Origin of the sequence: Clostridium cylindrosporum DSM 605 (assembly GCF_001047375.1) — a bacterium.
Classification (GTDB): Bacteria; Bacillota; Clostridia; order Clostridiales; family Caloramatoraceae; genus Clostridium_AB; species Clostridium_AB cylindrosporum.
Genome location: NZ_LFVU01000005.1, coordinates 1 through 57,671, shown reverse-complemented (window position 1 = coordinate 57,671; position 57,671 = coordinate 1). Strand labels below are relative to the sequence as shown.

Sequence of the window (57,671 nt, the reverse complement as noted above, 5' to 3'; positions counted from 1 at the left end):
ATCCCCAGAAGAACATGATAGAATAATAGCTTATACAAGTCATCTTCCACATATTCTTGCTGTAGCATTAGTAAATAGTGATATACTAAATAAAGACACTTCTTTATTTGTAGCTGGAAGTTTTAGAGATGCTACAAGAGTTGCGGATATTAATGCAGGGCTTTGGACAGAGCTTATTATGCAAAATAAAGAATATGTAATAGAACAGCTTAGTATATTTGAAAGTAACATAGCTGAACTAAAGAACTTTATTGCATCAGGAGATAATAGTTCTGTATACTCAAAGCTTGAGGAAGCTAGAGATAAAAAAAGGGGGATTAAGATTTATGTATAAGTTAGGTGTTAGGCTATTTGACCATAGCTATCCTATTTATATAGAAAAGGGGCTATTTGATGAAATTGGAAGCTATATTAAAGATGTAGCTAAAACTAAAAAGATATCAATAGTAACTGATTCTAACGTAGATAGACTTTATGGAGAAAAGTTAGTTGATATTCTTCAAAAAGAAGGCTTTAATATTAAGAAAATAGTTGTTGAGCCAGGTGAGAAAAGTAAATCATTTGCTACATTTGAGAGAGTTCTAAACGAAATGCTTGATTTTTCAATGACTAGAAGTGATCTTATTATAGCTTTTGGTGGTGGGGTTGTAGGTGATTTAACAGGATTTGTTGCATCATCACTACTTCGTGGAGTTGACTTCGTACAGATTCCAACTACACTTTTGTCACAGGTTGATAGTTCTGTAGGTGGAAAGGTTGCTATAAATACTAATTATGGTAAGAATCTAGTTGGGGCTTTTTATCAACCAGTTGGAGTATATATAGACCCAAATCTTTTAAAGACATTAGACCAAAGATATCTTGCTGATGGTATGGCAGAGGTTATTAAATATGGATGTATTAAGGATAAGAATTTATTCTATGACCTTTTAAGCTATAGTGAAAAAGAATTTGATAAAAATATTGAAAAGATTATATATACTTGCTGCAATATTAAAAGAATCGTTGTTGAAAAGGATGAAAAGGATACAGGAGATAGAATGCTTCTAAACTTTGGTCATACAATAGGTCACGCTATAGAAAAATACTTTAATTATGAGTCATTTACCCATGGAGAAGCAGTCGCACTTGGAATGTATATGATAACAAAAACTGCAGAAACATTAGGTGATACATCAATGGGTACATCTGAGGTAATTAAGGAGATACTTAGAAAGTACTCGCTTCCAGTTTTAATTGATTTAAAGGATAGGGATAAGGTACTTAATGCAATAGGTCTAGATAAGAAAAACATAGGAAAGTCTTTGAATATAATACTTTTAAAGGAAGTCGGACAATCATATATTAAGAAGATTCAACTAGAAGAAATCGAAAAGTATATAGAATTTAACTAGATATTAGGAGGGATTTGATTGAGTAGAGTAAAAATAACCCCTAAAAGTTTAACAGGGACAGTTACTATTCCTCCATCTAAGAGTCTTTCACATAGAGCAATAATATGTGCAGCTCTTGCAAATGGAGAAAGTTCTGTTGATAACATAATATTTTCAGATGATATAATAGCAACTTCTAAGGCTATGGAAAGTCTAGGAGTAAAGATGAACATGAAGGATAGTAGTATAGAAATACAAGGAAATGATAGTCTAAAGCTTGTTAATCCAGAAATAGACTGTATAGAATCTGGTTCAACACTTAGATTTATTATACCGATAGCTCTTTTAACTTCAGAAGAAGTAACTTTTAAGGGGAGGGGTAGACTTACTACTAGACCACTAACTACCTATTATAATATCTTTGATAAAGAAGGTATAACATACGATACCCGAAGTGGCCTTCCTTTAAAGGTTAAGGGAAGTCTTAAGCCATCTGTATATGAGGTAGAGGGAAATATTAGCTCTCAATTTATTACAGGGCTTATGTTTACACTTCCTCTTCTTAATGGTGATTCCTCCATTAAGATTATAGGGGAGCTTGAATCAAAGGGATATGTAGATCTTACAATTGATGTTTTAAAGCAATATGGAGTAGAGATACAAAATAATAATTATGAAGAATTTATTATTAAAGGGAACCAAAAGTATAAAGCTCAAAACTATAGAGTTGAGGGAGATTACTCACAGGTGGCATTCTTCATAGTTGCAGGACTTCTTGGAGGAGAGATTACTTGTCTAGACATGAGAGCCGATTCTCTTCAAGGAGATAGAGAGATTATAGATATTGTTCGTACTATGGGAGGACGTGTAGATGTACTTGAAGATAAGATAATTGTTTATCCAAGTAAAACTCATGGAGCAACTATTGATGCATCACAATGTCCAGACCTTGTTCCTATAATTGCAACACTTGCGGCATTAAGTGAAGGAGAAACTAGAATCATAAATGCAGCAAGAGTTAGAATTAAGGAGTCAGATAGATTAGAAGCTATGAGAAGTGAACTTAACAAAATAGGAGCAGATGTTAAGGAAACTCCAGATGGACTTGTTATTAAGGGTAAGTTTTTACTTGATGGTGGAGTAGTTGATGGATGGAATGACCATAGAATAGTAATGGCTATGGCTATGGCATCTATTAGATGTACATCAGATTTAATTATAGAGGGTAGTGAAGCAATTAAAAAATCATACCCAACATTCTTTGAAGACTTTAGAAAACTTGGAGGAAAAGTTGATGAGCTCGATGCTAGGTAGAAAAATTAAAATATCTGTTTTTGGTGAATCTCATGGAGCAGCTATAGGTGTTGTAATTGATTCACTTCCAGCAGGCTTTGAAATAGATCTTGATAAAGTGAACTTTGAAATGAGTAGACGTGCTCCAGGAAAAAGTAAGTTAACTACTGGAAGACAAGAAAAGGATCAATATGAAATAGTAAGTGGATTCTTTGAGGGGAAAACAACAGGAACACCACTTTGTTCAATGATAAGAAATTCAGATACAAGATCAGGTGATTATAGTTTACTTAAAGATATAGTAAGACCAGGACATGCAGACCTTACAGGTAAAATGAGATATCTTGGGGCAAATGACTATAGAGGAGGAGGTCACTTTTCAGGTAGACTTACTGCACCTATAGTATTTGCTGGGGCAGTAGCAAAACAAATCCTAGAAAAAAGAGGAATACATATAGGAAGTCATATCTTATCTCTAGCTGGAGTTAAGGATAAGGAATTTGATCCTATAAATGTAAATATAGATGATATTAAGAATCTAAAGAATATGACTCTTCCTCTACTTGACCCTACAGTTGAAGAAAAGATGAAGGATGAAGTTCTTAAGGCTAGGGAAAACCTAGATTCAGTTGGCGGTATAATTGAAACAGTTGTTTTAAATATGCCAGGTGGAATCGGAAGCCCTATATTCGACTCTGTTGAAAGTGTAATAGCTAGTGGAATGTTTTCAGTACCAGCTGTTAAGGGAGTTGAGTTTGGACGTGGATTCGATATAGCCAGTATGAAGGGTTCAGAAGCAAATGATGAGTATTATTTAGATAATGGAGAAATAAAGACTTATTCTAATAATAATGGTGGAATACTTGGAGGAATCACTAGTGGGGCACCTATATTATTTAAGGTTGCAATTAAGCCAACACCTTCAATTTCAAGACCTCAAAGAAGTGTTAACGTTAGCACAATGGAGGACACTAATCTTGAGATTGTAGGTAGACATGATCCTTGTATTCTACCAAGAGCTGCAGTTGTTGTTGAAGCTGTAACAGCATTATGCATACTAGACTTACTAGCTGTGGAAGAAGTTTAGGAGGGATAATATGTCAGATTTAAAAGAAATCAGAGATGAGATAGACAGAATAGATAATGAGATTATAAAGCTTTTTCAAGACAGAATGGACACCGTTATAAAGGTAGCAGAGTACAAGAAGAAAAATAACTTAGAGGTTTTAAATAGAAAAAGAGAAGAACAAGTCATAGAGAATCATCTAAGTAAAATTGAAAAAGTAGAATATAAAAAAGAAGTTGAAAAATTCCTAAATTCAGTGATGGAAATAAGTAGACAAGCTCAAAGAAAGTTTCTTATAGGAGATATCGATAATACAAGTAGTTTTATATTAGAAGATAAATCAATAGAAATTACAAAGGATACAGTTGTAGGTTTTCAAGGTGTTAAGGGTTCTTACAGTGAAGAAGCTTTATATGTTTACTTTGGAAATAAAGTTAAGACAAAGGCTGTAGCTGAATTCGAAGATCTTTTTAAAGAATTAAATGATAACAAGATTGATTATGGAGTTATTCCAATAGAAAACTCTTCAACAGGTGGAGTCCTTGAGGTATATGACCTTTTAAGTAAGTATGACTTTAGCATGGTTGGAGAAATGTGCATTAAAATAAACCATAGCCTAATAGCTACAAGTGATGCAACATTTGATACTATAACTGAAGTTTATTCACATCCACAGGGACTTAGTCAATGTAGTGAATTTTTAAATGGGTTTAGATGGAGAAGAGTTCCATATACAAATACAGCAAAAAGTGTAGAGTTAGTTAAAGATAGTGCATCAACTTCAATTGCTGCAATAGGAAGTAAAAGAGCTGCAGATATATATGGACTAAAGGTGTTAAAGGAAAATATTAATACTAACAAAACAAATACAACAAGATTCCTAATAGTATCAAGAAAGCCTTATATAGATGAAGCTTGTAATAAAATAAGTATAGTATTTTCAATAGATCATAGAGTTGGATCTTTATACAATGTGCTTAAGTACTTCGCAGAAAATGAAGTAAATATGCTTAAAATAGAGTCAAGGCCTATAAAGGAAAGACCTTGGGAATATGTTTTCTATATAGACTTTGAAGGAAATATTACAAACCCTAAGGTGAAAATTGCACTTGAAAGTATAAAGGATAATACAAATTACTTTAGATTACTTGGTAACTATAAAAAGTGTGAAGGTTATTGTAATTTATAAGTTTTAGAAATAAAGTACAAAAGGCTATTAGAATATAAATAGGTAAATCCTTATATTTTAATAGCCTTTTACTTAGTTTATTAATATCTAATAAATAAGTCTTATTAATTTAAATTAATATAATTTAGAACACGGTCCATATTAATCTCCGTAATTTTCGATTAATTTCTTTACAACCTTTGTAATAACATTTGCTTGTGCAGTAAGAGACATAACAATTAAAAATACTAGGATTCTTTCCTCATCTTTGCCCTTGATATTGTATTCATCAATAAGATTATTAAGAAGTTTTTCATTTAATACTTCATTCTTAGAGAAATCTTTAATAACCTCTGACTGGAAGGATGAAAATGCCTTATATGCATTTTCCCATGAGATAATATCATCTTCAGAGGTGTTTATTTGGTTAAAGGCAAGTTTAAAAACTTTTTTGATTTCTTCCTGTGTAAATAAAGGTCTCATATAACTTATAAGAATAAGTTGAACTAGATGACTTGAGGAGTATCCCCTTTTCTTTCCATCACTAGGTTTTGAGATAACCTCACTTTTAACATAGTTTTGGATTATATTAGTTGTGTACTTTTCGTCTTCAAATTTATCATTTAGATATGATGTAACCTGAGATAAAAAAAGATCATAGCTAGGTATTTCATCATATGAAATAATACTAGACTCTGAAACCTCATTTATAATCTTACTAAGGGAATCTATTGAAAAGTTTTTATCCATGTTATAACCTCCTTTAAAAAATCGATATATTAATTAAGATGTTCTATTAACCAAAAAGTAATGTTTCTATATATATATTATATAGTATGTAAAACCGGTATACAAGTTATTGAAAACCATATAGATATTTTGAAATCTAAAGAAATAATAAGAAAATAAAAGAAAACAAGAGATACCTAAATTCAAACTAGCTATGTGGTATTAAATAACTCATTAAGCGTTATTGGGTAACTTGTTAAGAGTTAATTTATACATTATAATAAATTCATAGAAACGAATCGGAGGTGGCAATTATTAAAAAGCAAGGCTTTATTTTAAAAGTAGCACTTATATTTATATTTACATTTGTTAGCTTAGCAGGATATAGCTTAGACTTAAAAAATTCTACAGTGTATAGTGATGCAAGTGCTAAATCTAGATCATCCTCAGGTGGTTTCAAAAGTTCAAGTTTTAAAAGCTCAAGTAGCTCAAGTAGTTCATGGTTTAGTAGTAAACCTAAAAGTAGTAGCAATTCATCGGGATTCAAATCCGGTGGATTTAAAAGCTCAGGTGGAAGTTCAAGTAAGGGATACAATTCAGGTAGCTTTAAAAGCACAAAGGATGGATCAAGTAGTGGCTATGGCTCAGGAAGTTTTAAAGAGTCAAAAACTCCTAAAGTAGATAGTACACCAAAAACAGATACATCAAAAAATTATAAAAAGGGTAGCTCAAGTGCATATCCAGTACCTATACCAATAGGAGGATATTCACCATTTGGATTTAGGACTATTGGATCATACTATATGATGAAGTATATTGTATCTGCAATAGTAATAACAATTATAGTTATAGCGCTTTATTTAATCTATAGAAAAATGAGAAACAGAAGACATTAAAAATTAATATATAAAAAATAAAAATTTATAGGGTTTAAGGAGGAAAAAATAATGAGTATTTTTAAGAGAGTGTCAAATATTTTTAGATCAAAGGTGAATACTGCACTAGATAGTGTTGAAAACCCAGTTGAACTTCTAGATCAAAAGGTAAGAGATATGGAGGAAAGCCTTAATAAGGCGAAAATATCATCAGCACAAATTCTTGGAAATGTACACGAAACTAAGAAGAAGATGGAAGCAGCTGAGGCTGAGGTTAAGGATTATGATGAAAAAGTAAAGCTTGCATTAAGTAAGGGAAATGAAGAGCTTGCAAAGAAAGCACTTGAAAGAAAGTTAGATGCAGAAAAGAGATTTAATTCACTTAAAGCTACCTATGCTGATGCACAAAAGAAGGCAGATGCTATTAAGGATAAGTTAAGAGATTTAGACACTGAAATAGAAAAAACAAGAAAGTATAGAGATGAAGCAGCTGCAAGATATACAAATGCAGAGGCAAATGAAAAGGTAAATGAAATACTTGCAAATGTTTCAACAAGCTCAAATAAGATAAATCTTGATGATATAGAAAGAAAGATTCAAAAGAAGGAAAGTTATGCAGAAGGTTTAGCAGATCTTAAAACACCTTCTCTTGATGATGAATTTGAAAAGCTAAATGAAATTAATCTTGATGAAGAACTTAAAAAATACAAAGAAAATAATTAGTTAAAGGTGATTTTATGGGAAGAGCTAAGGATTTCATAGAAAAAGAAAAAGATCAGTTAGGTTCTCTTCTTTATAATATAAATGGAGCAATTGCAGAAATTGCTCCTTTTATAGAAGAAGAAACTTTAAGAAATAGAAAGTATTTTTCAAGGGTAGATGCTGCAAATGAACTTCTTAAATATTTAGAGGACAAGTATTATGAAGAAAATAAGGATGGAATACTTGGCTTTTTAAATGATGGAAAGAGGATAGCTGAAGTAGAAAATAAAAAAAATAAATACTCTCTACCTATAAGTCAGCTTGAAAATTGTAGCAAGTGTAAGTGCTTAAGTTGTACTAAAACATGTAGTTTCGATAGTTGTAGTGGATGTAGGGAAGATGCTTTTGTTAAAGAATGTAACAAAGAAAGTTTTAATACAGTATTCTACAATGACTTTATATTAAACCTTACAAGGGATGGAGAAGGTAGTTCTAGATATAATGTCCTTGCAACACTTCAGGATTTAAATAGGGATCAAAAATATATCATTATACAAGAAATAGCAACAGGTGAAAAGTTTATTCTTCATTATTATCCTGGTATATCAGAAAGTGACTATGGTGAGATTACAGACAAGGAAGAGTTTGATTTTATAGTAAATGAATTTGAAAAGATTAGATAGAATTTAAAGGGCTTTGCTATTTTTATTTAATAATTATTTAAGGAGTGTTAAATTATGTTACTAACAACAAGTGGAACAATCGATGGAAAAAGAATAGTAGAATATAAGGGGATTGTATTTGGTGAAGTTGTAACAGGTGTTAATTTCATTAAGGATATAGCTGCAAGTCTTAGAGATATATTTGGTGGAAGAAGTGGAACATACGAAAATGAACTTGTAGGAGCAAGGGAAGATGCCTTAAGAGAATTAGAACAAAGAGCATTAAATATGGGAGCAAATGCTGTTATTGGCGTAAAGGTAGACTATGAAACACTTGGACAACAATCAGGAATGCTAATGGTAACTTGTACAGGAACAGCTGTATATTACGAATAAGAGATTAAGGTATAGGACTTCCTATATTAGGGAATTATACCTTATAAATTATAAAATATGGGGGTAAGAGGTATGGATTTAGGACTAATAGGTATGATAATACTTGGTGTCGTTATTTTTATTGTAGTTGTTACTATTCTTTCCTTAGTTCCACTAGGACTATGGATATCTGCAATAGCTGCAAATGTAAAGGTTGGTTTACTTGATCTTATTGGAATGAAATTAAGACGTGTTCCACCAGCTAAGATAGTTAATCCTTTAATTAAAGCTGTTAAAGGTGGAATAGATACTACTACAGATGCACTAGAAGCTCATTACCTAGCAGGTGGTAATGTAGATAGACTAGTAGATGCATTAATTGCATCACAAAGAGCAGGTATATCACTTAATTTTCAAAGGGCAGCTGCAATAGATCTTGCAGGTCGTGATGTTCTTCAAGCTGTTCAAATGAGTGTTAATCCTAAGGTAATTGAAACTCCAAATGTTTCAGCTGTTGCAAATGACGGTATTGAACTTATAGTAAAGGCGAGAGTTACAGTAAGAGCTAATATAGATAGACTTGTTGGTGGTGCTGGAGAGCAAACCATTATAGCAAGAGTTGGAGAAGGTATTGTTACTACTGTTGGTAGTTCAAAGAGCCATAAGGAAGTTCTTGAGAACCCTGATAAAGTATCAGAAACAGTTCTTAATAAGTCGCTAGATGCAGGAACAGCATTTGAAATTCTTTCAATTGATGTTGCAGATGTTGATATCGGACGTAACATTGGTGCTCAGCTTCAAACGGATCAAGCAGAGGCTGATAAGAGAATAGCACAGGCAAGAGCAGAGGAAAGAAGAGTTATGGGTGTTGCAAGAGAGCAAGAAATGAAGGCTAAGGTTCAAGAAATGAGAGCTAAGGTTGTTGAGTCAGAGGCTGAAGTTCCACTAGCCCTTGCTGAAGCGCTAAGAACAGGTAAAATGGCAGCAATGGACTATTTTAACCTTAAAAATCTAATGGCAGATACTACTATGAGAGAGTCTATAGCTAAGGAAACAAGTACAGAAAATGTTAAAAATGATGATGTAAATAAACAAACTCCTAAAAACTAGGAGGTGATACTATGAGTATTGCATCACTTCTGATAATAATCGGAATAATAGGAAGTATAGTTGAAGCATTTAAAAAAGAAAGTGCAAAAAATAATCAAAATATAAAAAGAAGACCTAAAGTAAATCCTGTTAATAATAAAAGGGATAATACTCCTTTAAATGATTTTGATAATGATTTAATGCACCAAAATGTATATACAGAGGAGACTAAAAATCTAAAGGTTAATAAAAATAAGAGGAAAAAGCCTAAAATAGAGGAAGTCTATGCAGAAGTAAATGACTTAGACAGTAAAAAGTCCTATGAAAACAAAGAGAGTTTTCCTAATGAGAAGAAAAATCCATTTGCATTAACGGATAATCCAGTAACTAATGCAATTATTGCATCAGAGATACTCGGAAAGCCTATGTGTAAAAGATAAAAATAATATATTTATAAGCTGCTGATAAACTGAATTTATCAGCAGTTTTTTATTTAGGTTTCTCAGTATAATAAAAGTTTAATATGTTAATTATTGTTTGAATTTTATTCAATGATAGGATATATTTTGAGTATAAGAAATAATTAACTTAAAAACTAAGTTTTAAAGCTAAATAATAAAATAAATAAACGATTTATAATGTAAATTTGATGAAGGAGAGTTATATGATTAATTTACCAAACTCCCTAAAGGTTGAAAGTTACTTATTAGAGAGAACACTTGATTTTAAGAATTTCTCTACAAGCTATAAGTTATTCTGGTTTAATGGAATTTATAAAGAAATTATATTTGGTAATAAAACAATGTCGTTTAAGAAAATAATAGCAAGAATGGTTGCTACAGCATGGTATCCTGTCATTTATTATAAATTAAACCTAGGATTTCAAGATAAATTAAATCAAATAATTTTATATGTTCATGAAACACTAAAAGTTGGAAGAGAAGAAAATGAGGAATATATTGCTGAATATATCTATAATAGTACTGATAGACAATTGAATAAAATGATAAATACTATAAGTTTGTATGTTCCGTATAGGCTTATACGTCCTTTTTATGAAGAACAAATAAAGTTTAAAGAGAAAATTACTAATAAAAAGATTTCTAACTTAGAAATAAACAATTTAATACAAAAATTAAGTGAAGAAGACTTTACATCGTTATATAGAATAGATAAAAAGAAAAAAGAAATAACAATAAATGATAGTTGGGTTAACTATATAACCTCAAATCAAGCAATAATAAATGGATGGATAAATTTTAAGTTAGTATATTATTTGCAGTTAAGGAATCCAAATGTTCCAGCTATACCTTTTAAGATTTATCCTCCTATTAAGAGGGATCTATCTAAAGCAAAAAACTTTTGGAAATTAGTTATATCACAAAGAAATATTCTAGATTTATATACTAATAAGAGTTTTAATGCTGACAATTTAGAGAAGTATGGAAGTATTAGTGTAGACCACTTTATACCTTGGAGTTTTGTTCTTCATGATGAATTATGGAATCTTGTACCTACTTTTAATAAAATTAATAGTTGTAAAAACAATAAGCTTCCTAAATTAGATTTGTATATTGATAGGTTTTGTGACCTTCAATTTGATGCTTTTAATATAATAAGAAAAGATAAAAAAAACATTAGATATCTAGAAGACTATCTGACAATAAATAAGAAAGTAGATATAAACTTATTGTTACAGGGCAATGTTAATAAAGAAGAATTTACATATTCAATAAAGTCTACTATTATCCCATTGTATCAGATTGCTTATAACCAAGGATATGACATATGGCATAATAATGTATTATAGTTCATCTATACTTAAGGGGGAATATATGGGAAGGGAAGTAGTTCAAGAATTAATAGAAAAACGGGGAAGTCATATAAGCAAGATAAATACAATTCTTAACTTCACAAGGATAAGACGGGTGCCATATATTGGTTATAACAGCTATTTGTAATTATTTTGAAGTTACGGGTAGTAGTTGGAAATTATAAGGGAAGGTATATTAAATGAAACTGGAAAGCATAAAGGGATATAATCCATTATGGGTCGGGATTGGGATATTCTTAATCTGTAATCTATTTAAAGACTTTGAGTACCTTGTTATTAAAACAAATGAAACATTTTTAGATGATAATACATTAAATAAGGTATTTGGAATCCTAGTTATATTTATTGTACTTAAGATTTTTAATTATACTTGGCGAGATATAGGGTTTAAGAAAGAAAAGATTTGGAGTGGTTTTATAGGAGGAACACTTTTAGGAGTTGTTAGTTTTGCTATTACCTATACACTAGAAATTTTATATTTAAGTTCTAATGGAGTAAGTACATCACTTGAATTTTATTCATCTGGTTTTTCGTTAACAGGTAGTATTGTTAGAAACACTGAAATTTCTTTTATAGTACTAACTTTTATAGTTAATTTATTAAATTCATGGATGGAAGAAGGGCTCTTTATAGGGTTATTTGTAAAGCTTTTTAATAAAAGATATAGTATATTTATTGCAACTATTATACAGTCTCTGCTATTTGGATTATGGCATGTAATTCTTCCTATTCAAAGTGTTGTAAATGGAGAGATGACAATTTCTCTTGGAATAATTATGAGTATTGGATATGTATTTATAGCATTTATTATGGGGGCCAAGTGGGGACTTTGTACAATTTATTCAGGTGCTATATGGGTTGCTTTTTTTAACCATATGTTTAATGATTTAATACAAAATCTTATACATGTTGTTACTCCAAATGCTACAGATGAGCTTGAGATAATTAGAATTATTTTTGCTCAGTTTCTATCTTTAGCATTTATTATAATATACGGTGTATATAAAAAGAAAAATAATACTAAAAAATTAGATATTTTAGTAGAAAAGAGAGAAGAGCTATAAAGTTTAATATAAAGGCTTATACTTAAAAGTGATATTCACTATAAAAGTATAAGCCTAATTTATTATTTCAAGTTTTCAGGATTAAGGGCTTCAAGCTCTGGAACTACAAATAGTCCATCACGTCTTACTAGAACATCATCGAAGTAGATATCTCCTCCACCATATTCTGGTCTTTGGATAAATACAAGGTCCCAGTGAATTGATGAATCATTTCCATTACTTGCTTCATCATAGCAACTTCCAGGTGTAAAGTGGATAGAACCTGCTATTTTCTCATCGAATAATGTATCCTTCATAGGTGTTAATATATATGGATTCACTCCAATTGCAAATTCTCCAGCGTATCTTGCACCTTCATCTGTATCAAAGATTTTATTAATTCTTTCTGTATTGTTAGCTGTAGCATTTATTATTTTACCATCTTTAAATTCAAGGCGTATGTTATCAAATGTAAAGCCTTGATATACAGCAGGAGTATTATATGTAATGTATCCATTAACAGAAGTTTTACCAGGTGCTGTAAATACTTCACCATCTGGTATATTCATTTCCCCAGCACACTTTATAGCATTAATATCTTTTATTGAGAAGGTAAGGTCTGTATCCTTTCCTGTTATTCTAACCTTATCTGTTTTATTCATAAGGTTTACTAAATTATCCATTGCCTTAGACATTTTAGAATAATCAAGATTACATACATTAAAGTAAAAGTCCTCAAAACTTTCAGTACTCATGTTAGCAAGCTGTGCCATTGAAGGTGATGGATATCTTAGAACTACCCATTTTGTGTGTGGAACTCTTATTTTTCCATGAACAGGTTCAGAGAAATAAGTTGAGTATAAAGTCATTTTCTCTGATGGCACATCAGAAAGCTCACTTACATTACTTCCTGATCTAATACCTATATAGGCATCCATATCCTTCATTCTAGCTGATTCGTATGAAGCCATCATATCCATTTGTTCCTTAGTTGCACCTATAAGTAGAGCTCTATCGATTGCTTTATCCTTTATAGTTACGAAGGGAATACCACCTGCTTCATATGCTGAGTCTATAAGACATTTTACCAGAGGGTATTCAAGTCCTACAGTTTCTATAAGAATCTTTTCTCCCTTTTGTAATTTGCAAGAGTAGTTAATAAGGTTATCTGCAAGTTTTTTTATACGCATGTCATGCATTTTACCACCTCTTAATAATTAATATCTAAAAATTAGCATAGCATTTAAGTTATTTTTTGTAAACTCATATAGGAGCTTTGAAATCTTACTGAAAATAAAAGTAAAGATTAGTATTCTTTAGACATATAATATTTTGAAGAAGGAATTGGGAGTGAAGGCGTGTGAAAAGAGTTAAAAGTCTAATAGGCATAGGGATTTCTGTACTTATATGTATTTTAACCCTAAATCTTTTGAATATTAGTTTTTATAAGAAGGATAATAATGAGAAGGTAAAAGTGCTTAAGGGTTATAAATCAAGTGTAGCTGTTAAGGGCTTAAAGAATCCATCATCAATTTGCTTTGATGAAAGTGGGAACATGTACATAGGAGAAAATGAAGGAAGTAAAGGGAAAGTTTCTATATATACTACTAAGGGTGAGTATAGGGAAATTATTAAAGGACTTAATTCACCAATAGGATATGTGAAAATGGAAAAGGGAGTTTTATACATATCACATAAGGGAAAGGTATCTAAATATAAAGACGGAAAGTTAACTGATGTTGTGAACAACCTTCCAAGTCATGGAGATTATTCAAACAACGGTGTTTCTATAGGATATGATGAAATGATATATATTGCTCAAGGAAGTGCTACGAACTCAGGTGTTGTAGGACTAGATAATTATGAAAGAGGATGGCTTCGTGATAACCCATATCTTCATGATATTCCATCAACTGAAATGGTTCTTAAGGGAAATAACTTCAAAACGCTTAATCCATTTACAGAGGATAAAAATGATGTAGCATCTACAAATGGTTTTCTTCCTTTTAATACACCGGCTAGGATAAATGACCATGTTAAAGGAAGTGAAATATCTAATGCTTCAATTATAAGGGCGAATAAAGATGGTTCATATGTTGAAATGTTTGCATTTGGAATTCGTAACCCTAAAAATATGATTAATTTATCAGATGGAAGTGTTCTTGTTACTGTTCAAGGTATGGAAAATAGAGGATCAAGACCAATAGCTAATGGAAAAGATTACATATATAAGCTTGGGAAAGGTGAATATGCAGGATGGCCTGATTTTGAAGGTGGAGAGGAAGTTACTAATAGGAAGTTTAGAGTAGAAGGAAAAAATCAACCTCTACCTCTTACATACTATGTAAAAGGAGAGGTTGCAAAGCCACTTATTACATTCGGGGAAAGTGGTAGAATAGGTTATATGGATATATCGAAGGATGAAGATTTCGGGTTTAAAGGACAACTTCTAGTTCCCTTTGCTAAGGGAGGTAAAGAAGCTGCAAAAATTTTAGTAGTTAATCCAAAGGATAAATCTACCCAAGAACTTATAGTAAACGTTAATGGAGGAGAGACACTTAAGAATCCGTCTCAATGTATATTCTCTCCAATTGGTGGACTTTATATACTAGAATCTACAAATGGAACAGTGTTAAAAATTGACAAGGAAAAGGCTGTAAATGAAGGTATATTACCTACAAGTGTACCTATTGAATATGTAATTTTATCAGGAACGATTATACTTTCACTAGTTATACTAATTTTCATAAAAATGGGCAAGAATAATAGTGAGAAAGAAAAACAACAGAAATAACATAATATAATGTTTTTCTTAATTACAACTTAACAATTATAGTTTAAAATAAAGATATAAAAAGAATAAGGAATGATAATTGATGAAAACTATAGAAAAATCATATTCTTTTGTTTTTAAAAACGTACTAAGAGCAGTTAATCCATTAAAGAAAAAGGTAATGACAACTGAATGTGAAGTACACCAGTTTATAAATAATCAAGCACTTCACATCCTTAGGAGCGACGGATTTGAAGAAGAATATGCCTTGTTTTCTAATTATATAGAAGATATTAATAGTGGGGGTATATGGGCTGACCAAGACTTTAAAAGTAGTAACCACTTTTATAATCCTTATAATTGCAAGGGTCTTTATGGAAATAGTAATGCTATGAGAGAGTGTATATTATACTATACTAAAGCTCTTAACTCTTATTTTAAAGGCAATATTAAGAATTCCATGTTTTATCTAGGGGCTGTAAACCATCTTATTCAGGATATGACAGTGCCTCAACACGTTAACCTAAAACTACTCGACAATCATAGAAAGTATGAGCTTTGGGTTATTGAGGAGTATACAAAGCACGATATATTTAAAAGTTATAATGATGGAATATACCTAGATACAATTAAAGAGTTTATAGATTTTAATAGTAAAAGTGCTATTAAAACATACGAAAGGCACGAAAATGAGCCTAATTCTTGTAAAAAGTTTTATAATATTACCTGTGTACAACTTGTAATTGCACAAAAGACAACAGCAGGAATTATGAAAAAGTTTCATAAAGACATTTTAAAAATAAAAAGAGATATAATAAATAGAGATAATATAATAAATAAAATCGGAACTAAATTGTAAATTGTTATATTGTAATAATAAGCATCCTTATTAGTTAAATAATTAAGGATGCTTTTTTTAATTTAGTGTTTTATGTATAATATTATTTAGGAGGGATGAAGAATGACAAAACTAACGTGGAAACCAGGAACAATGCTTTATCCAGTACCAGCTGTTATGATTAGCTGCAAAAATGAAGATGTTGATAATATAATTACTGTTGCATGGGCAGGAACTGTATGTACCAATCCTGCAATGGTATCGATATCAGTAAGACCTAGTAGATATTCTCATGAATTAATAAAGAAGTCAGGAGAATTTATTATTAATCTTCCAGGAGAGAATCTTGCATACCATACAGATTTTTGTGGTGTTAAATCTGGACGAGATATAGATAAATTTAAACACCTAAATCTTACTAAAAAAATGGGTACAAAGGTTAACGTGCCTATGATAGAGGAGTGTCCGGTAAATATAGAATGTAAGGTGAAAGATATTATAAGTCTTGGTTCACATGACATGTTTCTTGCAGAGGTTTTAGCTGTAAATGTTAATGAGAATTTATTAGATGAAAATGACAAATTAAATCTAGATAAAGCAAATCTTATCTGTTATAGTCACGGAGAATACTGTAAGGTGTCTAAACCACTTGGAAAGTTTGGATTTTCAGTAAAAAAACCAGACAAAAAGGGGAAGAAAAAATAGAGGAAGCTTCTCTTAAATGAAGAACCTATACCTTAAGTCTTATTTTGATTTGAGGTGGTATTAATGGCGAGAGTAACTATAAATTTAAGAGATTTTGAACTTAAAGGAAATATTTTAGATATTTCAGCTAAAGGAAGTTTTATAATTCCTGAAATGATTGAAACCTATAGGAAGGACAAAATAGACAAGGAATTTCTAGAATGTGAGGACGAAATTGCCTGCACAGCATCTGTCTATAATAGTGCTGTGGCTATTTTGTCCTTTAATTCTATTATGGGCAAAAAAAGACTAGAGAAAATACTAATAGATATAAAAAAGAGTTTGATAAAAGATGGCAAACTTGTTATATGCGATCTTAACATTGGAGCTTTTTCACTACCTAATGTATATACTATAATGTTAAAGCTACCAGGTGAAAAAATCATGAAAATGAAATATACACTTGGAATTAATCCATTTAGGCTTAAATTTAAGGATATAGTAGAATCCATAGAGAATGTTGGATTTCAAGTAGTGAAAAAAATAGTTGATAAGGGCGTGTATTATATAGAATGCGAGAAGGCACAGGAGGCTGAAAATGAGGGTAACGTTAGCGTCACTTAATTCGAAATATGTACACTCTAATCTTGCTATAAGATATATAAAAGCTTTTTCAACCTCATATAGTATTGATTTATATGAGGCCACTATAAATGAAAATGCAATGGATATAGCACTTAAAATATATGAGGCAAGGCCTGAGGTCATAGGTTTTTCTTGCTATATATGGAATGTTGAAAGTACATTAAAAGTATGTAGTACATTAAAAAGTCTTGATAAGAATATAAAAATTATTCTTGGGGGACCTGAGATTACACATAATCCATATATATATTTAGATAAATATGAATTTATTGACTATGTAATTGCAGGGGAAGGGGAAATATCATTTAACCTGCTTTTAAAGCATATTGATGGAAAAGTTGATATAGGAACAATTGAAGGTGTTTATTATAGAGATAATGGAAATATAAGAGGGAGAGAGCCGGTTATTATAGAGCCTCTTGATGTTCTTGAATTCCCATATAAAGATAAAAAAGATTTACCAAGTAATATTGTTTATTATGAGGCATCTAGAGGATGTCCATTTAGTTGCAAGTACTGTTTATCCTCTGTTATAAGAGGTATTAGATTATTTCCTATAGGAAGAGTTAAGGATGAACTTGAGTTTTTTATAGAAAATAATGTTAAGCTTGTTAAATTCGTAGACAGAACATTTAATGCTAATAAAAAATTCGCTATGGAGATTTGGAAGTTCCTAATAGAGAGAAAGGGAAATACAGTTTTTCATTTCGAAATTGCAGCAGATCTACTAGATGATGAAATGATTGAACTTTTAAATACAGCACCAAAGGGAATGTTTCAATTTGAAATAGGTGTGCAAAGTACAAACGATGAAATTCTTAAAAATATTAATAGAGTAATGGACTTTGACAAGGTTAAGAAGAATGTGGAAAAGGTAATTAAAGGGGACAAGATACATTGTCACTTAGATCTTATTGCAGGACTTCCAGGAGAGGATATAAAATCATTTAAGAATTCATTTAATAATTCTATGGAGATTATGCCACATGTTTTACAATTAGGATTTTTAAAAATTCTAAAGGGGTCACCAATGGAAAGAGAAGCAAAAAAGTATGATATGAAGTGGTGTAGCTATCCTCCATATCAAATACTTTCAACATCAACTATGTCATCAATGGATATTATAGAACTATTAGAGATAGAAAAGGTTTTTGAGAATTTCTATAATAGCCATATATTTAGAAGAACAATGTACTATGCACTTGAGAATATATATGATAAGTTTACTTTCTTTTGGGAGTTTAAAGAATATCTAAAGGAAAAGGGTTTCTTTACTAGAAGTCTAAATTTAAAGGACAAGTTTATGCTAATACATGAGTTTCTATCACAGGAATATGATGAAAGTGTTATAAGGGATTTACTGCTTCTAGATTTTCTACTTAATACTAAAAAATCAAGTCTTCCAGAATTTCTTATTAAAGAAAATGAAAAAGGACTACGTGAAAAATTGCATAACTCAGAAAAGGACCTTGAAAAGGCTTTCGGTAATTTTCAATATAAAAGACTCTTTGCTGCACAATCATCACTTAAGGTATGTAGTAAAGAAGGCTTATATACCTATGAAAATGGGGATTATGTGCTAGTAGTTAACTTTGACAGTGGAGATTATACTTATCTAAAGCAAGATTTAGGCTAAAGTCGAAAATTTAAGAAATATGAATAAAGCCTATTGACAACCTTCTTTTGTAGAATTATAATTTATTTAAAATTCAGTGATAACAAATAAATGGCAAAGACGGAGAAAAAGATATTCAGTATATTAACTACAGAGAGCTAACAATTTGCTGAAAGTTAGTGTTAATAGGAATATGAAATAATCACTCCTGAGCTTCCTGCTGAAATGTATAGTAAGCAAGGACGTATATCAGCGTTATATGATTAGGGTTCAAGGTGTATATATATAGGGGTGTATTCCTTCGACCTGATAAGAGGTAGATTTTGTCTACAACTAAGGTGGTACCGCGAAGATAGTCCTTCGTCCTTATAAATTTAAATTTATGAGGACGAAGGTTTTTTATTATTCAAATCTAGTGTAAAAATAAAAATAAAATGTATGGTGGTTATTATGGAAAAGGTAGTAAATGTTAATTTTAATCAAGGAATGGACAGCATGGTTAGAGTGCTAAATTACCTAAGAAGAAAAGAAATAGATGTAAAGTCCGTGAATATGGAAAAAGTTAATGGAAATGATATAACTGTTAGCATATCATTTCATGAATCAGTATCAGAGGACAAGATATTAAGTCACTTTAGAAAGCTATATGATGTGAAAGATATACAGATGATGTAAATTTATAAATTAATTAATAAGGGGGATAAAAATAATGAGAAGCGAACTAGCGAAAGCAGGAGTAACTAAAGCACCACATAGATCACTATTTAAGGCATCAGGACTAACTGATGAAGAAATACAAAAGCCATTAATAGGTATTGTAAACTCATTTAATGAAATTGTTCCAGGTCATGTAGAACTTAGACAAATAGCTGATTGCGTTAAAAGAGGAGTACTAATGGAAGGTGGAACACCACTTGAGTTCCCAGCGATTGCAGTATGTGATGGTATTGCAATGAACCATGAAGGAATGAAGTACTCACTAGTTAGTAGAGAGTTAATTGCAGACAGTATAGAAGTTGTAACTAAGGCTCACAGCCTAGACGGACTTGTTTTAATTCCAAGTTGTGATAAGGTTGTTCCGGGGATGCTTATGGCAGCTGCTAGACTTGATATACCATGTATCGTAGTAAGTGGAGGACCGATGTTAGCAGGTGATTTCAATGGAGAGGCAGTAGACCTTTCAACTGTTTTTGAAGCTGTTGGTAAGGTGTCAGCAGGAAGCATGACTGAAGCTGAACTTTGTGAACTTGAAAACTGTGCATGTCCTACATGTGGATCTTGTTCAGGTATGTTTACAGCGAATTCAATGGCTTGTATGACAGAAGTTCTTGGAATGGCACTTGATGGAAATGCAACAATTCCAGCTGTATTTGCAGAAAGAAAGAGACTAGCTAAGAAAACAGGAATGCAAATTATGAAGCTTGTTAATGAAAACATAACTGCAAGAGATATTATGACAGAGGATGCATTCCACAATGCATTATCAGTTGATATGGCACTAGGATGTTCTACAAATACAGTACTTCACTTAACAGCTATAGCAAATGAAGCAGGGGTTAATGTTGACCTTGATAGAATAAATGAAATCAGTAATAAAACTCCTAACCTATGTAAGTTAGCACCAGCAGGTCCTTACCATATGGAAGACCTTTATAAAGCTGGAGGAGTACTTGCTGTTGCAAAGGAACTTTCAAAGAAGGGTCTTTTAAAGCTTAACTCTACAACATGCACAGGACAAAGCATGGAAGAAGTACTTGAAGCTAAAAATAGAAAAGGTGATAAGGTTATTGCAGACATTGAAAAGCCATATGGAACAACAGGTGGTATAAAGGTTCTAAGAGGAAATGTAGCAATCGACGGAGCTGTTGTTAAGCAATCAGCTGTTGCACCAGAAATGCTTAAGGTAACAGCAAATGCAAAGGTTTATAATTCAGAAGAAGAATCAGTTGAAGCAATTCTAAATGGTGAAATAGTTGCAGGAGATGTTGTTGTTATAAGATATGAAGGGCCTAAAGGTGGACCTGGTATGAGAGAAATGTTAACTCCAACAGCTGCACTTGCAGGTAGAGGACTTGATAAGGCAGTATCTTTAATTACAGACGGTAGATTCTCAGGTGCTACAAGAGGAGCAGCTATAGGACACGTTTCACCGGAAGCTGCTGAAGGTGGAGTTATAGGTCTTGTTGAAAATGGAGATAAGATTGAAATAGATATACCAAATGGAGTATTAAACCTATTAGTAAGTGATGAAGAACTAGAAAATAGACGTAAGAATCAAGTTATCAAGAAAAAGGAACTTTCAGGGTACCTTAAAAAATATGCAAAGATAGTAAGCTCAGCATCTAAAGGCGCTATTTGCGATTAGGAGTGATGAAGATGAAAGGATCAGAATTACTTCTTAAGTGTTTGAAACATAATGGCGTTGATACTATATTTGGGTATCCAGGAGGTTCTGTAATACCTCTTTATGATGCTCTATATGAAGATAATCATTTTAATCATATTAGAACTGCACATGAGCAGGGAGCAACACATGCAGCTGATGGATATTCAAGAAGCACAGGGAAGGTGGGGGTTTGTATAGTAACCTCCGGCCCTGGAGCAACTAATACTGTTACAGGTATAGCTTCAGCTTATATGGACTCTGTTCCAATGGTAGTAATTACAGGTCAAGTTACTAGAGACCTTCTTGGACGTGATTCTTTTCAAGAGGTAGACATAACAGGAATAACTTTTTCCATTACTAAACATAGCTATATAGTAAGAGATGTTAAGGAACTTCCAGAGATTGTTGATAAGGCTTTTGAAATAGCTACTGAGGGAAGACCAGGACCTGTTCTTATAGATATACCAAAGGATATATTTACATCTATCATAGAGGATGATTTCCAGTATGAAGGTAATCCTTTATGTAAATGTGAAAGTTCTATTGATGAAGAAAAACTAGCTATGGTTATAGAGGCAATTAATAATAGTAAAAAACCTATGATCTACGCAGGTGGAGGAGTTAAAAAATCAGGAGTTAGCGAGATGTTAACTAAATTTGCTGAGAAAATTGACTCACCGGTAGTTAGTACTGTTATGGGACTTGGAGCTATTTCAAGAGAAAATCCACTATCACTTGGAATGGTTGGTATGCATGGTTTTAAAGAGAATAACTTAGCTGTTAGTAATTGTGACCTTTTAATAGGCATAGGAGCTAGATTTAGTGATAGAGTTATTGGAGATCCAAATAACTTTGCAACGAATGCTAAGGTTATTCATCTTGATATAGATTCAAGTGAGATAAGCAAGAACATAGAGTCTTCTATATCTGTTATAGGGGACCTTAGGGAAATGTTATCTAAGGTAATCAAAGGTGTAGATAAGAAGGACTGTTCTACTTGGAGAGAAGAAATAGAGAACAATAAAGATGAAAATAAAGTAGATGAAAATCAGTTCCATCCAACAAATATACTTAAGCTTTTCAATGAAAAGTTTAATAAAGATACATTTGTTGCAACAGATGTTGGACAACATCAAATGTGGACTGCACAGCATTGGAAATTTAATTTTCCAAATAGCTTTATTACAAGTGGTGGACTTGGGACAATGGGATTTGGACTTGGGGCTGCAATAGGTGCTAAGGCTGGAAATCCTGATAAAAAGGTAGTTTTGGTAACAGGAGACGGAAGTTTTAGAATGAACTGTAACGAGATGTTTACACTATCTAGATATAATCTGCCTGTAATAATACTACTTCTTAATAACTGTGCACTTGGAATGGTAAGACAGTGGCAAAGAATGTTCTTTAATGAAAGATTTTCACAAACAGATATGGATAATTGTGTAGACTATGTAAATCTATCTAAATCATTTGGAGTAGATGCATATAGTGCAGAGAGTATAGATGAACTTAAAGAGATACTGTCTAAGGATGAGGTATTTGAAGGACCAGTATTAATAGAATGTAAGATATGTAAGGATGAAAATGTATATCCAATAGTTCCTCCTGGAAAGGCCATAGAAAGCCCTATACTTAGCTGGGAGTAATTTGCAAATTAAAAGGTTTTAGGGGGTTTTTAGAATGAAATGTGAAGTCGTAGGATATGATGATACAGTTGAAGTCAGTTTTGAGGACGTATTAAAAGCGAAGAAAGTTTTAGATGGGGTTATTAATAATACTAAGCTTATTTACAGCATGGATTTTAGTAAGGAATATGGTAATGATATATACATTAAACCTGAAAACCTTCAAATAACAGGGTCATTTAAGATTAGAGGAGCTTATAATAAAGTTAATAGTTTAACTGATGAACAAAAGGATAGAGGACTAATAGCTTCTTCAGCAGGAAATCATGCACAGGGAGTTGCATATGCTGCAAATAAGCTTGGAATAAAGGCAACGATTGTAATGCCTAAAACTACACCTCTTGTAAAAGTTGAAGCTACAAAGAAGTTCGGTGCAAATGTTGTCTTAACTGGTGATTGCTATGACGAAGCATATGCAGAGGCTAAAAGACTAGAATCTGAAGAAGGATATACTTTCTTACATCCTTTTAATGATAGGGAAGTTATGGCAGGTCAAGGAACTGTAGCACTTGAAATACTAGAAGAGCTTAAAGATGTAGATATTATATTAGTTCCAATAGGTGGCGGGGGCCTTATAAGTGGAGTTGCTGTTGCTGCTAAGAGCATTAATAGTAATATTAAGGTTATAGGTGTTGAAGCTATAGGTGCTATGGCTATGAAAGAATCTGTTGATAAGGGTGAACTTATATCACTTTCAAAGGTAGATACAATAGCAGATGGAAGTGCGGTTAAGTGTCCAGGGGATAAAACATTTGAGGTTGTTAAAAAATACGTAGACGAAATAATTACAGTTAATGATTTTGAACTATCAGAAATGGTTTATACCCTTATGGAAAAGCATAAGATGGTTTGTGAGGCTACAGGTGCATTATCACTTGCAGCACTTAAAAAGCTTGATGTAACAGGGAAAAAGGTAGTATCAATTGTAAGTGGTGGAAATATTGATGTAGTAACGATTTCAGAACTACTTAACAGAGGTCTACTTTTCAAGGGAAGAATGTTCTGTTTCTCTGTTAAGCTTCAAGATACCCCAGGTGAGCTTTTAAGAATTGCTCAAATACTAGCAGATTGCAACGCTAATGTTATTAAGCTTGAGCATAACCAATTTAAAGCAATAGATAGATTAAGACAGGTATTACTTGAAATAACTGTTGAAACAAATGGACATGACCACATAAATGAGATTATAGCTTCACTTAATAAGCAAGGTTATAGTATAGATAAAATATATTAATATAAATATTTAAAGGTAGAGATTGACTGATCTCTACCTTTTTTATAAGAAAATAAAAAGAAGTTATCGAAAGAGATAACTTCTATCAGAAATGGAATGTATATGCTAAAGGGGTATTTAGCATAAATAAATAGTTTTATTCGTGGGAAATGTTTAAAACTATACTTTAATCATATCACTAATATATTAAGAAAGTATTTATTATATATTAAAAAAAAGTTGCAAGTGTAAAAGAAAAGTGTACAAAATGAACAAATGGAAAACATTAGCTTATAAGTTGATTGTAATTAGAAATTATTTTGTAGAAAAGTCTAGTTTAAATATATAAATATGTATTATTTTGTATAGGAATATACTATATGTAAACTTGATGATATTGTAATTTTCTATATAACTACGGAATGTGTGGAATTTTTACTTAGATATTGAGAGAATATATATAGAAAGATTTATGTTTGTAATTAACATAATTAAAATGCTACAGGGGGAAGAAATGTATAAAGTAGGAATTGATATAGGGTCTACATCTTGTAAGGTAATAGTTTTGAAGAATGAGGAAATAATTCATAAGATAATAAAGCCAACAGGCTGGAGTAGTGTTGAAACAGCAAACTCTGTTAAAGATGAACTTGAAGAGATGGGAATAAATAAGGATAATGCTTACTTTGTATCAACAGGATATGGAAGAGTAAGTGTTCCATTTGCAGATAAAAAGATAACAGAAATAACTTGTCATGGGGTAGGAGCAGCGCATATGTTTGGTGAAGACGGTGTTGTTCTTGATATAGGTGGACAAGATACTAAGGTTATTACTATAGAAGGTGGAAAGGTTCAAGACTTTCTAATGAATGATAAATGCTCAGCAGGAACAGGTAGATTCTTAGAGGTCATGGCAAATATCCTAGGCCTTGATATTATAGAGCTTTCTAGGCTTTCTATAGAAGGGGAAGGTACATTTATAAGTTCTATGTGTACTGTATTTGCAGAATCAGAGGTTATTAGTTTAATTGGTTCAGGAGCTAGGAAAGAAGATATAGCATTTGCAGTTATAGATTCTATAGCAAGCAAGGTTAAAACTATATGTCATAAACACAATAAGGTTAGTAAATATTTCTTAACAGGTGGACTGTGTGAGAATGTTTATTTTATAAAGCAGCTATCTAAGAAGCTTGATGCAGAGGTTGAAACATCACCTCTTGGTAGATTTGCAGGTGCACTTGGAGCAGCATTACTTGGGAAAGATAAATAATTTAGTTTGGGGGTTTTGATTATGGAAATGCCAAAGGAATTTGAAAGCTTTGCAGAAGCTAGAAAAAATAACTTTTTAAATGTTAAGGCTGCAAAGGATGCAGGGAAAAAAGTAGTAGGGACTTATTGTACTTATACTCCTTGGGAAATAATTGACGCAGCAGGGGCAATGCCTATAAGTGTATGTTCAGTAAGTGATGAAACAGTAGAGGATGCTGAAAAGCATCTGCCAAAGAATCTTTGTCCACTTATTAAGGCATCATATGGCTTTGCTATCACTGATAAGTGTCCTTTCATATATTTTGCTGACATGATTGTTGGGGAAACAACATGTGATGGAAAGAAAAAGATGTACGAGCTTCTAGGAGAAATAAAAAATGTACATGTAATGCAACTTCCACATAGACAAAATGACCCAGTTGCTTTAAGCCTATGGAAAGGTGAAATGATAAAGCTTAAGGAAAAGCTTGAAAAGGATTTTGGGGTAGTTATAACAGAAGAGGCTATAAAGAAATCTATAAAGGTTAAAAATGAACAAAGAAACCTTTTAAAAGAAATTTATAGTCTATCAAAGCTTGATCCGCCTCCAATATCAGGATATGAAATGCATAAGATATTTGATGCTACTAATTTCGTTGTAGATGTAGAGGCTAAAAATAATGAGCTAAGAGAAATGATTTCTGGCCTTCAAGAAGTTGCTGCAACTGGAAATAGTCCTGTATCAAAGGATTCAAAAAGAATACTTATAACAGGTTGCCCATCAGGTGGAGTAGCTGAAAAGGTAGTAAAAACAGTTGAAGAAGTTGGTGGAGTAGTTGTATGCTTTGAAAACTGTAGTGGAATTAAGGAAAAGTGTGTTAATGTAGATGAAACAAAGGATGTATATGATGCACTAGCTGAGAAGTATCTAAGCATTCCATGTTCTGTTATGTCACCTAATACAGGAAGAATGGAGCTTCTAGATGAATTAATTGAAGAATATAAGGTTGATGGAGTTATAGATATAACTCTTCAAGCATGTCATACATACGCTGTAGAAAGCTTTAGCGTAAAGAAAGTATGTAATGAAAATAAAGTTGGATTCATGAACCTTGAAACTAACTACTCATCATCAGATGTTGGACAAGTTAGAACAAGATTAGAAGCATTTATAGAAATGCTATAGTATTTTTAATTATGTAATAGTAAATACCACTTACAAACTAAATTTGTAAGTGGTATTTTAACTTTAAAATTATATATTTAAAAAATTAAATTGAAAACTATATCTTATCATGTGGATGATTTCCACACTCACTATGAAGCCCAAGAAGTATTCCTCTAGCATGATCTAGAACAGGTAACACTATTTCTAAGTGTTCCTTAACTGCTTTTTCACTTCCAGGAAGATTTATTATAATAGAGTTTCCACGTATACCAGCTTTAGCACGAGATAGCATAGCTTTTGGAGTAATCTTTAATGAATGATATCTCATGGCCTCAGGTATTCCAGGTGCTTCTCTTTCAATAACATCCAGTGTTGCCTCTGGTGTTACGTCACGCTTTGAGAATCCTGTTCCACCTGTTGTAAATATAAAATCAAGGTCAAGTGAGCTCATTCTTATAATTTCATTTGCTATTATGTCCCTTTCATCAGGTACAATGGTGTACTCAACAGTTTCACATCCAATAGTTTTTAGCATTTCTTTTATTGCAGGTCCTGAAGTATCCGTACGTAGTCCCTTTGAACCTTTATCACTTACTGTTATAACTCCTGCTTTCATAATTAGTCCTCCTTCTACAATTATGGTTTGTTTATAGGATATTTAGTATAATTAAAGTGTAAAAATGTAAAGAATATAGTTATACTTTAATTATAAAATAAAAAGATTGTCATTTTCTATAGATAAATGTTGTCCATATGCTTTATAAATATATGATTATTTGAGAAATTCATATATACTAATATTATAATTAGTATTTTGACGAAAAAATAATCAAAAATATAAAAGAATTTCGACAATATGATTATACCATAGAGAATATAGTGGAGGAGATTATGTTAAAAGTTATTTCTACCTACGAATTTGAAAAGTTAATTGAAAGTATAAGTGAAGTTGACTCTGAAGAGATAGATATACTAGATTCTCATGGAAGAGTTTTATCTGAAGATATAATATCGAATATCAATATACCAGGTTTTAGAAGATCAGCTGTAGATGGATATGCTGTAAAGTCTAGTAATACCTATATGTGTAGTGAAACTATGCCAGCAATTTTGTCGTTTAAAGAGAATATTGAGATAGGAAAAAAACCTAGTTTAGAATTAGCGGATATGGAGTGTAGTTACGTTCCTACAGGAGGAATGATTCCAGAAGGCGCAGACAGCGTTGTTATGCTTGAAGATGTTGAATTTTTAGGTGACGAAGCCCTTATAAATAAATCAGTATCGACACTTGAGAATGTTGTAGCTGAGGATGAAGACATTAAAAAGGGAAAAGAAGTAATATTAAAGGGCACAACAATAAATTCAACTCACATTGCTATTTTAATATCCCTTGGAATTACTAAGGTAAAGGTTAAAAGGCAAATTAAGGTTGGAATTATATCAACAGGTGATGAGCTTCTTAGTATAGAAGAGAATATAGAAATTCCAAAGATAAAGGATACAAACGGACCATTTCTTACATTTGCATCTAGAGAAGATGGATGTATATCTACACACTATGGAATATTAAAAGATGTTGAAGAGGGTATTTTAAGTGCTGTTAAAAAAGCCTTAAGTGAAAATGATATAGTGTTTTTATCCGGTGGAAGTTCAGCGGGAAATAAGGATTTTAGTGAAAAAACCATGTTAGCCCTTGGAGAGTTAATGTTCCATGGACTTGCAGTAAAGCCAGGAAAACCAACTCTTATGGCTAAATGTGAAGGTAATAAGTATATTGTAGGACTACCAGGACATCCACTTGCTTGCACAATTATTTATAAATTTGTTATTTCAAAATTAATAGATAAAATGTACGGAAGAAGGGCTAATAAAATAGAACAAACTTTAGAATTCGGAGAGAATTACCATAAGGCCCGTGGGCGTGAGGAATATCTTACTGTAACTATTAAAGATGGTATAGCTTATCCTATACATGCTAAATCTTCTGCAATGAGTGTTATGGCTAAATGTGATGGAATAGTTAAAATAGATAGAGATGTTGAAGGATTACAAAAAGGTGACAAAGTAAAGGTTATGAGGTGATAATATGAAGTTATATTTAAATAATACACCCCTAGATGAAGCTATTGAAATAACTAGGGAGGTATGTAGTAAAATTGTTTTAGAAAGTGAGATAGTAGATACTGTTGATGCGCTTTCAAGAATAACTTATAAGGCACATTATGCGAAAATATCCTCACCTCACTTTACAGCAGCAGCAATGGATGGAATAGCTACGCGTTTTGAGTATACATTAAATGCGGATACAAATAATCCAGTTACTTTAAGAGAAGATATGTTTGAGGTTGTTGATACAGGAGACCCGATTAATGAACCATTTGATTGTGTAATAATGAAGGAAGACTTAGTTGAGGATTCTGATGGATATGTTGTTAGGAAGTCCCATGTACCATATCAAAATGTAAGACCTATTGGGGAGGATATTCAATTTGGAGAGATGATAGTACCTAAAAAGAGAAAAATCACTCCACTTGATATATCATCACTACTTGCTTCAAAGATTACAAAAGTTGAGGTATATAAAAACCTTAAAGTTGGGATTATTCCAACAGGTGATGAGATAATAGATTCAAGTAGGGACAATATTCCTTCTAAAGGTGAACTACTAGATTTTAATTCTTGGACGTTTAAAGCGTTAGTTGAATCATATGGGGTTCAGGGAATTCGTTATGACGTTGTAAAGGATAATAAGGATGACCTTAAAGCAGCAGTTATGAAAGCAACTGAGGAATGTGATATGGTTATATTAAATGCAGGATCTTCTAAGGGTAGAGGTGATTATGCTGGAAGTATAATTGAGGATTGTGGAGAGAAGTTCTTCCATGGTATTTCAATTAAACCAGGGAAGCCAGCGAGTCTAGGAATTATTAATGATACACCTATTTTTGGGGTTCCAGGATATCCTGTTTCAGCATTTTTCGTAATAGAAAGCCTTGTAAAAGAAGGTATTAATTCTGCTTTAAATAATATTACAAATATTATAAAGAAAAATCCTAAAATTGATGCATATCTTTCAAGAAAGGTAGTATCTTCACTTAAAAATGATGAGTATATAAGAGTGAAACTTGGTAAGGTTGATGAAAAGGTTATAGCTATACCTGTAGGAAAAGGTGCAGGAACTACAATGTCACTTACCAATGCTGATGGATACTTTATAATTCCAAAGGATGTAGAGGGACTTAAAGCTTCAAGTAAGGTAAATATTAACCTTTTAAGAGAGGACTTTAATCCAGATAATACCCTTGTATCAATTGGGAGTCATGATATTGCTATGGATATTATAGCAGATTACTTTAAAGACTATGGTCTAAACTTTAGTTCAACTCATACAGGAAGTATGGGAGGGATTATGGCATTAAAAAGAGGTGAAACTCACATAGCACCAAGTCATCTACTAGGTGAAAATGGAGTTTATAATATAGAATACTGTGAAAAATATCTTGGAAAATGTGTAATTATAAAATTTTTAAAACGTATTCAAGGATTTATTGTCGAAAAGGGAAATCCTCTAAACATTAGAGATTTCAAGGACTTAGAGAGAGTAAACTTTGTCAACAGACAAAAAGGATCAGGAACTAGAATGCTTCTTGACTACAATATAGAAAAATTCGATGTTAACAAATCACGAATTAAGGGTTATGATAGAGAGGAGATAACCCATCTTTCTGTAGCTGCACAGATTAAAGGTGGTAGTGCAGATTGTGGACTTGGGGTACTCGCTGCAGCAAATATGATGGGATTAGATTTTATTCCCGTTTGTAGTGAAGATTATGATATTATATTAAATAGAGAGATGCTCGAAGATTGTAGAATAAAAACTTTTCTAGAGATAATAACATCAAAGGATTTTAAGGAGAGGTTAAATAAAATTGGTGGTTATGATCTTACAAATGCTGGAGAGGTAGTTGTTTTAGGAGGATAAAATATGCGAGATAACTACAATAGGGATATTGATTATGTTAGAATATCCCTTACGGAAAAATGTAATTTAAAGTGTATTTATTGTATGCCAGAGGGATATGTTCCAAGGGGAGAAGAAGAGATTACAAGAGAAGATGTAAATAAGATATTAGTAACTTTGGCATCAATGGGGATAAAAAAGGTAAGGTTTACAGGTGGAGAACCATTAGTTAGAAATGATATCGTTGATATTATAAAAGATACTAAAAAAATACCTGGAATAAAGGATATAGCAATTACTACTAACGCAGTTTTACTTGATAAAAAAATTTATGACTTAAAGGAAGCAGGACTTACAAGAATAAATATTAGCCTTGATTCACTTAAACCTGAAACTTTTAAGAATATTACAGGTGGAAATGTGGAAGGGATACTTAATGGTATAAAAAAGGCAGTAGAACTAGGAATTTTTGTAAAGCTTAATATGCTTCCTATAAAAGGATATAATGATAATGAGATTGAAGATTTTATAAATTTAACTAAGGATATGCCTATAGATGTAAGGTTTATTGAGCTTATGCCAATGGGTCCTGCAAAGGACTTTAGGGGTATAAAGTCAGATGACATTAAAGATATAATTGTAAAAATGGGTAAGGATTATACTGAAATAGAAAATGAAGGTACTGGACCTGCTATACTTTTTAAATTAGAGGGGCACAAAGGTAGAGTTGGATTTATATCACCTATGTCACATAAATTCTGTCATCTTTGTAACAGAATTAGAATAACAAGTGATAAAAAACTTAAAACTTGTCTTCATAATCTAGGTGAAGTTGATCTTGGACCATTTATAAATGATTCAGATGCTCTTAAAGAAGTACTAAATCAAGGTATACTGAAAAAATATGAAAAACATACACTTGATACAGATAATATAAGTAAAAGTGGAAGAGAAATGGTAAGAATAGGAGGATAACCTATGGAATTTACTCACTTTAATAAAGAGGGTCGAGCTAAAATGGTTGATGTTGGTGAAAAAGATGACACAAGCAGAGTAGCTGTGGCTTCTTGCTACATTGAAATGAAAAAAGAAACATTAAATGCTATAATAGAAGGACAGATAAAAAAGGGAGATGTACTAGCAGTTGCTCAAGTTGGGGGAATAATGGCTAGTAAAAAAACATCAGATCTTATACCAATGTGTCATAATATCTTTCTTACAGGATGTAATATAGAATTTGAAATAGATAAGGATAGCAGTAGAATTCATATTACAGCTGAAGTTAAAACAACAGGAAAAACAGGTGTTGAAATGGAGGCATTAACAGCTGCTTCAACAACTGCATTAACAATATATGATATGTGTAAAGCTATAGATAGAGAAATGATAATAGGTGACATTAAGCTTCTTGAGAAAAAGGGAGGCAAATCAGGACATTTTATTAGGAGGGATTAGCATTGGCTAAAGTAGTTGCAGTTAATATTAGTGAAAGAAAAGGTGTTGTAAAAAAACCAGTAGATCAAATTAAGTTAATAGAGGAACATGGTATCGAATCAGATGCACATGCAGGAAAATGGCATAGACAAGTTAGTTTTCTAGCTGTTGAAAGTATTGATAAAATGAAAAAGCAAGGTATTGACCATCTTGATTATGGTGTATTTGCTGAAAATATAACAACTGAAGGAATAGAACTTTATACACTACCTGTTGGAACAAAGCTTAAGGTAGGGGAAACTTTATTAGAAATAACACAAATAGGAAAAGAATGCCATCATGGTTGTGAAATTAGACAGCTTGTAGGTGATTGTGTAATGCCTAGAGAAGGTATTTTTGGAATAGTTCTAAAAGGTGGAATCGTTAAGGCAGATGACGAAATAACTATAGTGGAATAATTTTTTCATATAATATATTTGAAAGTGTTAAAGAACTTCTATTAAAAATAGAGGTTCTTTAATCATGTAAAGAATTATATGAAATTTTTACTATAAGCCCTTAGAAGTGACAGATTATATATTAAAAGGTGTATAATCCACCTGTTCCAATGAAAAAAGTAGTAAATTTAATATATATTAATTAATTTTTATATATTTGTGATTATATTCAGTTAAGTTGTACTATGTGGTTAATTTGACGAAGTATTTCAGCCACTATATAATATAACCTGTGTAGTATTACATAGTGTTGCAATGTTTAGGGGGCATATTGTTATGAAGGAGTTTAGCTCAAATGATGATAAATACTCATTAAGAGGAAGAGTATATAATAGAGTAAGAGAAAGTATTCTAGATGGAACATATAAGTCAGGAGAAAATCTTATTGAAATGAGACTTGCACAGGAGTTGAATGTTAGCAGAACCCCTGTACGTGAAGCTATTAGGCAGTTAGAACTTGAAGGGCTTGTAGAAAGTATACCTAACAAAGGTGTTATTGTTAAGGGTATAACTCAAAAGGATATGAAGGATATATATAAAATTAGACTTCTTCTAGAAGGACTTGCTGCTAAATGGTCAGTTAATGAAATATCAGATGAAAGTATAAAAGAGCTTCAGGAAACATTTGAATTAATGGAATTTTACACTAACAAAGGCGATATAGAGAATATAGAAAGACTTAATACGAAATTTCACCAAATAATATATGAATCAACAAAAAGTAATGTGTTACTCCACATATTAAAGGATTTTCAAGTGTATGTAAAGCTTGCTAGACATGAGTCACTTGCCATACCAGGAAGAATGAAAGAGTCTTTAAAGGAACATAGTGAAATTTTAGATGCAATTAAGAATAGAGATTATGTACAAGCTGAAAGATATTTAACAAATCACGTTGAAAATTCAAGTAAAAACGTACTGAAATAGAAACAACCATAGGATGACCTATGGTTGTTTTTTTATGCTTTTATATTCATTAACTATTATCTCTAAGAAATCTTTATCATACTTAAGTGGACTTACTGTTTGAAATGATAAATTTTCATATTTTTCTATTGCTTTTGGTATAGAATATTTTTCAACAATTCCATTATTAAAGTCTAAAAGATTTATAATTAATACATTTTTGGCATCTTCCTCAATTGACTCAGTTAAAAGTTTTAGTCCATGTTCTACATTGTCACTAATAAAAACTGAATTTTCATCAACTCCTAAGCTTTGTAATTCGGTTTTTAAATTAAGACCCAGATTATCCTTATCTAATAACAACACTCCATTGAACTTGGACATATCATTTGGTATGTCTCTTAATAAAAATGATGGTTTTAGATTTTTTAGTATAGGAGTTGAAATATTTATATCAATGTTATTTATTTTTAAACTGTCTTTAATTGCAGTAATGTTTCTAGTTGCATAGGGATCCTTTGAAAAATTAAGAATAGTAATATCCTTACATCCATCATTTAAAGAGGAATTAATAGATTCTTTAAGGCTTGGAGTATAGTTTGCATAGGATAAATAAAAATAGTGAGGACCATTTTTAAGAAGTGATTCACTAAAAAGTTTTGATATTTTAATAATGTCCATATTTTTTTTACTTATCTCAATACTTTCATATGATTTTTTTATTTTAAAGCTTTCTATAGGTTTAATTAAATATGGTTTGTTTGATAGAATAGAACCTGAAAAATAGGGCATATACTTCTCCATTTCACCATCTGCATAAAGAATAACCGCTTTTTTATTACTTGAGAGATTATTAATATTTATATCAGAAAGTTCTATTTTTTTAGGCTTAAATACTATAAAGGATACTGTTAAGTAGGCTAAGATTGCTATAAAAGGTAAAGAAATTAATATGTATTTAGATGGTTTTTTTATATATTTTTTTAGAAAAAATACTAGTACTATCCCAATTGTAGGTAGTAATAGTAATATAAAATAATATTCGCTTGGGGCAATTAAAGTAAGTGCAGTAAAGGCACCAAGTAGAATTGATAAAAGTATATAAATCAAATAAAGACCTCCTAAAATTTACTTCTTTATTATATATGATTTTACATATTAAATAATGAAAAATTTATAAAGGTATTTGATTTCTTCTTAATAAATCATAAATAGGGTATAATATAAACAGACTTTTTAAATATTAATTAGGAGTGATATAAATGAAAAAAGATATGATTTTAAGCGTTCTTGAAGCAGAGGGTTTAAGTGAATTTGATGAAATAGAATATAAAAAGGATTTTTTGGTAGTTGATTCTTACTACGTATTTGATAAAGCGGAAATAGAAGCTGCTATAAGCTTTGCAAATGATAATTATAAAGCGGAAAAAGACGATACATGGTATGAAGAATATTATTTTCCATATCTTTATGATATAGCAGGAGATAACATCCAAGAAGTACTTGAAGAACTATCTGAGGATGAAGGAGTAAATGCACAGTTGACTATTTGTGAAATGGATATAAGAAGTAGTGATAGATGTGAATTACTTATAGTTGTATCAAATAATGATTTTGACATGGATAAAGTATTAGAGGATATAGAAAAATAATAAATAAATTTTTACTTTAGGTTTAAGGAGGATAAAATGAAGGCATTAATTTTTACAGGAAATACAAGAAAGCACGGAAAAACAGAAAAGTTATTAAAAAGTTTTGTTGATGGATTAAAGGATTCAGGATGCAGTGTTGAAATTATTGATGCAGTTAAAACAAGAGTAAGCCCATGTACTGGGTGTCTTTCATGTGAGAAAACGGGACAGTGTGTAATTAAGGATGAAATGCAGGAGATATACAATAAAGTAGAAGAAAGTGATATATTAGTTCTTGCATCACCTGTTTATTTTGCATCTGTTACTGCACAGTTAAAGACAATGATAGATAGATTTCAAGCTCTTTTTAGTAGAAGATATATACTAAAAACTAATACTGAAACTAAAAGAAAAGGGTATTTAGTATTTACAGCAGGTCTTACAAATCCAAAGGAAATAGTAGCCATGGAAGTTCTGGCAAAGTTTTTTATGCTTTCATGTAATTCTACATTAGAAGAAATGATATATGCTATGAATACTGACCATGAAGAAATAGCAGAGGAAAAGTTTAAAGAAGCCTATGAGATAGGTAAAAAAGCAGGTACTAAATAAAGTATTATATTTCTACATTAATTTACATATTATTGATTTACAAGGAATAGTTATAAAACTACTTAAAAGTTTCTAGTTTAATAATTTCACTTTTGCATAAAATAAGACTGCACAAACAATAAGGTGAAGTGTTTTTTATGAAGTTAACAAGAGGAATTATGGCTGGAGTTATGTTAGGTGCAGCTGCTGCAGGAATTATGGCTACACCGATGATGAGAACTAGAACAAGAAGAAGAATTGTTAGAACAAGTAGAAGAATGATGAATTCAGCGGGTAGAGCAGTAGGAGATATTGTAGACATTATGAGATAGTCATATTTATTTTGCAATAATGCAGGTTAATATTAACCTGCATTATTTTTATTTCAAAAAAATTACCAGTATTACACTTTAAAGCCTATTTAGACAAAAATAATCAGACGATAAGAAACTAAATGTACAATATATTCGTTAAAATAAAGGAATGAGACAAAGTGGAAATATTATCATTAGGAAGTAAGGTTAAAATTAAGCGGAAAGAAAAAAACATGAAACTAAAAGATTTAGCGGGAGATAGAATTACACCTGGTCAAATAAGTTTAATTGAAACAGGCAAATCTAATCCAAGTGATGATCTTTTAAAGTACTTAGCAGACAAACTAGATACAACGGTTGAATACTTTCTAGAAAGTGAAACAAAGCAAGCAGAAGATGTTTGTAGGTTTTATTCTGATATAGTTGAAAGTTCTCTACAATGTGAAAATTATTTAAGAGCAGAGGAAAACATTGAAAAAGGTTTACACTATGCTATTGAATATAAGGTTGAATCATATCAAGGAATATTTAATTATCAAAAGTCCAACTTAAGCTTACTAAGAGAAGATTATAACAATGCACAAAAGTATGCACTATCAGCACTGGTAATATTCTTGAAAGTTTCCCATGACCCTGATATTATAAAAACCTTTATACTACTTGGAGAATTAGCAATAAAAGTTAAAGAATATAATCTAGCGTATAATTATTATAAGGAAGCAGAAACTAGTTATAATAAATCTGATAGTTCAGATAAACTTCTTAGAATAAAAATTTATTATAAGATAGCAAGATGTTTAAGTAAGTTGTCTGAGCATAGTAAAGCAATAGATTATGCTTTAATGGTTGAAAAGGAAGTTAAAGAACTTGAAGACTACAAAATTTATGCAGATACCTTAATGATTCTTGCAATAGCATTCTGGGAAAGAGGAGAAAAGGAAAAGGCATTAGAGTATGCTGAAAAAGCAAAGTCTATATGCTCTCAAAATAGAGACCTTATATTCATTGCAAATGTTGAGGAAGATGTAGGGGAATTTTTGATTAATTCACTTAATGTAGAGGATGGTCTTGAACACCTTAAAAGGGCATTAGAAATTAAAAATAGTATTAAGGGAGAAAAGACAGAGGAAACAATCATTAAGATGACAAGTGGATTGATAGAGTGCAGAAAGTACACTGAGGCATTAGACTTAATAGATCATCTAGAAGAGAAGTATGATTTAAATTCTCAAACAAAAATTAAAGTATTTGAATATAAATATAGAATATACAAAGAAATAAACGAAACATCTAAAAGTGAAGAGCAAATACTTAATCTAATTAAGTTCCTTGAATTAGTTGATGAAAAGGAGAAGTTAGTTCATTATTATATGTTAATAGCAAGCTTTTACAATGAAATTGAAGAGGATAAGCTAGCACTTAAGTTTTTTCAAAAGGCTTTTGAAGTTAAAAAAAATCAATATAGTATATAATAAAAAAGAGGCCTTAAAGTATACAGGAATAATACCTATGTCTTTTTAGGCCTTAAAAGTTTTACATTTAGTTTTAGGGTTTAGTGTAAATACACCAGAAACTTTAATTGAGAAAAAATTTAAAACACTTTAAACTTTCAATGCTATTATACAATATTCGACAATTTTATACAAGAATTTATTTAGAGTGCTTCCTTTGAACTAATTTCTCAATAAAAGCAACAGCTTCATACATAAGATATGCAAGAATAGAAAGTATTAGTATACTCATCATAACCATATCAAGTTGGGATACTTGTCCTCCAAAGGTTATTAGAAATCCAAGTCCTTCTTTTCCAGCTATAAACTCTCCAACAATAACACCAACCCATGAAAGTCCAACGTTAATTTTAAGTGCAGATATCATGGTAGGAAAACTTGCAGGAAGTATTACGTATTTTAGTGTTTGATATTTTGATGCACCAAATGTTTTAAGAAGAGTAATTTTATCTTTGTCAACTTCTTGAAATCCTGATAAAACAGATATAATTGTTACAACTAAGGAGATTGTAAGAGCAATAATTATTATTGCTGTAGTACCATTGCCTATCCAAAATATAATAATAGGTCCAAGAGCAATCTTTGGAAGAGCATTTAATACAACTAGATATGGGTCTAAAACTTTACAGGTAAAATCAGACCACCAAAGTACAATAGCGACGGCGATACCTACAATGGTACCAAAAACGAATCCCACTATAGTTTCATATAAAGTTATCCATATATGATGAAATAGGGTTCCATCATTGTAAAAGTTAGCCATAGTTTTAATTACCTTAGTAGGTTGACTTACAAGAAATGGGTCAATGATTTTGTAAGTTGCAAGAACTTCCCATAGTACGAAAAATAAAACTAAAATTGTAATCTGGGTAAAAAGTATTAACCTTTTTTTAAATTTAACCTTTCTTACATATTCTATATGCTCATCAGAATATGTTGACATGTTAAGAGCATATTTATTCTTTGAATTATCATACATGAATATCCAGCTCCCTCCATATAGCATTAAAATATTCCTTGAATTCAGGAGCCTCTCTAGAAGAAAGGGGAGTTTTGTTTTCTATAGAAAATTTAATTTCATATATATTCTTTACACTTGCAGGTCTCTTTGAAAGAACGATAACTCTATCAGACATACTTACTGCTTCAGAAATATCATGTGTAACCATAATAGAAGTTTTCTTTTCTTCCTTTATAATTTTATAAATTTCATTGGATACTGAAAGTCTTGTTTGGTAATCAATTGCAGAAAATGGTTCATCAAGTAAAAGAAGCTTAGGATCAAGTGCAAGTGTTCTAATTAACGCAGCCCTTTGTCTCATGCCACCTGAAAGTTGACTAGGATAATAATCTTTAAATCCTGCAAGACCATACTTAAGAAGCATTTGATTTATTTTATCTAGGTTTTCAAAGGTTACTGAATTCTGCACCTCAAGGCCTAGTTTAATGTTTTGATAAATAGTTCTCCATTCAAATAGGTGGTCTTTTTGAAGCATATATCCTATTTTATTATTTGGTGAAGGGATTATACTTTTACCGTCAAGAATTATTTCACCACTAGAAATAGGAACAAGTCCTGCAATTGCAGAAAGAACAGTTGATTTGCCACAGCCAGATGGTCCTACAATACTTATAAATTCACCATCTCTTATATTTAGATTTAGATTTTTTACTGCTTCCGTTTCCCCATCAAGTGTGTGATAAGTTATACAAAGATCTTTAATTTGTAGTTTGTCCATTATATCCCCCCCTGTATCATAAGTTATATTATTTTATAGATTTTACTGTCTTATTAGCAAACTCATTTGTTGATATTTTTTCTATTGGTGGACGCTTTTTAATTAAATCTTTATTATAACCTTCAATAATATTCATAAGATTATTTAATCCATCACTACTCACATTAGGTGTTTTAGAGAATGCATTTATTTCCTTATATCTATCAATAATTTTAGATAGAACTTCTATGTCAGACCCTGGGAAGAAGTCTATTATTGATTTTGCAACATCCTTAGAAGGCGTTTTTTCCACCCAAAGTTGTCCTTTATAAATAGCGTTTGTAAATCCTTGTATTGTATCTTTATTAGACTTTATATATTCATTAGTTGTAAAAAAACTAGTATAGGCAATATCTCCAGCATCTTTACCAATTGAAGCTACTGTAGTGCCTACCTTTTCTTTTTCAAGTAAACTTCCTGTAGGTTCAAAAGCTGCAATATAGTCACCTGTACCTGATTTAAAAGCACCAGCTGTTGCATTAAATGCAAGATTAGTGATTATTTTAACATCCTTAGCTGGATTGATTCCATTTTTCTTAAGAACATGTTCAAGAGCCATTTGAGGAACACCACCAGGTCTTCCACCTATAATTGTTTTACCTTTAACATTATTCCAGTTAAAGTTTTTATCATTTCTTGCAACTAAAAATGAACCATCTTTCTGTGTTAGTTGTGCAAATACAACTCCATGATCCTCTCTTCCTTGATTATAAAGGTATATTATTTGTTCTGGTCCTGAAAATCCTATATCAGCATTTTTAGATAAAACCTGCTGTGCAGTTTTATCTGCTCCCTGAGCTGTTGAGAGTTCAATTTTTATCCCTTCTTCCTTAAAGAAGCCTTGATTAATAGCAGCATACATAGGTGCATAGAATATTGAACGAACAACCTCACTAAGTCTTACTGTCTTTAAATCTGTTTGGGGCTCTTTCTTCTTAGTACATGACACAAGGAAAGAAAATGAAAAAACTATTACTACCATAAAAGAAATAGTTTTAAAAAATCTTTTCATAAATAAACCTCCTAAAAATTAAAAAAGATTAATTTATAATATGAACAAGTTATGTAATCTGTTACAGTAAAGTTTTATATAAACTTTAAGTAACCTAGTGGTAGTTGACAAATTATATCAAAATATTATAATAGATTATGACTATGAAATATTGATTATTATTGAATTTTATATGTATAGCTATGATGAAGAGGAGTAAAAGGTTAACGCTTTAAGAGAGAGGTGTCCCTAGGCTGAGAGATACTTTAAGATAGTTTGCCTTTGAAGGTAGCTTCAGAGCTTTTCGCTTGAATTTTAGTAGAGTGAAACGGTTTTTCCGTTATAAATATTAAAGTGCTAATTAGCAGTTTACTTGCTAATTAGAATTAAGGTGGTAACGCGGCTTTTCGTCCTTATATAGGGTGAAGGGCCTTTTTTATTTTGAAATATTAAACACTTAGGAGGATTAACATGGAAGATAATTTAAAGATAGCTAAAAATTATAATCCAAAGGAATTTGAAGACAGATTATATGAAACTTGGATTAATAAAAAGTATTTTACTCCAGAGGTTGATGAAAGTAAGAAGCCTTATACTATAATGATGCCACCTCCAAATATAACAGGACATCTACACATGGGGCATGCATTAGACAATACTCTTCAAGATATTCTAATTAGATGGAAGAGAATGAGCGGATATGAGGCGCTATGGCTTCCAGGAACAGACCATGCAAGTATAGCAACTGAAGTTAAAGTTGAAAATGAACTTATATCTCAAGGGTATGATAAGAAAGAAATGGGTAGAGAAGCATTCCTTGAAAAGGTTTGGGAATGGTCAGATAAATATAGAGCTAGAATTAAGGGTCAGTTAACGAAGCTTGGAGTATCAGCTGACTGGACTCGTGAAAGCTTTACAATGGATGAAAACCTTAATAAGGCAGTTAGAGAAGTATTCGTAAGACTATATAATAAGGGTCTTATATATCAAGGAAATAGAATAATTAACTGGTGTCCAAAATGTATGACTGCTATTTCAGATGCTGAAATAGAGTATAGTGAAAAAGCAGGACATTTCTGGCATATAAAATATCCTGTAAAGGATAGTAATGAGGAATTCATTATAGCAACTACAAGACCAGAAACAATGCTAGGAGACGTTGCAGTTGCAGTAAATCCAGAAGATGATAGATATAAACACCTTATAGGAAAGACTTTAATTCTTCCACTTGTTAATAAGGAAATTCCAATTATAGCAGATGATTATGTTGATAAGGAATTTGGTACAGGATGTGTTAAAATAACTCCTGCACATGATCCTAATGACTTTGCAGTAGGGGAGAGACATAACCTTCCTAAGATTGTTGTTATGAATGAAGATGGAACTATGAATTCCCTTGCTGGTAAATATGAGGGAATGGATAGATACGATGCAAGACGTGAAATTGTTAAAGACCTTGAGGAAATGGGATTCTTAGTTAAGATAGAAGACCATACTCATAATGTTGGAACACATGATAGATGCTCTACTGTAGTTGAGCCACTTTTATCAAAGCAATGGTTCGTAAAAATGCAGCCATTAGCAGATCCTGCAATTGATGCTGTAAGAAGTGGAAAGGTTAACTTTGTTCCAGATAGATTCTCAAAGATATACTTTAACTGGATGGAAAATATTCAAGACTGGTGTATATCAAGACAGCTTTGGTGGGGACATAGAATTCCAGTTTGGTACTGTAAAGATTGCAATGAGCTAACTGTACAAAATGAAACTCCAGATAAGTGCTCAAAATGTGGAAGCCAAAACATTGAACAGGATAATGACGTTTTAGATACATGGTTCTCATCAGCGCTATGGCCTTTCTCAACGTTAGGTTGGCCAGATAAAACAGAAGACTTAAAATACTTCTATCCAACAAACACACTAGTTACTGGATATGATATCATATTCTTCTGGGTAGCTAGAATGGTATTCTCAGGAATAGAACAACTAGGAGAAATCCCATTTGAACATGTGTTAGTTCATGGACTTGTTCGTGACTCTGAGGGTAGAAAAATGAGTAAGTCTCTAGGTAACGGTATTGACCCACTTGAAATAATAGATGAGTATGGTGCAGATGCCTTAAGATTTACGCTTGCTACAGGTAACTCACCTGGAAATGATATGAGATTCTACATGGAAAGAGTAGAAGCTTCAAGAAATTTTGCAAATAAGATATGGAATGCTTCAAGATTCGTTCTTATGAATATTGATGAATCTATTGTAGAAGAATATAAAGACAATGCAAAGGACTTTAGAAATTCAGCTGATAAGTGGATATTAAGTAAGTTTAATACTGTCGTTCGTGAAGTAGAAGAAAACCTTGAAAAGTTTGAAATAGGAATAGCTGCAGGAAAGGTAAATGACTTTATATGGTCAGAGCTTTGTGACTGGTATATAGAACTTGTTAAGCCAAGACTATATGGAGAAGAAAGAAGCACAAAGGCCGCTGTATATGATACTATAATGCATGTATTAAAGGGTAGCTTAAAGCTTCTACATCCATTTATGCCATTTATAACTGAAGAAATATATACGAACATAACAAATGAAGAAACAATAACAACATCTCAGTGGCCAGTTTACTCAGATGATTTAACATTTACAGATGATGTTAAGGCTATGGAATATGTAATTAGTGCAATTAAGGTACTTAGAAATGTTAGAGCAGAAATGAATGTTCCAAACTCAAGAAAAGCAAGTATAATGGTAATTCCATCAAGTGATGAAGCAAAAAATGCATTTGAAGAAGGAAAAGCTTACTTCGAAAAACTAGCTTCTGCATCAGAGGTTGTATTTATAGCTAAATCAGAAGTTCCAAATGATGCAGTATCAGCTATTATAGAAGGTGGAGAACTTTATATGCCACTTGATGATTTAGTAGATAAGGAAAAAGAAATAGAAAGACTTACTAAGGAAAAAGAAAAACTTGAAAAGGAAGTTGAAAGAGTTAATAAGAAGCTTTCAAATCAAGGTTTCGTAAGTAAGGCACCAGAAGCAGTTATTGCTGAGGAAAAAGATAAACAAAAGAAATATCAAGAAATGCTAGATAAAGTTTTAGAAAGACTTAACAGCTACAGGGGGTAATTAAATGAATTACAACGAAGCACTTAAATATGTTGAAAGCATAGGAAAGTTTGGTATAAACCTTGGAATGAAAAGAATAGAAAGATTTTGTGAGATTCTTGGAAGTCCAGAGAAGAAGCTAAAGGTTATTCATGTAGGTGGAACAAATGGTAAAGGTTCTACAACTACATTTATATCTAAGATTCTTGAAAATGCAGGATATAGAGTTGGTGTATACACATCTCCTTATATTGAAAGATTTACAGAAAGAATTAGAGTTAATAAGGAAGAAATACCAGAGAGCGAAGTTGCAAGGCTTGTAACTGAAATTGTACCTCACGTAGAAACTCTTGTTAAGGAAGGCTTAGACCATCCAACAGAATTCGAAGTTATAACAGCGGTTGCATTTAAATATTTTGAGGAACAAAATGTTGATTTTGTAGTACTTGAAGTAGGCCTTGGTGGAAGATTCGATGCTACAAATGTTGTAGACCCAGTTCTTGAAGTATTAACTACGATAAGTCTTGACCATGTTAATGTACTTGGAGATGATATAGCTAAAATAGCATATGAAAAAGCAGGTATTATTAAAAAGGATAAGCCACTTGTGCTTTATCCACAGGAAGCATCTGCTGAAAAGGTAATTTTAGATATTGCATCAGAAATGAATGCTAAAATCTACAAGGTAGAGGATGTAGCACATGAAATAGTTGCTGAAAATGTTGATGGCACAGAATATAATCTAAGTGGTTCTATTGATTATAAGGGAATAAAAATAGCAATGCTTGGTCATCACCAAGTTATGAACACTAAAACAGCAATTCTAGCTATAGAGGCTCTTCGTGACCTTGGATATGAAATATCAAAGGAATCTATATATGAAGGTCTAGGAGAGGCAAGATGGCCAGCTAGATTTGAAGTGCTTACAAAGGATCCTATAATTGTTCTTGATGGAGGACATAATGTTCAAGGTATTGAAGCATTGGTAGATTCTATTAATAAGTATTTCCCTGGTAAAAAGATTAAGATAACCTGTGGAATGCTTTCAGATAAGGATTACAATAAGATGATAGCTGATTTATTAAGTATAGGAGATAACTTTATAACAGTTACACCAAACAATGATAGAGCACTAACATCAGAGGAGTTATGTGACATAATTAAAGGTAAGGGCAAGGATGCAAAGGCGGCAAAGGATATTAATGAAGCTGTTGATATGGCACTTGCTACAAGAAGTGAAGAAGAGATGCTTGTATTCTGCGGATCCTTATATATGATAGGTGAGGTTAGAACTTATCTTAAAGAAAAGCTTGGACTATAATATAAAAAGAAGTTTTACTAAAAAAACCTACAGAAAATTTTCTGTAGGTTTTTATGTATATAATTTTATATATTACCGATTGAACACTTTCCCCAAACCTTAAATATAATATATAAAAGGAGTGGTAATATGAGATACAGTGTATTTAGAATATTTATTATGAATCTTAGAAGAAGTCTTCTAAGATTTAATATTTCCATAAACATGCAAATGAAATATATTATGAGGAAGTTAAGGTTGAAATAATTACTATTGTTTTAGTAATTATTTTTCTTTAAGTAGAGATAGTATATCCTCATATAAATCAGGGCCCTTTTCCCTCCAAGTATCGCAAATTTTTGTCGCATCATCCTCATCATCTACTGATATATTTAATGACATTACATCGGAATCCTTACCTTTTATTTTTAAAATAACAAGAGTATCTGATTCTCGCTTCTCAAATGATGCTGATACATCTTGAACATTTTTCTTGTTATAATCTGAGGATTCAATATACTTATCTATTAGGCTAATCTTATCTATAGGGATTCGATTTATAAAAAATTCTAAAGTATTTCTACCAGGTTCAGTTAATGTAAGCTTATGAGTTTTATCTTCCTTAGAGTCACTAATGAAGCCATTATCTATTAACTCAGATAAATATTGTTGAAGGGAAAAATAATTTATTAAATTATTCTCAAGTACAACATGAGTTATGTGAGTATTAGATGTTGGTTCCTGTAATTTACTAAGTATATATAAAAGCAAAAGCTTATTTTCAGCTAATTCAGAAGTATCTTTAAACATAATAGCCTCCTAAAAAATATTTACTCTTTCAAAATATACTATGTGTAGTATCTAGCTTGAAAGGACCTCATTATAAAGCTAAAGATATCTATAAAGAAGTTAAAATAGATAATATTAACTTTATATAGATTATAACAATAATGTATAAAACCTATCAAGTGATTTTAATGCTTTAAAGCAAAACATATAGTAGTATAGGTTAATTTTGTAGTATTTATACACATATACATACGAGTAATTATATAAAAATCCTTTTTTAGTAATTAAATAAATTTTTTATTAATAGATTAATATTATAAGTAATTTAGGAGGTTTGTATTGAGAAAAAAGAAGTATTTGTACAAATGGGGTATAAACATCCTATTAATATTATGTATAGTAGGAGTATCTGTTTACTATTCAACTGGGAAGGGATTTAAGGTTTTCAATAATGTTTTGAAAAATAAAAAAACAATACCTATACATAGTGTAGAAAAAGAAGAGAAGGTAGTAGCTATAACAGTGAATACTGGATTTGGGAAACAGTTTACAGATGAAATATTAGAATTACTTAAGGGGGAAAAGGTAGAAGCTAGTTTTTTTGCAATGGGTAGCTGGATAGATAGATATCCTGATAGTTTAAAGAAAATACACAAATCTGGTCATGAAGTAGGAAATAATTCACTAACATATCCACATTTCACAAAGATAACAAAGGAACAAATAAAAAGTGAAATAGAAGATGGAGATAAGAAAATAGAAAGTATTACAGGAAGTAGTAGTAAGCTATTTAGACCTCCATTTGGTGATTATAATGAAGATGTTATAAAAACTATTACTGACCTTGGATATTACTCTGTACTTTGGGATGTTGATTCCCTTGACTGGGGTAGCAAAAGTGAGAAGGAAATTACAGACATAATACTAAAGCAAGTTGCAAATGGATCTATATTACTTTTTCACAATAATTCTCAAAAAACAGCAGGAGCTATGGAAATAGCTATAAAAGAATTAAAAACAAGGGGATATAAGTTTTTAAAAGTTTCAGATTTAATATATAAGGATAATTATTATATTGATCATACTGGAAGACAAAGGGAAGTGAAATAGTATATAAAAGGGTACCTTAATAAAAAATTTAAGGTGCTTTTTTGTATGGATAATTAAAATATTAAATTGAATTTAAATTAGTATATTGTAAAATAGAATAAATTTAGTAATAAAAGGGAATAAGTATTAATAAAAACTTTTATGAGGTGTTATAAATGATTACTATAGGAGTATTTGGTAGTAAGGAAAAGAGAAGTTTAATAAAATTATTATTTAATTATCTAATAGAAAGAGGAAAAAGAGTAGTAGTCATAGAACAAGTAGATAGTACCAGTTTTAACAGATATAAGGAGAATGTGGACTTTTTAATTTTTGATATAAATAGTGCTGATATTAAGGGAAGTATATATGAAAAAATAAGGTTTGATATTGTTCTAGAAGGGTTACTAGATAGTAATGATAGTTCCATAAGTGTACTTCAAAGTAGCGTTCTTAGTATTAGAGACAATGGATACTTTATTTTTAACTCAGATTATACTGATAAGATCAATTTTAAATGTAATAATTTATATCCTATTACATATGGTTTAAATGGTAAGTGTTCAGTTACAGCATCTAGTGTTAATGATATAGAAAGATTAGAATTTAGTTACTGTCTTCAAAGGGCTATATTAACAATCGATAAAGATGTTATTGAGCCATTTGAAAGTCCGATAAAAGTTAAGGGGGAAATTGTTGACTTAAATGGCTATCTTGCTGTTTTAACTTGCTTATTGGTTCTTGGATATAAATTTTAAAAAAATATACATAATTTACACTAAACTTTAATATTAATATCTTAAGATTATTTTTTAAGTTTAAGAACACGAAGGAGAGGGATGGGAAAATGACAGACAATCTTTTAGTTACTAATAAAGTTTATATTGAGGGGAAGGTTATTTCCGAAGTTGAGTTTAGCCACCAAATGTATGGTGAAGGATTTTACATACTTAAAATTGAAGTGCCAAGACTTAGTGAGGCAGTAGACATTCTTCCTGTTACAGTATCAGAAAGACTTATTTCTATAATGGATATTAAGGTAGGGAGCTCAGTTGGTATAGTTGGACAACTTCGTTCATATAACAAAATCGTAGATGGTAACAACCGTCTTATACTAACTATTTTTGCAAGGGATATTAATCCAATTTCAGAAATATCAAAAACTCCAAACCAAATTTTTATTGATGGTTTCATTTGTAAGTCACCAGTTTATAGAACAACTCCTTTTGGAAGAGAAATAACTGATATACTAGTAGCAGCAAATAGACCATACAATAAGTCAGATTATATACCAGTTATAGCATGGGGTAGAAATGCAAGATTCTCAAGTACTCTAGAAATAGGCTCTCATATTAGAATATGGGGTAGAATACAAAGTAGAGAGTATGAAAAGAAGGTATCTGAGGATGTAACATTAAGTAGAGTAGCATACGAGGTTTCCATTACTAAAATGGAAAGTGTATCAGATGAAGAAGAAGCTGATAACAATGAAAGTAATGTGTATGAGCTTAATGCATCATCAACATCTTACTGTGAAGAATGCAGATTTGGTGATGGGTCAGAGGAGTACGATCCAAATGTAGCCCTTGAAGAGGTGTCTGCAGAAGTAACTAAATAGTTATAATATAAAAGGCTGTTGATCTATATCAACAGCCTTTATTAAGTAATTATTTTCTAAGATCATCAAGAAGTTGAGTCTTATTCTTTGTTTTATCATCAACTGATTTAATAACCTTTGCAGGTGTTCCAGCAACAACAACTCCTGCTTCAACGTCAGTTGTTACAACTGATCCAGCGGCAACTACAGCACCGTCACCGATTTTAACTCCTTCAAGTACAACTGCATTAGCACCTATTAGTACGTTATCACCAATCATAACTGGGTCCTTTGAAGGTGGTTCAAGTACTCCAGCAACAACAGCACCTGCTCCAACATGTGAGTTTTTACCAACCTTAGCTCTAGCACCAAGTACAGCGTTCATATCAATCATAGTACCTTCACCGATTTCAGCACCAATGTTAATAACCGCACCCATCATTATAACAGCAGTATCAGCTATATGAACACCTTCTCTTAAAATTGAACCTGGTTCAATTCTAGCGTTAACATTTCTAGTATCCATTAGTGGAATAGCAGAATTTCTTCTGTCCCATTCTATTCTAAACTTATTTATTTTATCTTTATTTTCAGTTAAGAAATCATTAACCTTATCACTTTCTCCGAATATTACATAGAAGCTACCTTCTCCGTATATTTCTATTTCATTATTTGAAACTCCCTTAAGGTCTCCGTCAACATATGCCTTAACAGGTGTTGCCTTTTTACTTTCTTTTATAAATCTCGCTATTTCGTATGGATTAGTTAGATCGTAATCTCTTCTTATGTCCATAGTATATCCTCCTTATAATTATAAAATTTTGTAATTTTTTATTAATATAGCATTACAATATATATTTGTCAATTAATCTGTTATAGACTTTATGTATCTCTCTATTCTGTCTAATGCTTCCTTTAAAGTATCAGGTGAATAAGCATATGAAAGTCTAATATATCCTTCTATAGCCCCGGAGAAAGCAGTACTTGGTACAACTGCTACCTTTTCTTTTTCAAGTAGGTCTAGAGCAAAGTCGAAGGAGATATCTGAGAACTTTTTAATAGATGGGAATATATAGAAGGCCCCACTTGGCATTTCAACATCAAACCCCATAGACACTAATCTATTATAGACATAATCACGTCTTTTAATGTATTCTTCCTTCATATATATTGCATCATCAATTCCCTTTGTTAATGCCTCTATAGCAGCATATTGACTGATTGTTGATGCACAAGTAGCATTGTATTGATGAACCTTAATAAGGTGTTTACATATATATTCAGGAGCAAAAATGAATCCAATTCTAAAACCTGTCATTGAGTGAGACTTGGAAAGACCATTAATAACTATAGTTTTTTCTCTCATATAATCTATAGTTGCTATAGATATATGCTTTCCATCAAAGGAAAGTTCACTATATATCTCATCTGATAACACAAATATATCATTATCACGTAATACTTCAGCTATATCTTTGATTTCCTCAGCTGACATAGTACACCCTGTAGGATTGGAAGGATATGGAAGTATTATGCATCTTGTTTTTTCTGTAATCGCTTTCTTTAAATCATCTGCAGTTAATTTGAAGCCTGTTTTAGTAGTATCTATATAAATAGGAACTGCGCCCATAAGCTTAACTACAGGTTCATATCCAGGATAAGCAGGTGATGGAATTATAACTTCACATCCTTCTTCTAATATCCCTCTAAGCGCAGTATCTATCGCTTCACTTGCTCCGTTAGTTGTTATAACTTCAGTGTTTGGATCATAGTTTAGTGAATACTTTGTCTTAACAAAGCTGCAAGCAGCCTCTCTAAGTTCCATAAGACCTGCATTATGTGTATATGTTGTTTTTCCATTGTCAAGGGCAAGTTTTGCAGCTTCCTTTACATGAAGTGGTGTATCAAAGTCAGGTTGACCAATAGTTAGGGAAATTGCATCAGAATACTTAAGAACTAAATTATAAAATTTTCTGATACCGGATATTTCAATATCCTGAACTCTTTTATTTATAAAATTATCCATAATAGCCTCCAATTTTAAGAAAGCCCCACTTAAAAAAGAGGGGCAAGATAACTAATTTTTAAAATATGAATATGATTATTTAATAACATCACTCATGGAATAGTATCCATTTGTTTTTGTAACTAGGAACTTAGCAGCTTTTATAGCACCATCTGCAAAAACATCACGTGTTAGGGCAGTATGCTTAACTTCCACAATTTCATTGTTGCTAGCAAATAGAGCAGTGTGTTCACCATAGATTCCACCAGCTCTTACAGCATGAATACCTATTTCAGTTTGAGTTCTTTTTTCTGTTTTTGTTTCTCTTCCATGAACATATTTTATATCGTCATCAAGTTCTTCCTTCATAGCATCTGCTATCATTAAAGCAGTACCACTTGGAGAATCTAATTTTTGATTATGGTGTTTTTCTATAACTTCTATATCAAAGTTAGGATATAAAACATTTGCAGCCTTCTTTACAAGAGATAGTAAAAGGTTTATACCAACTGACATGTTACCAGAGTGAAGTATAGGGAAGTCACAAGATGCTTCCTTCATAGCTTCCTTTTCTTCATCTGTAAAGCCAGTAGTACATATTACAAGTGGAGTTTTAGTAGATTTTCCGAATTCTAATAATCCACTTAAGCAACTATGGTTTGAAAAGTCAATAACAACATCAACATTTTCCTTTACATCCTTTAAAGAAGTGTAAACAGGGTAGTTATTAGATGCCTTTTCAGGATTTCTATCTACACCGCAAACAGTTTCCATATCATTTGATTCATCTATAATACGAGTTAGTACTTGGCCAACTCTTCCGTTACATCCAAATAAAAGAATTTTCATCGTTTCACCTCTATGCATTTAGTCCGTAGTCTTTAATAGCCTTTAGTAGAATTTCCTTGCCACTATCTGACATGTCTACTAATGGAAGTCTTAAAGAGCCTACATTTTTACCTAGTATATTAAGAGCCGCTTTAACAGGTATAGGATTACACTCTATGAATAATGAATTTATTAGAGGTAGCATCTCAAGTTGAAGTGCAAGAGCTGCCTTAGTGTCACCTGAAAGATATTTTGCACATATATCATGTGTTTCAGTTGGGAGTATATTTGCAACAACGGAAATAACACCCTTACCACCAAGTGACATTATAGGAACTATTTGATCATCATTTCCTGAGTATATATCTAGGTTAGGACAAACACGAGCAATTTCTGCTATTTGGCTAATATCCCCACTAGCTTCCTTTATAGCAAGTATATTAGGTAATTTAGCTATTTCTACTAAAGTGCTAGGTTGAATGTTAAGGCCTGTTCTAGATGGAACATTATATACTATTATAGGAATATTAACATTCGTAGCTACAGCTTCGAAGTGCTTTATACATCCTGCTTGAGTAGTTTTATTGTAGTATGGCGTAATTACAAGTAAACCGTCAACACCAATACTTTCCGCCCATTTACTCATTTCTACTGAAGTAGCTGTATTATTACTTCCTGTTCCTGCAATAACAGGGATTCTTCCCTTAACTACATCTACTGTGAATTTAATAGTTTCTTTTCTTTCGGTTTCTGACATTGTTGATGCTTCTCCAGTTGTTCCACAAACAACAATAGCGTCTGTACCTTTCTCTATATGCCAATTTAAAAGTTCTTCTAATTTTTTAAAGTCCACTCCAGTTTCGTTAAATGGTGTAACGATTGCAACTCCTGAACCAGTAAAAATACTCATGAACATTCATCCTTTCATTTCAAACTTATTTTCATTATATGCATATAGAGAGATTTTTGCAATTTAACATAAGAATGAATCGCTTCAATAAATAGAAAAAAATTTTAGAAGGATTCACTATCCAATTAATATGGATATAAAAATAAAATAAAAAAGCTAAAATATGGCACGCACTTTGCGTGCCATAAATATTATTAATAATTTTAATTATTTAACAAGTAGTTCAGCTATTTGAACAGCATTTGTTGCAGCACCTTTTCTTATGTTGTCAGCAACAACCCACATGTTAATTCCGTTATCTACTGATTCGTCTCTTCTGATTCTTCCAACGAAAACTTCATCACGACCAGCTAGTAGAGCAGGCATTGGGTATTCATTTTTTGATGGATCATCCATAACAACGATTCCATCTGATGAAGCTAGAAGATCACGAACTTCATTAACATCAAATTCGTTTTCAAGTTCGATATTAATAGATTCGCTGTGTCCATAGTATACAGGAACTCTAACTGTTGTAGCAGTTACCTTAATATCATCTCTATGAAGAATCTTCTTAGTTTCTTCAATCATCTTAGTTTCTTCCTTTGTATAGCCATTTTCCATAAATACATCAATATGTGGAATTAGGTTATATGCTATTTGATGTTGGAACTTCTTAGGAGCAGCCCCATTAAGTGAACCTTCTTCAAGATCTGCATATCCTGCAACTCCAGCACCAGCTACTGCTTGGTAAGTTGAGTATATAACTCTTTTAATTTTGTACTTATTATCAAGTGGCTTAAGTGCAACCATAGCTTGAATAGTTGAACAGTTAGGGTTTGCTATAATACCCTTATTCCATTTAATATCTTCAGCATTAACTTCTGGAACAACAAGTGGAACTTCCTTGTCCATTCTCCATGCACTACTATTATCTACTACAGTACATCCCTTTGATGCTGCAATAGGTGCAAACTTCTTACTAACATCTCCACCAGCTGAGAATAGTGCAATGTCTATACCTCTATCAAATGAAGTTTCAGTAAGTTCTTCAACAGTATATTCCTTACCATTGAATTCAACCTTTTCACCAGCTGATTTTGCTGATGAGAATAAATATAATTCGTCAATTGGGAAATTTCTTTCCTTTAATACAGTTAGAAAAGTTCTTCCAACCATACCAGTTGCCCCTACAAGTGCTAATTTAACTCCCATAATTGTACCTCCTTGAAGCGTTATATCTTATACCTTTATGAAGGCTATTATAACACAATATTGCAAATTATACTATTTGTAATGAAAAATGTTTTGTGAAATCTTTATTAATATTGCTTTTGATAAAAAGATAACATAAATAATTTCTTAATAAGAATTATTGTTAATTTGAATGATTACAATTAATAACTTGCATATTAGTTATGTAAAAAAAATAGAATAGGAAATTTTTATAGGGGTAAAATAAACTTAAATATTCTTAAGGAGGCTTTTATATGGCTACACCATTTAAGAAAAAGGTTAAAGCAAAAATCATGTCTAATAAAGAATTAACAGAAGAAATGAAGGAAAGAGAGAAAATAAAATATGAAATTGCTGAAGAACTGGGGCTTTTAGATAAAGTGAAAGAGGTTGGTTGGGATGGACTAACTTCAAGTGAAGCAGGAAAAATAGGTGGAATTATGACTAAGCGTAATAAATTAGAAGGTAGAAAGTGGAATAAGTAATATTTCAAAAATACTGAATATGACATAATCTGTGTTAATTTATGATATAATCCATCTGTATGTTTTCTATAAAAATATTAACAAGGTGAGCTGTGCCTGGTGAACCAGCTCAATAAACAATAAAACAGGAGGAGAATAAATGAAAATATCAAAATTAACTACAAAGCAGATAACAAAGGTAGGGATAGTTGCAGCACTTTATGTAGTACTAACTATAGCAGTTGCTCCTATTGGATATGGAGCTATTCAATTTAGAATTTCGGAAGTTTTAAACCTCTTAGCTTTTATAAATCCATTATATGGAGTATCTCTAGTAATAGGCTGTGCTATAGCTAATCTATTTAGTCCACTAGGAATATATGATGTAGTATTTGGAACACTATCTACAGCACTAAGTGTAATATTTATTGCTAGGTCTAAAAATCTATTTAGAGCTTCACTTTGGCCAAGTTTATTTATACCACTTATAGTTGGTCTTGAACTCTACCTTCTTCAAAAGCTACCTTTTATTGCAACTGTAATACCAATTATGATAAGTGAATTCATAATAATGACGATAATTGCCTATCCCTTATTTAAATTAATAAGTAAAAAAGAAAAGTTTATAAACATGTTAAAGGGATAAGCATTAAATATAGTAGCTAATCCATTAATGACAACCCCCACTGAGGATTTATCTTTAGTGGGGGTTAATACTACTTTACATATATTTTTATAACTTCCAAATTCCCTCTAATTTCATACTCACCTAATGATGCAGGAATAAGTATGCTATTTCCTCTTGATATGCTTTGGCTTTGGTTTTTATATATTATTCTTCCATTTCCATCAACACATGTGTATATATGAAAACTTCTAAGGTCTGGACTTGAGATAAGTGAATTTTTAATTTTTAGATAATCAACAGTAAAGTCTTTAATATCTAGGAGATTATAAAAGTCTTCATCTATATACTCGGAAGATCTAATTATTTTTCCCCTAGATGAAATGTCTATAACATTTAAAGCATCATCAATATGAAGTTCTCGTCTCTTTCCATTTTCATTTCTATCCCAGTCATATAATCTATATGTTATATCGCTGCTTTGTTGAACTTCTAGAACTATTGTATCTTCAAGCAGTGCATGCACAGTCCCAGATGGGATAAATATAGCATCACCAACACTTATATTTTCTATGTTGAGTAGTGATTCTATATTGTTTTTTTCTATAGAATTTTTAATATCTGCCTTTGTAACATTATCTTTTAATCCTAAAACTATTTTGCTATTTTCATTTGCATAAACAACGTACCAAAGTTCGTTTTTTCCTAGAGAATAAGATTTTTTCATAGCATAAAAGTCATTTGGATGAACCTGAACAGAAAGTCTACTACTTGCATCAAGGAATTTTATAATTAAAGGGAAAAAATCAGAGTTGATGTTTTTTCCAAGAATTTCAACTGGATATATATCTACAAGGGTTTTAAGATAAATATCTTTAAATATCCCATTTTTAATTTTACATAAAAAATCCTTGTGGCAAGACACTTCAAAGCTTTCTCCAATTTTACTACCTGAGTAGTCTTTATTTAGTTTTTGTCTTAAATTATCTCCACCCCAAACACATTCCTTAAAAAATGGTGTTAAAAAAAGAGGATAAAACATAACTTTCCCCCTAAACTGCTCTTTTATTTAAAGTATTCATATAGGTATGAATTGGTTACAATTGGATGCAAGTGTAACCAATTTAGATCTAAGTTGATTTTTCATGATAAATAGATAATAATATTTTAAGTAAAATCTTTTAGGGGATGATTAGATGAATGAGCAGTATACATACATTTCACAGGTCTATGATAAGATGATTGAAATGGATTATGATAAATGGAAGCAATTTATAGAAGGATATTTTAAAAGTAATGATGAAGTTATTAAAGGGAAAAAATGCTTAGAGCTTGGCTGTGGCACAGGGAACATGACTCTTTGTCTTAAGGAAATAGGCTTAGAAGTTACAGCACTTGATATCTCAGAGGAGATGCTTAATGTTGCAGAGGAAAAGTTAAGACTTAAAAACTATAAAGTTAATTTTGTTAATGGAGATATGGTAGATATCTCACTTAACAAAAAATTTAACTATATATTTTCATTTTGTGATGGATATAATTATTTAACCGAAGATGAAGATATAAGTAATAGTTTTTTATCTGTATATGAACATTTATCAGATGATGGGTACTTTGTTTTTGATATAAGTAGCAATTATAAGCTTCTAAATGAGATAGGAAACAAAAGTTTTACACTAAATGAAGATGATTTGTGTTACATATGGGATAATTATGTGGAGGATAATATTGTGGAGATGTATATTACCTTCTTTATGAGGGAAGGTAATATCTATAAAAGGTTTGATGAGGTTCATTATCAAAGAGCCTATGATACAAATTATATAAAGAAGCTTCTTTATGAAGCGGGATTTAAGTCAGTTAACACTTATAATGATTACGAAAATAAACCTTCAGATGAAAAGAGTTTAAGGGTTGTTTTTGTAGCTAAAAAATAGGAGGTTTTTATGGGATATATAGTAAGAGCAACTGCAAATGAAGGAAATGTAAGAATATTTTGTGCGATTACAACAGATATAGTTGAAAAAGCAAGACAAGTACATAATTTAAGTCCACTAGCGAGTGCAGCACTTGGGAGACTTTTAAGTGCAGGAAGCATACTTGGATTAATGTCAAAGGGAGAAAAAGACAAAATAACTATCTCGATGAATGGTGGAGGTGAAGCAGGGAATATTCTTGTTGCGACGAACTCTACAGGGAATGTAAAGGGATACATATCAAATCCAGCTGTTACTCTTCCTCCAAATGAGGCTGGAAAACTAGATGTAGGAGGCGCTGTAGGTAAAAATGGAGTTTTGAATATTATTAGGGACTTAGGATTAAGAGAACCATATGTTGGGCAAGTTCCTATATATACAGGTGAAATAGGAGATGATCTTGCTTATTATTTTACTGTTTCTGAGCAAGTTCCATCAGCGGTTTCCTTAGGAGTTTTAGTAAATCCTGAAGATGCATCTATTAAGTCAGCGGGAGCATTAATTATTCAAATGATGCCAGATGCCCCTGAAATGCTTGCGGATGTTATTACATTTAGACTAGAGGAAATACCACCGCTTTCAACTCTTATATCTGAGGGGAAAACTGCAGAGGATATTATTAATCTTCTTTTTGATGATATGGACCTTAAGATTTATGAAACCATTGAGGTTAATTATGAATGCGATTGTTCAAGGGAGAGAGTAGAAAAAACCCTACTATCAATTGGAGAAGCTGAACTAAATAAGATTAAAGAAGAAGAAGAGAGTATTAATGTAGAATGTCATTTCTGTGAAAAAGAATATAAATTTACATCAGATGATATAGATGAACTTATAAAAGAAGCTAAGTTATAAATTATGTTAAAGTGCATAGTAATAAATTAGAAGTCTATTTATTACTATGCATTTTTTAATGAAAAATTAGTTTGGAAACTTTTTATTGAAAAGTGTTGACAAGCATAAATGTTTAATGTATTATAATATATGTCGGCAGGGCGAAGTTACCTGCTAACAACAAAATACATATGAAGATAAAAGTAATTATGGAAGCATAGCTCAGCTGGGAGAGCACCTGCCTTACAAGCAGGGGGTCACAGGTTCGATCCCTGTTGTTTCCACCAAAATGGCCCAGTAGCTCAGTTGGTTAGAGTGCTGGCCTGTCACGCCAGAGGTCGAGGGTTCGAGCCCCTTCTGGGTCGCCATTTTGATTACTATTTGCCTCGATAGCTCAGTCGGTAGAGCAGGGGACTGAAAATCCCCGTGTCGCTGGTTCGATTCCGGCTCGAGGCACCATCTTTATTAACATATGGCGACATAGCCAAGTGGTAAGGCAGAGGTCTGCAAAACCTTTACTCCCCAGTTCAAATCTGGGTGTCGCCTCCAAAGTAAGTAGTCTATTGAATAAATAGGCTACTTTTGTTTTTGTAGTTAAAAATATAAGTTTTATAATAACTTTGAAGCATTACTACAAAAATAACTATTTTAAATTATTAATTATAAAGTTTATAAAAATGAATACTTATAGTTAATATAAAATTTATTTTATTAAGGTTAATTGTGGTTTGAAAAAAAATTAATTTTTTTTTATTTATTTTGTTGACAAACTTATATTAGGATGATAATATAGATAATGTAGTCTGGAAGCATAGCTCAGCTGGGAGAGCACCTGCCTTACAAGCAGGGGGTCACAGGT

At 31.5% G+C, this 57,671-nt stretch carries 58 protein-coding genes, 4 tRNA genes and 2 other annotated features (1 of these 64 running past the window's edge); of the genes, 48 read left to right on the top strand and 14 right to left on the bottom strand.

What is annotated here, in order from left to right; all coding sequences use genetic code 11:
* The 5 genes in view from CLCY_RS03420 to pheA are tightly spaced (at most 18 nt apart) and all read left to right on the top strand, a layout consistent with a single transcriptional unit that may run on beyond the window.
* A protein-coding gene (locus tag CLCY_RS03420; RefSeq protein ID WP_082141689.1) for a prephenate dehydrogenase crosses the window boundary here: on the top strand, positions 1-334 show its 3' end. It extends 530 nt beyond the left edge of the window; the window shows 334 of its 864 coding nt (coding positions 531-864); the start codon falls outside the window, past its left edge; it ends in the stop codon at positions 332-334.
* Positions 327-1,394 carry a 3-dehydroquinate synthase gene (aroB, locus tag CLCY_RS03415; RefSeq protein ID WP_048569743.1) on the top strand — a complete coding sequence of 356 codons (1,068 nt, stop codon included), beginning with the start codon at positions 327-329 and terminating at the stop codon, positions 1,392-1,394. Before CLCY_RS03420 ends, aroB begins: the two co-directional genes overlap by 8 nt.
* Before the next feature lie 18 nt (positions 1,395-1,412).
* Complete coding sequence (gene aroA / locus CLCY_RS03410) at positions 1,413-2,687, top strand: 3-phosphoshikimate 1-carboxyvinyltransferase (RefSeq protein WP_048569742.1); 1,275 nt, start codon at positions 1,413-1,415, stop codon at positions 2,685-2,687.
* Positions 2,668-3,753 (top strand): chorismate synthase, encoded by a 1,086-nt coding sequence (aroC, locus tag CLCY_RS03405; protein ID WP_048569741.1) that lies wholly within the window; start codon positions 2,668-2,670, stop codon positions 3,751-3,753. The genes aroA and aroC overlap by 20 nt, the downstream gene beginning before the upstream one ends.
* Before the next feature lie 10 nt (positions 3,754-3,763).
* The gene (pheA, locus tag CLCY_RS03400; protein WP_048569740.1) at positions 3,764-4,921 is read left to right on the top strand and encodes a prephenate dehydratase; all 1,158 of its coding nucleotides are present in this window, start codon (positions 3,764-3,766) and stop codon (positions 4,919-4,921) included.
* A 141-nt stretch (positions 4,922-5,062) separates the two neighbouring features.
* Here the strand turns inward: pheA and CLCY_RS03395 are convergent, their stop codons facing one another.
* Positions 5,063-5,650, bottom strand: a complete 588-nt coding sequence (locus CLCY_RS03395; protein ID WP_048569739.1) for a DUF1836 domain-containing protein — start codon at positions 5,648-5,650, stop codon at positions 5,063-5,065.
* Between the two features lie 284 nt (positions 5,651-5,934).
* Here CLCY_RS03395 and CLCY_RS03390 point away from each other — a divergent pair, with 284 nt between their 5' ends.
* From CLCY_RS03390 to CLCY_RS03355, 9 genes are all read left to right on the top strand, one after another.
* Complete coding sequence (locus tag CLCY_RS03390) at positions 5,935-6,525, top strand: hypothetical protein (protein ID WP_048569738.1); 591 nt, start codon at positions 5,935-5,937, stop codon at positions 6,523-6,525.
* Positions 6,526-6,576: 51 nt separating this feature from the next.
* Positions 6,577-7,227, top strand: coding sequence for a PspA/IM30 family protein (locus CLCY_RS03385; protein WP_048569737.1), 651 nt, complete (start codon positions 6,577-6,579; stop codon positions 7,225-7,227).
* Between the two features lie 14 nt (positions 7,228-7,241).
* Positions 7,242-7,889 carry a hypothetical protein gene (locus CLCY_RS03380; protein WP_048569736.1) on the top strand — a complete coding sequence of 216 codons (648 nt, stop codon included), beginning with the start codon at positions 7,242-7,244 and terminating at the stop codon, positions 7,887-7,889.
* Between the two features lie 54 nt (positions 7,890-7,943).
* On the top strand, positions 7,944-8,264 hold the full coding sequence (locus CLCY_RS03375) for a heavy metal-binding domain-containing protein (protein ID WP_048569735.1): 321 nt from the start codon (positions 7,944-7,946) through the stop codon (positions 8,262-8,264).
* A 93-nt stretch (positions 8,265-8,357) separates the two neighbouring features.
* Positions 8,358-9,353, top strand: a complete 996-nt coding sequence (gene floA / locus CLCY_RS03370; protein ID WP_423230486.1) for a flotillin-like protein FloA — start codon at positions 8,358-8,360, stop codon at positions 9,351-9,353.
* An 11-nt stretch (positions 9,354-9,364) separates the two neighbouring features.
* Positions 9,365-9,772, top strand: a complete 408-nt coding sequence (locus CLCY_RS03365) for a hypothetical protein (RefSeq protein WP_048569733.1) — start codon at positions 9,365-9,367, stop codon at positions 9,770-9,772.
* A 224-nt stretch (positions 9,773-9,996) separates the two neighbouring features.
* On the top strand, positions 9,997-11,142 hold the full coding sequence (locus tag CLCY_RS03360) for an HNH endonuclease domain-containing protein (RefSeq protein WP_048569732.1): 1,146 nt from the start codon (positions 9,997-9,999) through the stop codon (positions 11,140-11,142).
* A 25-nt stretch (positions 11,143-11,167) separates the two neighbouring features.
* Complete coding sequence (locus tag CLCY_RS14040) at positions 11,168-11,293, top strand: hypothetical protein (RefSeq protein ID WP_278336140.1); 126 nt, start codon at positions 11,168-11,170, stop codon at positions 11,291-11,293.
* Positions 11,294-11,345: 52 nt separating this feature from the next.
* Positions 11,346-12,230 carry a CPBP family intramembrane glutamic endopeptidase gene (locus CLCY_RS03355; protein ID WP_048569731.1) on the top strand — a complete coding sequence of 295 codons (885 nt, stop codon included), beginning with the start codon at positions 11,346-11,348 and terminating at the stop codon, positions 12,228-12,230.
* A 62-nt stretch (positions 12,231-12,292) separates the two neighbouring features.
* Here CLCY_RS03355 and CLCY_RS03350 read toward each other — a convergent pair whose 3' ends face one another.
* On the bottom strand, positions 12,293-13,408 hold the full coding sequence (locus CLCY_RS03350; RefSeq protein ID WP_048569730.1) for an aminopeptidase: 1,116 nt from the start codon (positions 13,406-13,408) through the stop codon (positions 12,293-12,295).
* A gap of 161 nt (positions 13,409-13,569) precedes the next feature.
* On the opposite strand from CLCY_RS03350, the gene CLCY_RS03345 reads away from it, so the two are divergent.
* The 11 genes from CLCY_RS03345 to CLCY_RS03295 all read left to right on the top strand — a co-directional run bounded on the left by CLCY_RS03345 (position 13,570) and on the right by CLCY_RS03295 (position 26,482).
* Entirely contained in the window at positions 13,570-15,003 is a 1,434-nt protein-coding gene (locus CLCY_RS03345; protein ID WP_048569729.1) for a PQQ-dependent sugar dehydrogenase family protein, read from the top strand.
* A gap of 82 nt (positions 15,004-15,085) precedes the next feature.
* Complete coding sequence (locus CLCY_RS03340) at positions 15,086-15,841, top strand: zinc dependent phospholipase C family protein (protein WP_048569728.1); 756 nt, start codon at positions 15,086-15,088, stop codon at positions 15,839-15,841.
* Positions 15,842-15,943: 102 nt separating this feature from the next.
* Positions 15,944-16,525: a flavin reductase family protein gene (locus tag CLCY_RS03335; protein ID WP_048569727.1), complete on the top strand. Its 582-nt coding sequence runs from the start codon at positions 15,944-15,946 to the stop codon at positions 16,523-16,525.
* 63 nt (positions 16,526-16,588) lie between these two features.
* On the top strand, positions 16,589-17,128 hold the full coding sequence (locus tag CLCY_RS03330) for a hypothetical protein (protein ID WP_048569726.1): 540 nt from the start codon (positions 16,589-16,591) through the stop codon (positions 17,126-17,128).
* Positions 17,103-18,785 (top strand): B12-binding domain-containing radical SAM protein, encoded by a 1,683-nt coding sequence (locus CLCY_RS03325; protein WP_048569725.1) that lies wholly within the window; start codon positions 17,103-17,105, stop codon positions 18,783-18,785. The genes CLCY_RS03330 and CLCY_RS03325 overlap by 26 nt, the downstream gene beginning before the upstream one ends.
* Before the next feature lie 87 nt (positions 18,786-18,872).
* Positions 18,873-19,135: a binding site (T-box leader), on the top strand.
* Between the two features lie 79 nt (positions 19,136-19,214).
* Positions 19,215-19,439: an ACT domain-containing protein gene (locus CLCY_RS03320; protein ID WP_048569724.1), complete on the top strand. Its 225-nt coding sequence runs from the start codon at positions 19,215-19,217 to the stop codon at positions 19,437-19,439.
* A gap of 34 nt (positions 19,440-19,473) precedes the next feature.
* Complete coding sequence (gene ilvD / locus CLCY_RS03315; RefSeq protein ID WP_048569723.1) at positions 19,474-21,129, top strand: dihydroxy-acid dehydratase; 1,656 nt, start codon at positions 19,474-19,476, stop codon at positions 21,127-21,129.
* Positions 21,130-21,140: 11 nt separating this feature from the next.
* Positions 21,141-22,796, top strand: a complete 1,656-nt coding sequence (ilvB, locus tag CLCY_RS03310; protein WP_152668085.1) for a biosynthetic-type acetolactate synthase large subunit — start codon at positions 21,141-21,143, stop codon at positions 22,794-22,796.
* Positions 22,797-22,830: 34 nt separating this feature from the next.
* Positions 22,831-24,069: a threonine ammonia-lyase gene (gene ilvA, locus CLCY_RS03305; RefSeq protein WP_048569721.1), complete on the top strand. Its 1,239-nt coding sequence runs from the start codon at positions 22,831-22,833 to the stop codon at positions 24,067-24,069.
* A 493-nt stretch (positions 24,070-24,562) separates the two neighbouring features.
* Positions 24,563-25,318, top strand: coding sequence for an acyl-CoA dehydratase activase (locus CLCY_RS03300; protein ID WP_048569720.1), 756 nt, complete (start codon positions 24,563-24,565; stop codon positions 25,316-25,318).
* 18 nt (positions 25,319-25,336) lie between these two features.
* The gene (locus tag CLCY_RS03295) at positions 25,337-26,482 is read left to right on the top strand and encodes a double-cubane-cluster-containing anaerobic reductase (protein WP_200899962.1); all 1,146 of its coding nucleotides are present in this window, start codon (positions 25,337-25,339) and stop codon (positions 26,480-26,482) included.
* Positions 26,483-26,579: 97 nt separating this feature from the next.
* Here CLCY_RS03295 and CLCY_RS03290 read toward each other — a convergent pair whose 3' ends face one another.
* Positions 26,580-27,080: a MogA/MoaB family molybdenum cofactor biosynthesis protein gene (locus CLCY_RS03290; protein WP_082141686.1), complete on the bottom strand. Its 501-nt coding sequence runs from the start codon at positions 27,078-27,080 to the stop codon at positions 26,580-26,582.
* A gap of 275 nt (positions 27,081-27,355) precedes the next feature.
* Between CLCY_RS03290 and CLCY_RS03285 the strand changes: the two genes are divergently transcribed.
* The 6 genes from CLCY_RS03285 (at position 27,356) to CLCY_RS03260 (ending at position 33,283) form a co-directional block, all read left to right on the top strand.
* Positions 27,356-28,546, top strand: coding sequence for a molybdopterin molybdotransferase MoeA (locus CLCY_RS03285; RefSeq protein WP_048569717.1), 1,191 nt, complete (start codon positions 27,356-27,358; stop codon positions 28,544-28,546).
* Between the two features lie 4 nt (positions 28,547-28,550).
* Positions 28,551-30,446 carry a molybdopterin biosynthesis protein gene (locus CLCY_RS03280; RefSeq protein ID WP_048569716.1) on the top strand — a complete coding sequence of 632 codons (1,896 nt, stop codon included), beginning with the start codon at positions 28,551-28,553 and terminating at the stop codon, positions 30,444-30,446.
* Between the two features lie 3 nt (positions 30,447-30,449).
* Complete coding sequence (gene moaA, locus CLCY_RS03275; protein ID WP_048569715.1) at positions 30,450-31,400, top strand: GTP 3',8-cyclase MoaA; 951 nt, start codon at positions 30,450-30,452, stop codon at positions 31,398-31,400.
* A gap of 3 nt (positions 31,401-31,403) precedes the next feature.
* Complete coding sequence (gene moaC, locus CLCY_RS03270) at positions 31,404-31,880, top strand: cyclic pyranopterin monophosphate synthase MoaC (RefSeq protein WP_048569714.1); 477 nt, start codon at positions 31,404-31,406, stop codon at positions 31,878-31,880.
* A 2-nt stretch (positions 31,881-31,882) separates the two neighbouring features.
* The gene (locus CLCY_RS03265; RefSeq protein ID WP_048569713.1) at positions 31,883-32,317 is read left to right on the top strand and encodes an MOSC domain-containing protein; all 435 of its coding nucleotides are present in this window, start codon (positions 31,883-31,885) and stop codon (positions 32,315-32,317) included.
* Between the two features lie 315 nt (positions 32,318-32,632).
* Positions 32,633-33,283, top strand: coding sequence for a GntR family transcriptional regulator (locus CLCY_RS03260; RefSeq protein WP_048569712.1), 651 nt, complete (start codon positions 32,633-32,635; stop codon positions 33,281-33,283).
* A gap of 18 nt (positions 33,284-33,301) precedes the next feature.
* Here the strand turns inward: CLCY_RS03260 and CLCY_RS03255 are convergent, their stop codons facing one another.
* Positions 33,302-34,372 (bottom strand): hypothetical protein, encoded by a 1,071-nt coding sequence (locus CLCY_RS03255; protein WP_048569711.1) that lies wholly within the window; start codon positions 34,370-34,372, stop codon positions 33,302-33,304.
* A 152-nt stretch (positions 34,373-34,524) separates the two neighbouring features.
* Here CLCY_RS03255 and CLCY_RS03250 point away from each other — a divergent pair, with 152 nt between their 5' ends.
* The 4 genes from CLCY_RS03250 (at position 34,525) to CLCY_RS03240 (ending at position 37,270) form a co-directional block, all read left to right on the top strand.
* Entirely contained in the window at positions 34,525-34,914 is a 390-nt protein-coding gene (locus tag CLCY_RS03250; protein ID WP_048569710.1) for a hypothetical protein, read from the top strand.
* Between the two features lie 36 nt (positions 34,915-34,950).
* Complete coding sequence (locus CLCY_RS03245; RefSeq protein ID WP_048569709.1) at positions 34,951-35,505, top strand: flavodoxin family protein; 555 nt, start codon at positions 34,951-34,953, stop codon at positions 35,503-35,505.
* A gap of 137 nt (positions 35,506-35,642) precedes the next feature.
* Positions 35,643-35,816, top strand: a complete 174-nt coding sequence (locus CLCY_RS13585) for a YtxH domain-containing protein (RefSeq protein WP_152668084.1) — start codon at positions 35,643-35,645, stop codon at positions 35,814-35,816.
* Positions 35,817-35,977: 161 nt separating this feature from the next.
* On the top strand, positions 35,978-37,270 hold the full coding sequence (locus CLCY_RS03240) for a helix-turn-helix domain-containing protein (RefSeq protein ID WP_048569708.1): 1,293 nt from the start codon (positions 35,978-35,980) through the stop codon (positions 37,268-37,270).
* 178 nt (positions 37,271-37,448) lie between these two features.
* Here the strand turns inward: CLCY_RS03240 and CLCY_RS03235 are convergent, their stop codons facing one another.
* The 3 genes from CLCY_RS03235 to CLCY_RS03225 are packed head-to-tail and all read right to left on the bottom strand — an operon-like array spanning position 37,449 to position 40,099.
* Positions 37,449-38,252, bottom strand: coding sequence for an ABC transporter permease (locus tag CLCY_RS03235; RefSeq protein ID WP_048569779.1), 804 nt, complete (start codon positions 38,250-38,252; stop codon positions 37,449-37,451).
* Between the two features lie 28 nt (positions 38,253-38,280).
* Positions 38,281-39,048: an ABC transporter ATP-binding protein gene (locus CLCY_RS03230; RefSeq protein ID WP_048569707.1), complete on the bottom strand. Its 768-nt coding sequence runs from the start codon at positions 39,046-39,048 to the stop codon at positions 38,281-38,283.
* 28 nt (positions 39,049-39,076) lie between these two features.
* Positions 39,077-40,099 (bottom strand): ABC transporter substrate-binding protein, encoded by a 1,023-nt coding sequence (locus CLCY_RS03225; protein ID WP_048569706.1) that lies wholly within the window; start codon positions 40,097-40,099, stop codon positions 39,077-39,079.
* Positions 40,100-40,272: 173 nt separating this feature from the next.
* Positions 40,273-40,496, top strand: a binding site (T-box leader).
* 53 nt (positions 40,497-40,549) lie between these two features.
* Between CLCY_RS03225 and CLCY_RS03220 the strand changes: the two genes are divergently transcribed.
* Together CLCY_RS03220 and CLCY_RS03215 are read left to right on the top strand one after the other, a co-directional pair.
* Complete coding sequence (locus CLCY_RS03220) at positions 40,550-43,201, top strand: valine--tRNA ligase (protein ID WP_048569705.1); 2,652 nt, start codon at positions 40,550-40,552, stop codon at positions 43,199-43,201.
* A 4-nt stretch (positions 43,202-43,205) separates the two neighbouring features.
* Positions 43,206-44,501, top strand: coding sequence for a bifunctional folylpolyglutamate synthase/dihydrofolate synthase (locus tag CLCY_RS03215; protein WP_048569704.1), 1,296 nt, complete (start codon positions 43,206-43,208; stop codon positions 44,499-44,501).
* Between the two features lie 264 nt (positions 44,502-44,765).
* On the opposite strand, the gene CLCY_RS03210 is transcribed toward CLCY_RS03215, so the two are convergent.
* On the bottom strand, positions 44,766-45,290 hold the full coding sequence (locus tag CLCY_RS03210) for a DUF4364 family protein (protein ID WP_048569703.1): 525 nt from the start codon (positions 45,288-45,290) through the stop codon (positions 44,766-44,768).
* 318 nt (positions 45,291-45,608) lie between these two features.
* Between CLCY_RS03210 and CLCY_RS03205 the strand changes: the two genes are divergently transcribed.
* The 3 genes from CLCY_RS03205 (at position 45,609) to CLCY_RS03195 (ending at position 47,976) form a co-directional block, all read left to right on the top strand.
* The gene (locus tag CLCY_RS03205) at positions 45,609-46,379 is read left to right on the top strand and encodes a polysaccharide deacetylase family protein (protein ID WP_048569702.1); all 771 of its coding nucleotides are present in this window, start codon (positions 45,609-45,611) and stop codon (positions 46,377-46,379) included.
* Between the two features lie 155 nt (positions 46,380-46,534).
* A complete protein-coding gene (locus CLCY_RS03200; protein ID WP_048569701.1) occupies positions 46,535-47,116 on the top strand; it encodes a hypothetical protein in 582 nt (193 codons plus the stop codon).
* 89 nt (positions 47,117-47,205) lie between these two features.
* A complete protein-coding gene (locus tag CLCY_RS03195) occupies positions 47,206-47,976 on the top strand; it encodes a single-stranded DNA-binding protein (protein WP_082141685.1) in 771 nt (256 codons plus the stop codon).
* 49 nt (positions 47,977-48,025) lie between these two features.
* On the opposite strand, the gene dapD is transcribed toward CLCY_RS03195, so the two are convergent.
* The 5 genes from dapD to CLCY_RS03170 all read right to left on the bottom strand — a co-directional run bounded on the left by dapD (position 48,026) and on the right by CLCY_RS03170 (position 52,892).
* Positions 48,026-48,748, bottom strand: coding sequence for a 2,3,4,5-tetrahydropyridine-2,6-dicarboxylate N-acetyltransferase (gene dapD / locus CLCY_RS03190; RefSeq protein WP_048569700.1), 723 nt, complete (start codon positions 48,746-48,748; stop codon positions 48,026-48,028).
* Between the two features lie 72 nt (positions 48,749-48,820).
* On the bottom strand, positions 48,821-49,981 hold the full coding sequence (locus CLCY_RS03185; RefSeq protein WP_048569699.1) for an aminotransferase A: 1,161 nt from the start codon (positions 49,979-49,981) through the stop codon (positions 48,821-48,823).
* 75 nt (positions 49,982-50,056) lie between these two features.
* Positions 50,057-50,809 carry a 4-hydroxy-tetrahydrodipicolinate reductase gene (gene dapB, locus CLCY_RS03180; protein ID WP_048569698.1) on the bottom strand — a complete coding sequence of 251 codons (753 nt, stop codon included), beginning with the start codon at positions 50,807-50,809 and terminating at the stop codon, positions 50,057-50,059.
* A 10-nt stretch (positions 50,810-50,819) separates the two neighbouring features.
* Positions 50,820-51,698, bottom strand: coding sequence for a 4-hydroxy-tetrahydrodipicolinate synthase (dapA, locus tag CLCY_RS03175; protein ID WP_048569697.1), 879 nt, complete (start codon positions 51,696-51,698; stop codon positions 50,820-50,822).
* A 207-nt stretch (positions 51,699-51,905) separates the two neighbouring features.
* Entirely contained in the window at positions 51,906-52,892 is a 987-nt protein-coding gene (locus CLCY_RS03170; protein WP_048569696.1) for an aspartate-semialdehyde dehydrogenase, read from the bottom strand.
* 275 nt (positions 52,893-53,167) lie between these two features.
* Here CLCY_RS03170 and CLCY_RS03165 point away from each other — a divergent pair, with 275 nt between their 5' ends.
* Positions 53,168-53,398, top strand: a complete 231-nt coding sequence (locus tag CLCY_RS03165) for an alpha/beta-type small acid-soluble spore protein (RefSeq protein ID WP_048569695.1) — start codon at positions 53,168-53,170, stop codon at positions 53,396-53,398.
* A gap of 139 nt (positions 53,399-53,537) precedes the next feature.
* Positions 53,538-54,023, top strand: a complete 486-nt coding sequence (locus tag CLCY_RS03160) for a QueT transporter family protein (protein WP_048569694.1) — start codon at positions 53,538-53,540, stop codon at positions 54,021-54,023.
* Between the two features lie 70 nt (positions 54,024-54,093).
* Here CLCY_RS03160 and CLCY_RS03155 read toward each other — a convergent pair whose 3' ends face one another.
* Positions 54,094-55,044, bottom strand: a complete 951-nt coding sequence (locus CLCY_RS03155; protein ID WP_048569693.1) for a type I phosphomannose isomerase catalytic subunit — start codon at positions 55,042-55,044, stop codon at positions 54,094-54,096.
* A gap of 154 nt (positions 55,045-55,198) precedes the next feature.
* Between CLCY_RS03155 and CLCY_RS03150 the strand changes: the two genes are divergently transcribed.
* The 6 genes from CLCY_RS03150 (at position 55,199) to CLCY_RS03125 (ending at position 57,361) form a co-directional block, all read left to right on the top strand.
* Complete coding sequence (locus CLCY_RS03150) at positions 55,199-55,939, top strand: class I SAM-dependent DNA methyltransferase (RefSeq protein ID WP_048569692.1); 741 nt, start codon at positions 55,199-55,201, stop codon at positions 55,937-55,939.
* 9 nt (positions 55,940-55,948) lie between these two features.
* Positions 55,949-56,833, top strand: coding sequence for an Hsp33 family molecular chaperone HslO (gene hslO / locus CLCY_RS03145; protein WP_048569691.1), 885 nt, complete (start codon positions 55,949-55,951; stop codon positions 56,831-56,833).
* A gap of 190 nt (positions 56,834-57,023) precedes the next feature.
* Positions 57,024-57,099 (top strand) — tRNA-Val (locus tag CLCY_RS03140).
* A gap of 4 nt (positions 57,100-57,103) precedes the next feature.
* Positions 57,104-57,180 (top strand) — tRNA-Asp (locus tag CLCY_RS03135).
* A 15-nt stretch (positions 57,181-57,195) separates the two neighbouring features.
* Positions 57,196-57,271, top strand: a tRNA-Phe gene (locus CLCY_RS03130).
* Between the two features lie 15 nt (positions 57,272-57,286).
* Positions 57,287-57,361 (top strand) — tRNA-Cys (locus tag CLCY_RS03125).
* Positions 57,362-57,671: the final 310 nt, after the last annotated feature.

Bases quoted from the DNA above. Each gene is read 5' to 3' on its own strand.
- aroB (WP_048569743.1), top strand. From the start codon at position 327: ATGTATAAGTTAGGTGTTAGGCTATTTGACCATAGCTATCCTATTTAT.
- aroC (WP_048569741.1), top strand. From the start codon at position 2,668: ATGAGCTCGATGCTAGGTAGAAAAATTAAAATATCTGTTTTTGGTGAA.
- pheA (WP_048569740.1), top strand. From the start codon at position 3,764: ATGTCAGATTTAAAAGAAATCAGAGATGAGATAGACAGAATAGATAAT.
- CLCY_RS03395 (WP_048569739.1), bottom strand. From the start codon at position 5,650: ATGGATAAAAACTTTTCAATAGATTCCCTTAGTAAGATTATAAATGAG.
- CLCY_RS03385 (WP_048569737.1), top strand. From the start codon at position 6,577: ATGAGTATTTTTAAGAGAGTGTCAAATATTTTTAGATCAAAGGTGAAT.
- CLCY_RS03380 (WP_048569736.1), top strand. From the start codon at position 7,242: ATGGGAAGAGCTAAGGATTTCATAGAAAAAGAAAAAGATCAGTTAGGT.
- CLCY_RS03375 (WP_048569735.1), top strand. From the start codon at position 7,944: ATGTTACTAACAACAAGTGGAACAATCGATGGAAAAAGAATAGTAGAA.
- floA (WP_423230486.1), top strand. From the start codon at position 8,358: ATGATAATACTTGGTGTCGTTATTTTTATTGTAGTTGTTACTATTCTT.
- CLCY_RS03365 (WP_048569733.1), top strand. From the start codon at position 9,365: ATGAGTATTGCATCACTTCTGATAATAATCGGAATAATAGGAAGTATA.
- CLCY_RS03360 (WP_048569732.1), top strand. From the start codon at position 9,997: ATGATTAATTTACCAAACTCCCTAAAGGTTGAAAGTTACTTATTAGAG.
- CLCY_RS14040 (WP_278336140.1), top strand. From the start codon at position 11,168: ATGGGAAGGGAAGTAGTTCAAGAATTAATAGAAAAACGGGGAAGTCAT.
- CLCY_RS03355 (WP_048569731.1), top strand. From the start codon at position 11,346: ATGAAACTGGAAAGCATAAAGGGATATAATCCATTATGGGTCGGGATT.
- CLCY_RS03350 (WP_048569730.1), bottom strand. From the start codon at position 13,408: ATGCATGACATGCGTATAAAAAAACTTGCAGATAACCTTATTAACTAC.
- CLCY_RS03340 (WP_048569728.1), top strand. From the start codon at position 15,086: ATGAAAACTATAGAAAAATCATATTCTTTTGTTTTTAAAAACGTACTA.
- CLCY_RS03335 (WP_048569727.1), top strand. From the start codon at position 15,944: ATGACAAAACTAACGTGGAAACCAGGAACAATGCTTTATCCAGTACCA.
- CLCY_RS03330 (WP_048569726.1), top strand. From the start codon at position 16,589: ATGGCGAGAGTAACTATAAATTTAAGAGATTTTGAACTTAAAGGAAAT.
- CLCY_RS03325 (WP_048569725.1), top strand. From the start codon at position 17,103: ATGAGGGTAACGTTAGCGTCACTTAATTCGAAATATGTACACTCTAAT.
- CLCY_RS03320 (WP_048569724.1), top strand. From the start codon at position 19,215: ATGGAAAAGGTAGTAAATGTTAATTTTAATCAAGGAATGGACAGCATG.
- ilvD (WP_048569723.1), top strand. From the start codon at position 19,474: ATGAGAAGCGAACTAGCGAAAGCAGGAGTAACTAAAGCACCACATAGA.
- ilvB (WP_152668085.1), top strand. From the start codon at position 21,141: ATGAAAGGATCAGAATTACTTCTTAAGTGTTTGAAACATAATGGCGTT.
- ilvA (WP_048569721.1), top strand. From the start codon at position 22,831: ATGAAATGTGAAGTCGTAGGATATGATGATACAGTTGAAGTCAGTTTT.
- CLCY_RS03300 (WP_048569720.1), top strand. From the start codon at position 24,563: ATGTATAAAGTAGGAATTGATATAGGGTCTACATCTTGTAAGGTAATA.
- CLCY_RS03290 (WP_082141686.1), bottom strand. From the start codon at position 27,080: ATGAAAGCAGGAGTTATAACAGTAAGTGATAAAGGTTCAAAGGGACTA.
- CLCY_RS03285 (WP_048569717.1), top strand. From the start codon at position 27,356: ATGTTAAAAGTTATTTCTACCTACGAATTTGAAAAGTTAATTGAAAGT.
- CLCY_RS03280 (WP_048569716.1), top strand. From the start codon at position 28,551: ATGAAGTTATATTTAAATAATACACCCCTAGATGAAGCTATTGAAATA.
- moaA (WP_048569715.1), top strand. From the start codon at position 30,450: ATGCGAGATAACTACAATAGGGATATTGATTATGTTAGAATATCCCTT.
- moaC (WP_048569714.1), top strand. From the start codon at position 31,404: ATGGAATTTACTCACTTTAATAAAGAGGGTCGAGCTAAAATGGTTGAT.
- CLCY_RS03260 (WP_048569712.1), top strand. From the start codon at position 32,633: ATGAAGGAGTTTAGCTCAAATGATGATAAATACTCATTAAGAGGAAGA.
- CLCY_RS03250 (WP_048569710.1), top strand. From the start codon at position 34,525: ATGAAAAAAGATATGATTTTAAGCGTTCTTGAAGCAGAGGGTTTAAGT.
- CLCY_RS03245 (WP_048569709.1), top strand. From the start codon at position 34,951: ATGAAGGCATTAATTTTTACAGGAAATACAAGAAAGCACGGAAAAACA.
- CLCY_RS13585 (WP_152668084.1), top strand. From the start codon at position 35,643: ATGAAGTTAACAAGAGGAATTATGGCTGGAGTTATGTTAGGTGCAGCT.
- CLCY_RS03235 (WP_048569779.1), bottom strand. From the start codon at position 38,252: ATGTCAACATATTCTGATGAGCATATAGAATATGTAAGAAAGGTTAAA.
- CLCY_RS03230 (WP_048569707.1), bottom strand. From the start codon at position 39,048: ATGGACAAACTACAAATTAAAGATCTTTGTATAACTTATCACACACTT.
- CLCY_RS03225 (WP_048569706.1), bottom strand. From the start codon at position 40,099: ATGAAAAGATTTTTTAAAACTATTTCTTTTATGGTAGTAATAGTTTTT.
- CLCY_RS03220 (WP_048569705.1), top strand. From the start codon at position 40,550: ATGGAAGATAATTTAAAGATAGCTAAAAATTATAATCCAAAGGAATTT.
- CLCY_RS03215 (WP_048569704.1), top strand. From the start codon at position 43,206: ATGAATTACAACGAAGCACTTAAATATGTTGAAAGCATAGGAAAGTTT.
- CLCY_RS03210 (WP_048569703.1), bottom strand. From the start codon at position 45,290: ATGTTTAAAGATACTTCTGAATTAGCTGAAAATAAGCTTTTGCTTTTA.
- CLCY_RS03200 (WP_048569701.1), top strand. From the start codon at position 46,535: ATGATTACTATAGGAGTATTTGGTAGTAAGGAAAAGAGAAGTTTAATA.
- CLCY_RS03195 (WP_082141685.1), top strand. From the start codon at position 47,206: ATGACAGACAATCTTTTAGTTACTAATAAAGTTTATATTGAGGGGAAG.
- dapD (WP_048569700.1), bottom strand. From the start codon at position 48,748: ATGGACATAAGAAGAGATTACGATCTAACTAATCCATACGAAATAGCG.
- CLCY_RS03185 (WP_048569699.1), bottom strand. From the start codon at position 49,981: ATGGATAATTTTATAAATAAAAGAGTTCAGGATATTGAAATATCCGGT.
- dapB (WP_048569698.1), bottom strand. From the start codon at position 50,809: ATGAAAATTCTTTTATTTGGATGTAACGGAAGAGTTGGCCAAGTACTA.
- dapA (WP_048569697.1), bottom strand. From the start codon at position 51,698: ATGAGTATTTTTACTGGTTCAGGAGTTGCAATCGTTACACCATTTAAC.
- CLCY_RS03170 (WP_048569696.1), bottom strand. From the start codon at position 52,892: ATGGGAGTTAAATTAGCACTTGTAGGGGCAACTGGTATGGTTGGAAGA.
- CLCY_RS03165 (WP_048569695.1), top strand. From the start codon at position 53,168: ATGGCTACACCATTTAAGAAAAAGGTTAAAGCAAAAATCATGTCTAAT.
- CLCY_RS03160 (WP_048569694.1), top strand. From the start codon at position 53,538: ATGAAAATATCAAAATTAACTACAAAGCAGATAACAAAGGTAGGGATA.
- CLCY_RS03155 (WP_048569693.1), bottom strand. From the start codon at position 55,044: ATGTTTTATCCTCTTTTTTTAACACCATTTTTTAAGGAATGTGTTTGG.
- CLCY_RS03150 (WP_048569692.1), top strand. From the start codon at position 55,199: ATGAATGAGCAGTATACATACATTTCACAGGTCTATGATAAGATGATT.
- hslO (WP_048569691.1), top strand. From the start codon at position 55,949: ATGGGATATATAGTAAGAGCAACTGCAAATGAAGGAAATGTAAGAATA.